Here is a 56,949-nt window from a genome sequence, read left to right on the forward strand (position 1 = left end):
TCGGGCTTCCCGCGCGAAAGAGGGTGAGTGGGCCGGAGGAGTTGCACCTCCGGCCCCTCCCAGAACCGGACGTGAACCTCTCAGCTCATCGCGCAGTGACTCCGGCGCCTTCGTTGGTGCAGCGTCCTGGACGGTGCGCGCGTGGTGCCAAGCGCTATTGGCTGGAACAGCTCCGTCCACCCGGTCGACGATGTCGCTTTCAGCTGCTCACCGGGCCCTGATGCCAAGCGCGAAATCCGGGCGCGTACCTTCCTGCTGCGGGTTGGGCGCCTCCACACTCTCCTCGACTCACATCGCGAATCACGTCCGGGTCAGAAGATTTGGAAATCGTTATAATGAGATTGAATCACAGAAAGTGATGTGCAACGAACTGGTTAACGGTGTCCTAACTCGAGGCCAGCATGAGCGTCGTCGTCAACGGTCAGAACGAACTTGGCGAGTGGACCGCTTCGACCCGCCTCGACTACCTGGGCGCAAGCCCAAGCGGCTACGCCCTCTACGGCATTGTCGACCATACCAGCGACGGCGCCTCCTTCGTGTTCTGCCTGCAGAGCGCCACCGCCATCGGCGCCAACACCACTCTCTGGCTGAACACCGACGCCAACGCCGCCACCGGCTACTCCATCTTCACCGGCCTCAACGCTGGCGCCGACTACAACATCGATTTTGTGGCCGACGCCAATGGCAAGGTCGCGCCCTACCTCTACACCGGTGCCGCAGCCCAAAATTATGTCGCTGCCATCGGAGAGTATGCCTTCTCGAGCGATAGCAAGACGGTCGAGTTCCGCGTTCCCCTCACCGCCCTCGGCCTGACGACGGCTCCTGCGAAGACGCAAGTCTATGCCGACGTCAACGACGCCGTCTTCCTGCCCGGCGACTACGCCAGCATGCCGCCGCTCACCCTGCTCGACCAGGCCACCCTGCCGGCGCCCGCCACCACCGGCCTGCGGGTCGGCATCGTCTACTCCGAGACCAGCGCCGAAAAATTCTTCGACAAGACCGCCTATGCCGACCTGTTCATGGCCGCGCAGAACCAGGTGGCCATGGCCGGCGTGCCCTTTGACATCCTTACCGAGAGCGACCTCACCGACCTCAGCAAACTGGCCAGCTACAAGACCCTGATCTTCCCCTCCTTCGCCAACGTGCCCCTGGCCAAGGCCGCGGCGATCCAGCAGACCCTCGAGACCGCGACCCAGACCTACGGCGTCGGCATCATCACCGCCGGCAACTTCATGACCAACGACGAGACCGGCGCAGCGCTGCCCGGCAACTCGTATGCCAGCATGCAGATGCTGCTTGGCCTCGGCCGCGAAGGCGGCGCCAACGCCGTCGCAGTTCATGTCGCCGCCGCGCAGGATGTCAGCAATCCGATCATGGCCGGCTACACGGCCGGCGAGACCATCCGCGACTACGCCTCGATCGGCACCCAGTGGTTCACCAGCCTGACCTCGAACAGCACGGTCCTCGCCACCCAGACCGTGGCCGGCGCCACGCACGAAGCGGTCATCGCCACCACCACGGGCGGCCGCAACGTGCACTTCGCCACCGAAGGCATGCTCGCCGACAACAACATGCTGGCGCATGCCGTCGACTGGTCGGCTCAGCCTCTCACCGGCCCCACCCTGAAGCTGGAGATGAGCCGCCAGTCGGCCATCGTTGCCTCGCGCAGCGATGTGGACGAGGCGATGCAGCTCGACGAGGTCAAGCCGGCCAGCGGTCCAGGCATCTATGACAAGATGCTGCCCATCCTGCAGCAGTGGAAGACCGACTACAACTTTGTCGGCTCCTACTACATCGATATCGGCAACAACACCAACGGCACCGGCACGAACTGGACCGTCTCCAAGCCCTACTACCAGCAGCTGCTGGCCATGGGCAACGAGATCGGCTCGCACTCCATCACCCACCCCGAGGACACCAACCTCCTCACCCCCGCCCAGCTGCAGGCCGAGTTCCAGACCTCCAAAGCTGCCATCCAGGATAACCTCGGCATCACCGTCCTCGGCGCCGCCATCCCGGGCAATCCGGAAAAGATCGCGGTGTCCGAGCAGGTGATGCAGTACTATTCCTATCTCACCGGCGGCAACACGGCCGTGGGGGCCGGCTATCCCGGCGCTTTCGGCTACATGACGCCGAGTGACACTAGCAGTGTCTACATCGCGCCGAACATCTCCTCCGACTTCACCCTGGTCGGCTTCCAGAAGATGACCGCCGACCAGGCCAGCGCCGCCTGGCAGGCCGAGTGGAAGGCGGCGGTCTCGCATGCCGAGCTGCCCGTCGTCGTCTGGCCCTGGCACGACTACGGGCTGACCAACTTCCTGAATGACCCGACGCAGATCTACAACGACAAGATGTACACGGACCTGATCAAGACCGCCTACGACGCGGGATCGGAGTTCGTGACGCTGGCCGACCTCGCGCAGCGCATCGCCACCTTCGATAAGGCGTCGCTGAGCTACTCCATGGTCGACGCCGACACCATGAGCGTCACCGTCGGCAGCACCGCCGCCAGTACGGCGCTCGGCACCTTCGCCCTCGACCTCGAGGGTGGCAGCAAGATCAAGTCGGTCAGCGGCTGGTACGCCTACAACGCCGACAGCATCTTCCTGCCAACCGCCGGCGGTACCTTCACCGTCGACCTCGGCGCCACGCAGGATGACGTCACCCACATCACCGCCCTGCCCATGCGGGCGCAGCTGGTCTCGCTCACCGGCAATGGCCGCGACCTCGACTTCTCGGTGATGGGTGAGGGTCTGGTCACCATCGATCTCGCCGCGTCGGGCAGCCAGGCCGTCACCGTCACCGGCGCCACCGTCCAGAGCCTTGCCGGCGAGATCCTCACCCTGAACCTCGGTGCCATCGGTCAGCACACTGTCTCGGTCCGGCTGCCCAACCCGCCCTCGCCGGCCGAGAAGGTCGTGGCGCTCAGCCTATCGGCCGATAGCGGCGCCAGCAGCACCGATTTCATCACCAATGTCGCGGCGCAGACCGTCGGCGGCACCCTGAGTGCCCCCCTTGCTGCCGGCGACGTGGTCCAGGTCTCGCTCGACAATGGCGCGCACTGGCAGGCGGCGACCAGCACGGCCGGTAGCACGAGTTTCACGCTCGCCGGCGTGACGCTGAGCGGCAGCGGCGCGCTCCAGGCCCGGGTCATGGGCTCGCTCGGCTCGGCCAGCGACGTGCTGCAGCAGCCCTATGTGCTTGATCAGGCGGCGCCCACCGAGACGGTCGCCATCGCTGCGATGACCAAGGACAGTGGCACGGCCGGCGACTTCCTGACCAACGACGGCAGCGCCGGTCGCACCATCACCGGCACCCTCTCGGCCGCCTTGTCGGCCGACGAGCGGCTGCAGGTCTCCTCCGATGGCGGTGCCACCTGGGTGGCTGCCACGGTCAGCGGCACCAGCTGGAGCGCGGCCGATGCCGGTACGCACACGGCGAACTGGACCATCCAGGGCCATGTCGTCGACCTCGCCGGCAATCTCGGCCCGCTCGCCAGCACGCTCGTGACCTATGACAGCGTCGCCCCCACCGAGACGGTCGCCATCACCGGGATGACCAAGGACAGTGGCACGGCCGGCGATTTCGTGACCAACGACGGCAGCGCCGGTCGCACCATCACCGGCACGCTCTCGGCCGCCTTGTCGGCCGACGAGCGGCTGCAGGTCTCCTCCGATGGCGGTGCCACCTGGGTGGAGGCGACGGTCAACGGCACCAGCTGGAGCACGGTCGATGCCGGCGCACACACGGCGAACTGGACCATCCAGGGCCATGTCGTCGACCTCGCCGGCAATCTCGGTCCGCTCGCCAGCAAGCTCGTGACCTATGACAGCGCCATCCCTCCCGAAACCGTCCCCACCACCCCGCCGGCGCAAGGTCCAGTCGACAATGGAGGCGGCGGTGCCAATGAGCCCACCGTCACCCCGCCGGCGCAAGGTCCGGTCGACAATGGCGGCGGCGGTGCTAATGGGCCCACTTCGGCACCAGGTCTGCTCGTCAACGGCGACGATGATGCCAACACGCTCACCGGGACGGCCGGCAATGACACCATAGCAGGATTCGGCGGCAACGACACGATTAACGGAGGTCCCGGTAACGACCAGGTGGATGGCGGTGCCGGACTTGACACGCTCGTCATCAACGCCGCCCGGGCACTGAGCACGGCGGTCCACGGCACCGATGGCGCATGGACCGTGACCGGTCCGGACGGCATCGACGCGCTCACGGGCATCGAGCGGGTGCAGTTCAGCGACGGCACCTTGGCGCTCGATGTGGATGGGAATGCCGGCCAGGCCTATCGACTTTATCTGGCTGCCTTCAATCGCACACCCGACATCGCCGGCTTGCAGTTCCAGACCAACGAGCTCGACACGCATCTCGCGCTTTGGCAGGTCGCCAGCAACTTCCTCGCTTCGCCTGAGTTCCAAAGCCTCTACGGCACTCTGGATGCCATGACGGACACGCAGTTCGTTACTTCGCTCTACAGCAATGTCCTGCATCGCGCGCCAGAGGCCGCCGGGCTGAGTTTCCACCTCGCCAACCTCGCCGCAGGCCTGAATCGCCATGATCTGCTGGTCCAGTTCTCCGAAAGCCCGGAAAATCAGGCCAACGTGCTGCCCGCCATCAAGGATGGGGTCTGGCTGGGATGATGCCTCCCTGCCCGGTTCGGTGGCAGGAGCGCGGATCATCCCGAGAGCGGCCTTGGTAAAGACATGATGAACGGCAGTGATGGCAATGACATCTTCAGGATGCGGCTGGGAAGCGGTTACGCCGTGATCACCGATGTCGTCGCGGCGCTCGGTGCCTTGCACGCCATCCTGCCGCGTCCCGGCTTCGGTAGCAGCGGCGCGCGTGTCGTGGCGCCGGCCGAGCAGACCGGCACCGGCGCGCTCGTTACCCGCGACAACTCGCCCACCCTGCTGCGGCAGGGGGCTGCACAACCGGGCCGGGTGTTGGCGGGCGCAGTGTTGGACGGGCCGTAAGGCGGGCGCGGCGGCCGGGTGCGGGCGGGGCGGTCGTGCCCCGGCCAAGCCCGGCGGATCCGTCGCCAATTGAGACTGAGGGCATAGGCAGCGACGCGAAAGACACACACATGGCACATGGGACGGATCAGGCTGGGCAGCACGCAAGCCACGCGCGGTCTGTGGCGGTGGGCGAGACGAGCGAGACGCGGCTGACATCGGACCGGTCGGAAACCCGCAGGCCGGGCGATGCCGCCGCACAGGTCGTGCCGGTGCCGGCGCCTGCCGACGAGGCGTCCTGGTCGGCCCAGGTCCTGCGCTATCTCCGCACCCATCCGGCGCTGCCCGTCGCCGCATCGTCGGGGCGGCCCGCGTGAGGAACCGACGGCAGCGCCGGACAGCGCCGGTACGCGCCCGGCCGCGGCCCGGCATGGCCTTTGGCGGGCAGCACCCTGGCCAGGCCGTGGTGCGGTGGCGGGGCGCAGATCCGCACCTGGCCGGCCGCCATGGCCGACCCGCCCTCCGGTCCGGACTGCGATCCGCGGTGACGCGTGCCGCACGGCGCGGCCATGGGCCGCTCGCCGCGTCTGTTCACCCCGCACCCGGGAGGCGGCTGGCATGTCGGGCCTGAGGCAGCATTGGCGCTTCCCTGTGCGCCCGCGACGCCCGCTGCTCGGCGGCCTGGCGGGCGCCCTCCTGGGGCAGGTCTCGCGGGCGCATCCGGCGCACGCCGTGACGGGCGACCCGCGCTTCCTGGTGTATTATGGGGGCGAGGCCCAGGACGCGATCCGGCAGTACGGACTCGCCGTGCTCGACCCCGCCATCAAGGCCAACCTGGCGCGCTGTCGGGGTCCGGACAGCCTCCTGCTCGGCTATCTGAGCCTCGGGGAGGTTCATGCCGGCCAGTCCTATGCGCCGGCACTGGCGCGCGCGGGCCTGCTCTTCGAGCCCAATCCGAACTGGCCCGATGCGCGCCTGCTGGACATGCGGTCGGCGCAGTGGCGCGAATGGGTCGTGGAGCGGCTGGTGCCCACCATCCTGGCACGCGGCTTCGACGGCCTGTTTTTTGACACGCTGGACAATGCCGAAGCCCTGGAGCAGCGCGATCCCGTCCGCTTTGGCGGCATGGTGGCGGGCGCCGCCGCGCTGGTCCGTGCCGTGCGGCAGCGCTTTGCCGGTGTCCCGCTCATGATCAACCGCGGCTATGCGGTGCTGCCGCAGATCGCCGGCCAGTTCGATATGCTGCTGGGCGAGTCCGTGTACAGCACCTTCGACGCCGGCGCGAAGGGCTACCGCCTGATGCCCGAGGCTGGGTACGCCTGGCAGGTCGAGCGCCTGCGGGCGGCGCGGGAGCGCGACCGGCGTCTGCGCGTGTTCTCGCTGGACTATTGGGACCCGCAGGACCGCGCTGGTCTCGCGCGCATCTATGCCGTGCAACGGGCCAACGGCTTCGTCCCCTACGTGGCCACGCCCGACCTCACCCGCATCGTTCCCGCGCCATGACACCCTCCGTCGCACTGCCGGCAGCCCGCCTCCCTGCCCTCCTGTTCGGTGTGGCCGCGGTGGCGTTGAGTCTGGCCCTCATCCCGCGCGGATGGGAATTGGCGCAGTTGCGCCTGGAGGCCGGCGATCCCCGGCGTGCGGTCACCATCCTGGAAGCCAGGATGGCGGCCGGCGATCATTCCCCGGCGACTGTCGCCGCCCTCGCACGGGCACGCGCCGACGCGGGGGATCCGGTGGGCGCCGCCCAGCTGCTGCAGGCCCTGGCCGCGCAACGGCCGCGCGATGCGGCGGTGTTCACGGCCCTGGCCGGGTTGCAGCGCACGATCGGCGATGCCGAGGGACTGACCCGCACGCTGGAGCGTCTGCAGACGCTGGCGCCAACCGCGGCCCAGCAGCGCGAACTGGCCAGGCTCTACGCGGCCGCCGGCCGCACCGTGGAGCAGCGTGCCGCTCTGCGCCGTCTCGTCGCCGACAAGACGGCGGAGGTGGAGGACTATCTGGTCCTGGCGCGCCTGGAGGCCGCGCTGGGGCAGCCAAGTGCCGGCGTCGCAGCCCTGCGCGCCCTCGGGGGGCGTCGACCGGGTGCGGTGGATGCCAGCGTGGTTGGGCTCGAGCTGAGCTTGCTGCTCGCCAGTGGCGAGGCGGACCAAGCCTTCCAGCGCGCCACCGACTGGCTGCAGCGGCAGCGGCGCGATCTGGCCCAGGCCGGGCCGCTCCTTGCCGGCAGTCTCACCATGGGGGGGCGTCCGGATCTCGCGGCTGCCCTCCTGCAGCCCTACGCCGGCATGGGGGCCGCGCCACGGCTCGTCACCGCGCTCGCCCAGGCCGAGAACGATGCCGGGCATCCCGCGGCCGGCCTGCAACGCCTCGAACAGCTGGATGCCACCGGCGGGGAGGAGAACGGCCAGTCCGCCCTGCTGCGTCTTCGCCTCGCCCTGGTCGTGAGCGACGTAGACCGCATCCTGGCGGCGGCTGAGCGTCTCGGCTGGCCAGCCGTGCCGGACGATCTCGTGTCGCCGGTGATCGCCGCGGCCCTGGCCGCCGGGCAGCCCGCACCACTGCAGCGTCTGGCTGCGCTCGACGAGGCGCGCCTGGCGGTTGCCCCGGTGTCCGCGGCGGAGCTCCGCCTGGCCCTGGGCGATGCCGCGGAGGCGCGACGCTGGAGCGATCGTGCCGCCGCGGCCGTCGCAGGCCGGCCCGACCTGGCCCTGCAGCTGGCCGCGCTGGAACTCCGGCTCGGCCGGCGCGACCGGGCCGGCGCCCTGCTCGGCCCGGTGCTGACCGACCCGGCACTGCCGGCCGCCGCGCTGCCCACGGCGGCTCGCCTGTTCATCCGGGCCGGGCGCGCCGGCGAGGCAGCGACGGCCTTGGCAACGCTGCGCCGGGACCGCCCCTCCCCCGAAGCCGAGATGGCCTGGGCTTTGGTCGCCACGGCTGCCGGCCGCGGCGAGGCTGTTGCCGCCTGGCTTGCCGCGCCTGGACGCGTCGGGCTGCCCGACGCCCTGTTGCGCGACCTGGTGCACCTCGCCATGGATGCCGGGACACGCCGCCCGGCGCTGGCCCTGGCAGAGCGGTTGGCCGCGGCCTCCGGCCGTGCCGAGGACGGGCTGCTCCTGATCCAGTTGCTGCTCGATGCGGGGCAGCCGCGACGGGCCCTGGAGCGTCTGCGCGCGCTCCCGGCGGGCGCGGCGGTGCCCGAGACGCTGCGTGAGGCCGTGCTGATGGAGGCCTGGCGCCAGGGGGCACCCGTCCAGGAGGAGGTGCGGGCCCTGGCACGGCGGCGGCTCGCGGCGGCGGCAACGCCAGCCGAGCGCGAGGCTGCAGTCACCCTCCTGCTGGCGCTGCAGGCGCATGCCGAGCTGCTGCCCGTGCTGCGGACGCTGGCGCTCCAGGCGCCCGAACGCTGGCTTTGGGCGCACGGCACCGCGGCGGCGGCGGCCGGACGCGAGGGCGAGGCGGTTGCGCTCTGGCTCGAGCTCGTCGGTCGTCCGGCCCTGCCGGCGGCGCTGCGACGGCAGCTCGCCTTCCGGCTGCTGGAGGCCGGCGACAAGCGGGCGGCGGAGCGGGCCTTCCGCACCCTCGCCGCCACCGCGCCGCCAGACAGTCCCGATGTCCGCCAGCTGCTGTTCCTCTGGGGGCCGCGGCCGGGTGCGGCGGAGCTGCAATGGCTCGAGGCGCGCGGGCGGCAGGCGGACGCGGGGGAGCAGGCCGCCTGGATGCGCATCCTCACCGACCGTGGCGCACCAGCACGGGCCATCGCGCTCTATCGTGCCGAGGCCCGCGACAGCGTGCCCGAGCCGCTGCTCGACGCCTATCTCGGGGCGTTGGAGGCGCAGGATGACCGCGCCGCCCTCGCCGCGGCGGTGCGGGCGGCGCTGCCGCAGGCCCGGGCGGCGGGCCCGCTGCGGCATCTGGCCCGCCTGGCCGCCCGCACGGGCAACACGGCGCTGGAGCAGCAGGTCCTGGAGCGCCTGGTGGCGACTGGCGAGAGCGGCCCCGACGTGCAGTACCGGCTCGGCGCCCTGGCCTATCTCCGGCGGGACCGGGAGACGGCGGAGCGGTTGCTGTCGGGCTTTGTGGCGGCGACCGGGGGCAATGCCGAGAGCTGGACCTTGCTCGGCGACCTCGCGGCCGGACGGCGCGAGACCGCCGTGGCCCGGCAGCGCTACGGCGAGGCGCTGCGCCGAATCGACGCCGCGGGCGATCGCTCGCGCCAGGCCCGTGCCGCCCGGGCGCACCTGCTGCACTGCCTGGGACAGGAGACGGAGGCGGTGCGGCTCTACGAGGCGCTGCTCGCCGAGCGGCCCGGCGATGACACGGTGCGCGCCGATTATGCGGCCATGCTGCTCGGCCAGGGTGCCTTGCAGCGGGCCCGCGAGATACTAGGCAGCCGATGACATCCTCACTCCCCTGCGGCGCCCTGGCTGTGTTGACCATGCTGACCGTGCTGCGGGCCGCGACCGCAGCCGCCCAGCCCACGCCGGACGCTACGCCACCTCTGCCCGCTACCACGCTGGAACAGCGGGGCGCGGCGGCCGAGGCGCCGGGGGACCAACCAGCGCCGGTAGCGACCGAGGCGGTCACCCTCCTGCTGCCCGGGACCGCCGGTGCCACGCTGCGCCAGGAGGGCCGCGAGGCACTGCTCGCCTTTCCGCGCGCCTTGCCGCCAATTGATGCCCCTGGCCTCATGGCGCGCGCGGCGGGCCTGCTGGACGGGGTCAGTCTCGGTTACGACACCCTGCTGCTGACCCTGGCGCCGGAGGTCACCCTGACCCTGGAGCCGGGCCGGGATGGCTTGCAGCTCCGGCTGGTGCGGGCACCGGGAACGGCATCGGCCTCCCCGACTGACGAGCCGGCGGCAAGGAGCGCCGCCACTGATGCCGGGCAATCGCTGCGGCTGCGGCTGCTCGCGGCGCAGCTGCTGGTGCAGACGGGACGGCTGAGCGAGGCGCGCACGGAATTTGCCGCCCTGCGCGGCGAGATGCCGGACAGTCCCGAGCCGCTCGCTGGAGGGGCTGCCATCGAGCAGCGGACCGGTCGCTGGCGACAGGCTCTCGCCCTGTACCAGCAGGCGCTCCTGCTCGACCCCGGCGAGCCTGCCAACATCGCCGCCCTTGCCGCCCTCGAGCGGGTCGTGGCGCCCCGGCTGCGGGCCGATCTGGAGTACCGCGAAACCCAGGGTGGCGTCGGGACGGGGCGGGCCAGCGCCACCGTCGGCGGGCTCAGCGGTCAGCAGCGCTTCGGCGAAGGCTGGCGTCTTGGCCTGGTGACGGAGATTGCCGGGGTGACGGCGGCGCAAGTGCAGCGGCGCGACGGCACGGTCGGACCGTTCTCGGGTGAACGGCAACGGGGCGAGCTCTTCCTGCAGTATGACGCGCTGGCGGGGCAGGTGGTGGTTGGGTCGCTGTTCCTCGGCGACACGGCGCTGGGCGCCGGCCTGCGGGCCGAGCTGCCCGACAGCAGCGGCGTGACCGCGCTGCGGGCCGAGTACCGGCGGCCCAACTGGGACTTCTTTCAAAGCATGATCAACTACGGCACGCGCGACCGCTTGGCGGTCGGCCGCCGGCAGCAGCTCATCAGCAATCTCAGCGGCCGGCTGGAGGTCGGGGTGAACCGCTACGGCGTCGCCGGCGATCGTGACGTCACGGCCACCACCTCGCTGGCCGGAGAGCTGCGCCTCGGTGAGATCGGCGGCCTGCGGGGCCTGTCGGCGGCCTATATCCTCGATGCCGAATACCTGCTCCGGCAGGACGAGCGGACCGGACCGGACGGGCAGCGCTTCACGCCGCTCCAGATTGTCAGCCGAGAGGTGCATGCCCTGACCCTCGGCTATGCCCGGACCTGGGGAGCCTCCCCGGCCGAGGGCATGGCCAACCTCGAGCTGTCGGGCGGCTACGGCGTCGACCGCTACGGCAAGGCCGGGCCGCTGCTCGCCGGCTCGGTCGGCTACGTCCGTGGCCGGTTCGAGCTGCGGCTGCGCGGCAGCTACGTGGAAAACATCGGCCGCGCCCGGGGCACCACCTCGGTGTTCGGCGGCGCTCTGACCTGGTACTTCTGACATGCTGCCGTCCCAGGATCCCGCTGTCGCACCGCCGCGGCACCTCCTCGGTATCCGTCTGGCCAGCCTGCTGGAAACTCTTGCCCTGCTGGGGGCAGGCCTGGCGGTCGATGCGGTGCTGTTCGGCGGCGATCGCTTCGCCGGGATCTCGCCACATCCCTTCGGCGTGGTCGTGCTGCTGGCTGCCGTGCAATACGGCACGCGCGAAGGCCTGGCCGCCGCCCTGCTGGCCAGCCTCGCCCTGCTGGCCGACCGGCTGCCCGAGCAGGCCTTCGGCGAGGATCTCTACACCTGGCTGCTGCGGATTGGCAGCGTGCCGGTACAGTGGTTCATCGCCGGGCTGGTCCTCGGCCAGATCCGCGACGGTCACCGGCGGAAGGCCGAGACCCAGGCCCAGGCGCTGGCCGAGCTGCGCATGCAGGCCGAGGCCATCGTCGCGGCCTATGACCGGCTTGCCGCGAGCCGGGCCGAGCTGGAAGCGCGGGTGGCGGGGCAGGCGCGCACGGTCCGGGCCATGTACGCCGCCGCACGCGCCATCGAGCAGCAGAGCACGGACGCGGTCCTGATCGGGGTCGCGGCGCTGGTCCAGTCGACACTGGGCGCACAGAAATTCTCCCTGTTCCTGCTCGATGGCGAGCGGCTGGACCTGGTGGCCACCGAGGGCTGGGGCGCCGCCGATCGCCTCGCCAGGCACTTCGACGGCAGCGCGCTGCTGTTCCGGGCGATGGTGGGCGAGCGCCGCGTTCTCACCGCGGTGGAGCCGGCCGGCGAAGCCATCCTGGCTGGCGAGGGCCTGCTCGCCGGTCCGCTGGTCAGCGAGGAGACCGGGCGGGTCATCGGCATGCTGAAGATCGAAGCGATCCCCTTCACCGAGCTGAACCCCTCCGCCGTGCAGAACTTTCGCCTGCTCTGCGAATGGATCGGCACCGCCTATGACAGGGCGCTCCGCTGCGAACGGCTGCGTGGGCAGCAGGCCCTCGTCATGCCGCTGCTGGGATAGGCCACGATGCGACCCCTGGCGCCGCCCGGCGGCACCGCCCTCCCCTCCCCGTCCGTCTGGATCCGCCTGACAACCGGCCTGCTGTGCGGGCTGGCGATCTGCGCCGAGATGGTGATCACGGCCGCGGCGCTGCGCGCCCTGGCGCCGCCGGACCTGCTGCTGACCGCGCAGCTTGCCACCTCCATCGCCTGCCTCCTGGGCGCCGCAGCGCTGTACCGTTGCGGCGGCCGCGATCCGGCCGGCCTGCTGCTGCTGCTCGCCAGCGCCGTCACCGGGCCTTTCGGGGCCTTGGGTGGCGGCCTCTGCGCTGCCCTGCGCATCGGCTTTGCCAGCAGCGCCACCCCCTTCGAGCAGTGGTACGCGGCCCTCTTTCCTGCCGTCGAGGTATCGCCCGTCGAGGCGCTGTACGAGCGGGTCGTGCTGCGCGGCAGCGGGCCGGAGGCCCGGGGCGGCGTCGCCCCTTTCAGCGACATCATGGCACTCGGCACGGTGCCGCAGAAGCAGGCCGCGATCGCCCTGATCGCCGACGAGTTCCGGCCCAGCTTCGCGCCGGCACTGCTGCGCGCCCTGAACGACCCCGAGCCGGCCATCCGGGTCCAGGCCGCGACCGCCTCGGCGCGGATCGAGAACCGCTTTCTCGAGCGCGCGCTCGCCCTGGAGGAGCAGCTCGCGGCGGCACCGAGGGATCCCGCACGGCTGCTCGCGCTCGCCCGGCACCACGATGCCTACGCCCATACCGGGCTGCTGGATGGTGGCCGCGCGACGGCAGAGCGGCATCGGGCGCTCGAGCTCTATGAGCGCCTCGCCTGGATGCGGCCCGCCGACCCCGAGTTGGCGCAGGTGATCGGGCGCCTGCTGCTCCGCCTCGATCGCCCGACGGAGGCGCTGGACCGCCTGGCACCCCTGGTGAACAGACCCGGCGCCCCGCCGGAGCTCCTGGCCTGGTACCTGGAATGCCTGTACCGGCTCGGCCGCATCGGGGCACTGCGCCAGGCTGCGGCGCGCCACGGGCAGAGCATCGCTGTCTCGGCGCTGCCGCAGGAGGTGCGCGACATCTGCCGGCTTTGGGCCGAGAGTGCCGTGGAGGCGACGCCCGCATGATCTGGATGTCCCGCAAGCCTCTGCCCGAGGCCGACATCTGCCTTGTCCTCGAGGGCGCCTATCCCTTTATCGCCGGCGGCGTCTCCTCCTGGACCCACGACCTGATCCGGGCGCATCCGGACCTCACCTTCCATCTCGCCACGCTCGCCGCGGACGAGGCTCCCAAGCCCCTGCGCTTTGATCTGCCGGCCAACGTCATCCAGATGACCACGATCCCGCTGCAGCAATCCGAAGCGCGGCTGACGTCCGGCCGCGGGATCGAGCGCATGATCGGGGCGCTGCAACGCCCCCTCGCTGGCCTCTTTGCCCGCGGCGGGCTGGCCGAGTTCCGCGCGCTGTTGCAGGTGTTGCGGCAGCACCCCCGCACGGCGACGCGCGCGGCCTTGATGAACTCGGAGGCGGCCTTCCGGATGGTGGAGGCGATGTACGAGGCCGCCGTCCCGGGCAGCTCCTTCCTGAACTACTTCTGGACCTGGCGGTCGCTCGCCGGTGGCCTGTTCTCCGTCCTGCTGGCGCCGCTGCCACGGGCCCGCGTCTACCACGCCGTCTCAACCGGCTATGCCGGGCTGCTGGTGGCCCGTGCGGTCCTCGAGACTGGCCGGCCGGGCCTGCTCACCGAGCACGGCATCTACACCAACGAGCGGCGGGTGGAGATCGCCATGGCGGAGTGGCTGGCTGACCGGATTCCCGGCTCGCTCGGCATCGAGGCGCGGCGACGCGACCTGCGCGATGTCTGGATCGAGGCGTTCACCGGCTACTCGCGGGTCTGCTACGAGGCCTGCGACCGCATCACCACGCTCTACGCCGGCAATCAGCTGCTGCAGATACGCGACGGCGCGCCGCCGGATCGCCTGACGATCATCCCCAATGGCGTCGACTACGATGGCTTCTCGGCCGTGCCGCGTGATCCGGCGCCCCGCCCACCCACGGTGGCCCTGATCGGCCGTGCCGTGCCCATCAAGGACGTAAAGACCTACATTCGTGCCGCCGCCATCCTGCGCCAGATGGTGCCGGAGGTGCGCGTGCTGCTGCTGGGCCCGACCGACGAGGATCCGGCCTATTTCCAGGAATGCACGGACATGGTGGCGCATCTCGGCCTGCAGGAGACCTTCACCTTCACCGGCCGGGTGCGATTGCAGGACTACCTCGGCAAAGTGGACGTGGTCGCCCTCACCAGCATCAGCGAGGCGCAACCGCTGGTGCTGCTCGAGGCCGGGGCTGCCGGCGTGCCGAGCGTTGCCACCGATGTCGGCTCCTGCCGCGACATGATCGAGGGGCGTGCCGACGAGGATCCGCCGCTGGGCCCCGGCGGCTTCGTCACCCCCCTCGCCGATCCGGCCGCCACCGCGCGGGGCCTGGCTGCCCTGCTGCTCGACCCGGCCCTGCGGGCGCGATGCGGTGAGGCGATCCGCCGGCGGACCGAACGCTACTACAACAAGCGGGTGGTCGACCGGCTCTACCGCGAGCTCTACGAGGCGCATCTGGCCCTGCCCGATGATGCGGCCGAGGCGGCCGCAGCCTGATGGCCGGCATTGGCTTTCCGCTGCGGCGGCTGGCGCAGCAGGACACGCTCAGCGGCGGCTTGCGCGCCTACCTGCATGCCGGCATCATTTCGTCGGGCCCCTGGCTGCTCACCGTGCTGGCGCTGGGCGGCATCGAGCTGTTCGGGCGGAGCCTGCTCGCGCCCGAGATGGTGCAACGCTTCTCGCAAGTGGTCATCTACAATTTCGCCTTCTCGCTCGTACTGTCCGGCCCGATTGTGCTGGTGATCACCCGACGGCTGGCCGACCACATTCATGCGCGGGACATCAGCGAAGCCCCGGGGATGTTCATCGGCGCACTGGCGGTGATCCTGGCCGTGCAGACCGCCCTCGGTCTGCCGTTCTACGGGCTGGTCGCGGCCCTGCCGCTGGCCGAGCGGGTGCTGGCGCTCATCGGCCTGCAGTTGGTGGGCGGTATCTGGCTCGCCGCGGCCTTCATGTCGGCGCTGAAGAGTTTCGATTCCATCACCGCCGCCTTCGCCCTGGGCTTGGCCACCGGCATCGTGGGGGCGGTGGCCCTCACACCCGACTTCGGGGTGGCCGGGATGCTGGCCGGCTTCAACGCCGGCCTTGCCCTTGTCTTCTTCTGGCTCGCGGCGCGCATTTTCGCCGAGTACCCGCACCCGGTCGCGCGCCCCTTCGCCTTTCTCGGCGACTTGCGCAGGTATTGGGAGTTCGCCCTCGTGGGGCTGCTCTACAATGCCGCCATCTGGGTCGACAAGTGGATCATGTGGTTTGCACCGGGACGCTCGGTTGTCACCGGGGGAATGCCGTCCAACCCGGCTTACGATGGGGCGATGTTCCTGGCCTACCTGACCATCGTGCCATCGATGGCGCTGTTCCTGCTGGCCATCGAGACCCGGTTCTTCGAAACCTATCTGCGCTTCTATCGCAGCATCCGCAACCATGCGACGGCCGCAGAAATCCGGCGCGACCATCGCGCCATCCTCCGCGACCTCGGGCAGGGCCTGTGCAGCCTCGCCGTTCTGCAGGCTGCCGTGTGCTACCTGGCCATTCTGGTCGCGCCCGGGCTGATCGGCCTGGCCCGCGGCGGAGTGGAAATGGTCTTCATCTTCCGTTTTGGCGCCCTGGGCGCTGCGTGTCACATGCTGCTGCTCGCCGTGATGGTGGTGATCGCCTATTTCGATTTCCGGAGCACCATGTTGGCCGTCGCCGTCATGTTCTTCGCGCTGAATGCCGGGCTGACCCTGGGCACGCTGTGGCTGGACCTCGGCTACCACGGCTATGGCTACTTCATAGCGGCCTTGCTGTCGCTGCTCTTTGCGTATTCAGCCACGGCAACCCGCCTCGTGCGCCTGCCTTACATGACCTTCGTCGGGAACAACCGTACGCTGCGCTGAGTGCCCATCGGCCAGGCACGGCTGTTCAAGGCTGTGGAATGTTGCGGAGGTCGAGGAGGTCATCGACGCCACCGATGGCGGCGCGGTAGCGGTCCTGCAGGAGTGAGCTTCGGCGGTTGGCCTCGAGGATGCCGAAGGCGAAGCTGCGGCGGCGGCCGAAGAGACCCGGACTGCAGCGAATGCGGGAGCGGTCCTCGCCCATGGTGACGTCGCGGGCGTCGTGCGAGGTGTTCTCAACCTTCCCGTGGTCCCGGATGGCAGAGGCGGCGCGAATGACTGGGATCGCGGTGGTGGCGAGGTAGAAGGCGGCCTCGGAGGAGCGTGTCCAGAGACCAGTCCTGGCGCTGCGGGTGAGGACGTCGCGCTCGATGCGGATCACGGCACCGATGAGGGACGCCCACTCGGTGTCGGTGAAGGCGGCGGCGGCATTGAAGACGGCGCCGCTGCGCTCCTCCTGGCGGTTGCGCCCCCGATCACGGCGACTGGCCGTGGAAAGCGGGGTGGCGCTGGCGCAGAGGTCCTTGGCTTGCTGACGCAGGGTGGGCTGGTTGTCCTTGACCTGCATGGTCAGGTCGGCGCCGAACTTTGCGGCGAGCTCGAAGGTTTCCTCTGGCGGTGCAGGGCGTCGAGCGTGACCAGGTGGCCAGCCGGTGAGAACTCCAGCACAGCATACAATATAATATGTAACGATATGGTGAGAGACGGACGATTTGGTTTCATATTGGAAAAATAATTCTACTCTTTGGGTTAGGTGCGACGCGCAGTGCGACTCCACCTCAGCCAAGCGGCATCAAGCGAACCATGGGGTTTCGTATCCCTGTCAGAAGCGGCTTCGGCGTGTTCTGCACCGCATACGGGCGGATCGCGCATTGGCATGCATCGCCCGGCTTCCCCGGCACCGCACCCGCCAACGGCAGCTTGAGCGGCCACCAGGACGCCGACGGTCAGGCCAGCGGCGACTTGCTCCTCTGCGCGGATGCCGGTGCGGAGCAGACGAGCATCCGAAACCACGACGGCCTTCTCACCCGGTCACGGGTTGCCGAGATCTTCTTCGGCAATAGCGGCAGGTCGATGGCGGTGGGCGCGCCTCACCCCTTGACGCTCGTGGCAACCCCATTGGCTGGCGCAGGTGCGAGATCACGGCGCGAAGCATCGAAAGGTCAGACGCCGCTCCGACCGTCGCAGGGCCCCATCGGATGGCGAACCACCCCCGCCGGGGTGCCCTGGTGCGACCTGCGCGGAGGTCCCGCACCACTCACATGGGACGGAGGCGTCGTCGACGATATGGCGTCGCCGGACATGCCGCCGCGCCCATTGGCCGGCCTCAGCGCCGGCCATGCGGGACGCCGCGCTCGACCGAGACTCGCAACTCGCGGCTGGGGCGTTTGCCGCCGGCCGAGCCGGCGGCAAACGCCGACGAAATGCCACCAGACCGGAACCGACCAGAGAGGAGCAATGGATGGCTTCGGCAACCACTGAGCGCCGCTTCTTCGGCACCGATGGCATCCGCGGCACTGCCAACCGTGCGCCAATGGATGCGATCACGGCGCTGCGGCTTGGCCAGGCTGCCGGACGTTACTTCAACCGCGGCGGACACCGCCATCGTGTCGTCATCGGCAAGGACACTCGGCTTTCGGGCTACATGCTGGAACCTGCGCTGACCGCGGGATTTGCAGGGGCAGGCATGGATGTGGTGCTGGTAGGCCCGTTACCCACACCGGCGATCGCCATGCTGACGCGCAGCCTGCGCGCCGATCTCGGCGTGATGTTGTCGGCGTCCCATAACCCCTTTGAGGACAATGGCATCAAGCTGTTTGGCCCCGACGGTCTGAAGCTATCGGATGCTCAGGAGGCCAAGATCGAAGCGTTGATGGCCGGAGACCTGTCCGAGATGCTGGCAGCGCCCGCGAGCCTTGGCCGCGCGAGCCGGCTGGAGGACGCGCCAGGCCGCTATATTGAGGCGGCAAAGGCGAGCTTCCCGAAAAGGTTGAGCCTCGCTGGCTTGCGCGTGGTGGTGGATTGTGCAAACGGCGCCGCTTACCGCGTCGCGCCCACCGTGCTGTGGGAACTGGGTGCAGATGTGGTGAGCGTTGGTGTCTCGCCTGATGGTCTCAACATCAACAAGGACTGCGGTAGCACCGCGCCTGCCCGCCTCGTGGAACTGGTGAAGGAACGGCGAGCGGACCTTGGCATCGCGCTCGATGGCGACGCCGATCGCTTGATGCTGTCGGACGAGCGAGGGCAGATCGTGGATGGCGATCAGATTTTGGCACTGATTGCGGGATCGTGGAGGCAGCGGGAGCGCTTGCAGGGGGACGCCGTCGTGGCGACGACCATGTCTAATATCGGGCTGGAGCGCTATCTGCAGGGGATGGGCCTCCGCCTCGAACGCACAAAGGTCGGGGACCGCTACGTCGCAGAACGGATGCGCGAGGTTGGCTGCAACCTGGGTGGCGAGCAGTCTGGCCACCTGATCATGAGCGATTTCACGACTACCGGTGATGGGCTGATCGGTGCGCTGCAGGTTCTCGCCGTGCTGGTGCAGGAGGGGCGGCCGGCGAGCGAGGTCTGCCGCCGCTTCCAGCCATTGCCACAGCATCTGGTGAGCGTGCGCTTTCCCGCTGGGGCTATCTCGCCACTCTCTGATACGCAGGTGCAGGAGGCTATCGCGGCAGCGGAGGCACGGCTCGGCACCGGCGGCCGGGTATTGGTCCGCGCCAGTGGGACAGAGCCTGTGATCCGTGTGATGGCAGAAGCAGAAGACGAAGCGCTGGTTGTGGAGACGGTGCACAACCTCGCCGCACTGCTCCGCACTCGTGCAATGGCCGACATCATGCCCCCGACCGGCAGAGGGTTGAGTCACCAGGAGACAGCTCCAGGCGGTGTCCTCTCGCTGGTGTCCGTCGCATGACGCCGGTTGTACCCGCCGCCGCCATTATCCTCGCCGCGGGCCTCGGCACCCGCATGCGGAGCGTCCTGCCCAAGGCGATGCATCCGGTCGCTGGGCGGCCGATGATCAACCATCTGATCAGCACCTGCGAACTGATCTTCGACCGGATCGTGGTGGTGGTCGGGCCGGAGATGCCCACGCTGGAGAAGACCGTGGCGCCGCATGCGACCGTCGTGCAGGCGGAGCGGCTGGGCACCGGCCATGCCGCGCGGATGGCCGCGCCGCTGCTGCGCGATTATGCCGGAGACGTTGCCGTGCTCTACGCCGACAATCCGCTGATCACCGCCCCAACTATCCGGCGTCTGGTGGAGACGCGAGCAAAGGTGGACCTTGCCCTGCTGGCGATGCGGCCGGCCGATCCCGGCCGCTACGGCCGCGTGGTGCAGGACGAAGCGGGCGACGTCACGCGCATCGTCGAATGGGCCGATGCGAGCGAGGCGGAGCGGGCGATCGGTCTCTGCAATGCCGGCGTGGTCTGCGCGCCGGCGCAGGACCTCTTCCGCTGGCTGGATGCGGTCGGCAACGACAATGCCAAGGGCGAGTACTACCTGACCGACATCGTCGACCTCGCCGTCGCGGATGGCAGGCGGGTGGTGGCGGAGGAGGCCGAGGAGGCCGAGCTTGCCGGCGCCAACAGCCGCGCGGAGCTCGCGCTGCTCGAGGCCGGGATGCAGGCGCGGCTGCGGGCGGCCGCCATGGCGGGCGGCGCGACCTTGGTGGCGCCGGAGACGGTGTTCCTCTCCTGGGACACCAGCCTGGGCCAGGACGTGACGGTCGGCCCGAATGTGGTCTTCGGCCCGGGCGTCGCGGTGGAGGACGAGGTCGAGATCCGCGCCTTCTCCCACCTCGAGGGCTGCACGGTGCGCAGCGGTGCGATCATCGGCCCCTTCGCCCGGCTGCGGCCGGGGACGGAGGTGGGGCGCGGGGCGCATGTGGGCAATTTCGTCGAGCTGAAGGCGGCGACCCTGGCCGAGGGCGCCAAGGCCAACCACCTCAGCTACCTGGGCGACGTGACGGTCGGTGCCGGTTCCAACATCGGCGCCGGGACCATCACCTGCAACTACGACGGCCTGCACAAGCACCGGACCGAGATCGGTGCCGGCGCCTTCATCGGCAGCGACACCGCGCTGGTCGCGCCGGTGCGCGTCGGCGACCGCGCGCTGGTCGCGGCCGGCAGCGTGATCACCGAGGACGTGCCGGACGACGCGCTGGCGATCGCGCGCGGGCGGCAGGCGACGAAGCCCGGCCGGGGCTTCAAGGGCAAGAAGAAGGACGCTTCCTGATGTGCGGCATCGTAGGGGTCGTGGGCAAGGCCGAGGCGGCGCCGCTGCTGCTGGAGGCGCTGCGCCGGCTGGAATACCGCGGCTATGACAGCGCGGGCATCGCCACGCTGGTCGACGGCCATATCGACCGCCGCCGCGCCGAGGGCAAGCTCGGCAACCTGGCCGCGGTGCTGGAGCGCGAGCCGCTGACCGGCACCACCGGCATCGGCCATACCCGCTGGGCGACGCATGGCGCGCCGACCGAGCGCAACGCGCATCCGCACAGCACGCGCCGCGTCAGCGTGGTGCACAACGGCATCATCGAGAACCATGCCGAGCTGCGCGCCGAGCTGGAGGCGAAGGGCGCGGTCTTCGAGACCGAGACCGACACCGAGACCTTCGTCCGGCTGGTCGACGACTATCTCGCGCATGGCCTCGCCCCGCAAGAGGCCTTCGCATCGGCGCTGAAGCGCGTGCACGGCGCCTTCGCGCTCGCCGCCATCTTCTCCGGCCATGCGAAGCTGCTGATGTGCGCCCGACAGGGCGCGCCGCTCGCCATCGGCTTCGGCGAGGGCGAGATGTTCGTCGGCTCCGACGCGCTGGCCCTCGCCCCGCTGACCCGCCGCATCGCCTATCTCGAGGAAGGCGACTGGGCGGTGGTGGACGGGGAGGGCGCGCATTTCTTCGACGCCGCGCACAACCCGGTCGAGCGCAAGGTGGTGGTCACCGCCGTCTCCGGCGCCGCGGTGGGCAAGGGCAATTACCGCCACTTCATGGAGAAGGAGCTGCACGAGCATCCCGCGGTGCTCGGCGACACGCTGCGGCAGTACCTCGACCCGAAGACGCTGGAGGTGCGCCTGCCGCGCCTGCCCTTCGATGCCACGCGCGTGCCGCGGCTGACCATCTCCGCCTGCGGCAGCGCCTTCATCGCCGGCCAGGTCGGCCGCTACTGGATCGAGCAGCTCGCCCGCCTGCCGGTGGATGCCGATGTCGCCTCGGAGTTCCGCTACCGCGACCCGCCGCTGCCCGAGGGCGGCGCCGCCATCCTCGTCAGCCAGTCCGGCGAGACCGCCGACACTATGGCGGCGCTGCGGTTGCTGAAGGAGGGCGGGCAGAAGGTCCTCTCGGTGGTGAACGTGCCCGAGAGCTCCATGGCGCGGGAGAGCGACGGGGCGGTGCTGACCGTGGCGGGCCCCGAGATCGGCGTCGCCTCCACCAAGGCCTTCACCGCGCAGCTCGCGGTGCTCGCCTGCCTCGCCATCGGCTTCGGCCGGCAGCGGCGGGAGCTGACGACGCTGGACGAGGGGCGGCTGACGCAGTCGCTGCTGGAGGTGCCGAGCCACGCCGCGGCGATCCTCGAACGGGACGCGCAGATCCGCGAGCTGGCGGCGGAGGTCGCCAAGGCGCGGGACGTGCTCTTCCTCGGCCGCGGCAGCCTCTACCCGATCGCGCTCGAGGGCGCGTTGAAGCTGAAGGAGATCAGCTACATCCATGCCGAGGGCTATGCCGCCGGCGAGATGAAGCACGGCCCCATCGCGCTGATCGACAACAACGTCCCCGTCATCGCGCTCTGCCCCAGCGGGCCGCTCTTCGAGAAGACGGCGAGCAACCTGCAGGAGGCGGCGGCGCGCGGCGGGCGGATCATGGCCTTCACCGATGCCGATGGCGTCGGGCCGCTGTCGCGCTTCGCCGAGCGGGTGATCGAGCTGCCGAAGGTCGGCGCCCTTCCGACGCCGATCCTCTACGCCATCCCGGTCCAGCTCCTGGCCTACCACGTGGCCGTGCTGAAGGGCACCGATGTCGACCAGCCCCGCAACCTGGCGAAGAGCGTGACGGTGGAGTGAGATGCCGGTGGGCACGATAGAGACACCAATGCGGTTATGAACATCCTGCGGTCGGGGCGGAACGTCGCCCTCCAGCGGTCGGAAATCTCCGTCCTTTAGGGCGAGGAAGAGGTTAAGCCGGAGAGTCGGCTCGGGAAGGTCGATCCTTCCCGTCGCCTACCCTCAAAGCGAGCCAGGTGCCGGCAGCAGAGCCATTCCGTTCATGAGCGGACAGGCCGATCCAATCCTGCCGAGTTTGCAAAGAAGGCGACAATGCATGAACCGATTTCTTATCACCGGGGGTGCCGGCTTCATCGGCTCGCATCTTGCCGACGCACTACTGCAGAAGGGCTGCGGCGTGCGAGTGCTGGACGATCTGTCGACCGGTCGACGCGATAACCTCGATCCGGCGGTTGAGCTGATCGAAGGCGACGTGGCCGATGCCGTCGTCATGCGTGCTGCGGTGCAGGGAATGTCTGGGGTATTCCATCTTGCCGCTATTGCCTCGGTGGTGCGCTCGAACGAGGACTGGCTCGGCACCCATCGGGTCAACCAGACCGGCACGGTCTGCGTCCTCGACGCGGCACGGCAGGCAGACCGCATCCCGGTAGTCTACGCATCGTCTGCCGCCATCTACGGCGGCCAGAGTGCCGCCGCCATTCAGGAAAGCGCCGTGCCATCGCCGCAGACCGCCTACGGCGCCGATAAGCTGGGCAGCGAACTGCACGCCCGCGTCGCCACCGGCGTGCATGGCGTGCCGACGATGGGGTTCCGCTTCTTCAATGTGTACGGGCCACGGCAGGATCCGTCCTCGCCCTATTCCGGCGTGATCAGCATCTTCGCAGCCCGGATCGCGGCCGGGCAGGGTATCACTGTCCACGGCGATGGTGGGCAGGTCCGAGACTTCGTTTTCGTGCAAGACGTGGTGCAGCACCTGCTCGCCGGTATGCGCCGTCTGCGGGACATGCCGGGGCCCCAGGCTGAAGTCTTCAACGTGTGCACGGGACGGGCGACCTCCGTCCTCGATCTGGTCAAGGTATTGGGCGAGGTCATTGGCCGCGCCGTACCGGTCGAGCATGGTCCGGCGCGCCGCGGCGATATCCGTACCTCGCTTGGCGACCCGCGCGGTGCCGCCGAGGCCTTGCAGGTTCGGGCCAGCACCTCGCTGCGCGATGGCCTGGCGGTTCTGTGTCACGCCGGAACTCCGGCCCGCCACCCGGCGTGAGTCCGGCCGGCGTGGTTTGAAACCGGGTCACACGCGGAGCTGGATTGGCGCTGCCGGCACAGGTGATTGCACCATCGGCCTTTCACCCGTGAGGCGAGTATGAACCGAGGTGTTGGCGCGACGGCCAAGCCGCCTGAGGGCGGCCGCAAGGACCAAAACGATTTTGGTCGAGCAACCTGCACTCGAAAAGGCTCGCGGGGCGTCTCTCAGAAGAGAGGCGACCCGCCTCCCGGGCGAGAGGGTCGGGAAGCGGGCGCCAGAGCCACCGCTTGAGTTTGGGGCTAAGCGGCAGCGGTCATGTATCGAAAATAATACGATTCGGCATTGCAATTGAATGCGAGCAGGACCGTGCAATCACTGCATGCTGCGTCTGCGCTGCCTCGGTGGCCTGCGCATCTCCGAGATCTGCGGCCTGTGCTGGCGCGAACCTGATGAACTAATGCCGCCAAGCCGCTCACGCGGCTCTGGCGACGGTTTCGGTCGCGGTGGACTGGGCCTGTTCTCACCCACGATACTTCATCCAGGCTGCGGCACGGATCGCGGAGGAGACGTCCAAGGGATAGCTTGCATGTATACTACAAGTCACACTCACATGTGAGTGTGGAGCTGTTCCCAGGAGTCGGCCGATACAGTCAAAACTTCTAGTTGGAATATATTGCAGATCTATACGCAATTAGGTATCTCCGCTTGATGCAAGACAGCAACATGATTGGCTGGGCACGGCCACTGGCGCTGATCGTCGAAGACGATGCCCTGCTAACCCTGCTGGCCGATGGTCTGCTCGCCGCGGAGGGGTTCGATACGATCTTCGCCGCACATGAGACAGAAGCCATGGTCCAGGCCGCAGTAGCAGGCCGGATCGCAGTCGCAGTCGTAGACTTGTCTCTCGACGGCGACGTCGCCGGTCAGCGTGTCATCCGCGCTCTGCGGCAGCACGTCCCGGACCTGCCTGTGGTGGTCATCACCGGCTTCGACAGCGATGCACCAGAGGCCAACTTGCGTGGCCTTGGTTGGCCGACAGTGAGGCTCCACAAACCCGGTGGCTACGACGAGCTCATTCCTGCCGTACTGGATGTCATGGAGCAGGCTCGCACCGGTGCTTGGCCAAAGGAATGGCGCCGCGACACGGATTACACCTACTGACCGGCGCGTAACGCTCGGTATTGGTGTCTGTCGGCTCCCTTTTTCCAGGCCGGCAAGATTAGCTGCTTGCTGACCGGGAAGAGGAACTTCCTGTCAGGGAGGTGTGAATGGCCAGGATATCCCCACGCGAGCGACCGGATCAGGAGACCGTGCTGTGGCCGATGCAGAAGCTGTGTCCGGCCTGCGGCAGCCCGATGCGGGTGCGCTACGAGAACCAGCGCACGCTGGTGACGTTGGCGGGCTCAACGCGGCTGCGGCTGAAGATCCGGCGTTGCGAGCGGGTCGGCTGCGAGCGCTATGGCCATCCCTGGCGGCCTGAAGCGGAAGGCGCGCTGGCCTTGGCGAAGCACGAGTTTGGCCTGGACGTGATCGCGCTGGCAGGAGTCCTGCGTCACCGCGACCACCACAGCGTGCCGGAGATCCACCAAGCCCTGCGCGCGCGCGGGGTGGAGATCGCCGAGCGGAGCGTGACCAACCTGCTCGACCGCTACGATGAGCTGCTGGCGACGTCGCTGACCGACAGTCGGCGGCTGCGTGCGATGCTGGCGAAGCAGGGGCGCGTGATCCTGGCGCTGGATGGCCTGCAGTCGGAGGTGGGTCACGAGGTGCTCTGGGTGGTGCGCGACTGCATCTCGGGAGAAGTGCTGCTGGCGCGCAGCCTGCTGTCCGGTACAGCCGCGAATCTCGCCTCGCTGCTGCGGGACGTGGTGGAGGCGGTGGGCGTGCCGGTGGTAGGGATCGTCAGCGACGGCCAGACCTCGATCCGCCGGGCGGTTGAGCGGACCTTACCGGGAGTGCTGCACCAGCTCTGCTAGGCGTGTCTGCAAAGGGCTGCGGCTCGTCTCGGCGGATCCTTTCCGCCCCGACGGCGTCCGCGGCCTTGCCGATGCCACTAGCATCGGCTGCGGCCACGTCCTGGCCCGGGCGAAAAATCTCTCGCCGATCCTTCGCGTTCCTTTTGCAGGCACGCCCTAGTTGCACTTTCTGCGCGAGGCGGCGCTGCCGGTCTTCGAGGTCAACCGGCATGCCAAGGAGGAGCTGAAGAAGCACGTGCGTGGCGTGCGGCGGATCGAGCGTGCGGTGGAGGATACGCGTGATCCGTAGGCTGGGGTGCGGCCCGGTTCGATGAGACAGCCGGCTGTGGTAGAGGCGACCGCAACCGGAGATCGAGCTCATGGACCAGAACCGCAAGGACAAGCCCGAAGGCGGCGCCGGCGTGCGCCCAGAACGCTGACGCTGGCGCCCCCTTGGCCGGTGCCGGGCCGGAGCGGCGCTTCGCCGTCCAGCGCAAGCTGGCCGCCGTCACTACGGTCGCCCGCCTGAGCAGATGGTGCGACCGCGCCCTGGTCGGGGCGGAAGCGGCGATGAAGGAGCGCGACAGCCTTGACGAGGGCGGCCATGATGTCGCTACCGCGCAGGCTGCCGGCGCCGACCTGTGGCCCGCTACGCCGCGTGGTCTTCACCAGGCGGATCAAGCTCCAACTCGCGTCGGAGGTGGCCGAAGCGCTCCGGGTCCATGGCGCGGCGGTCCTGCAGCAACAGCCGCAGCACCGCGAGCCCGGCCGGGGTGAAGTAGGCGCGCGTGCCGAGGATGTTGGGTGCCTCAGATGACACCTCCACCAGCCCGCGCGCGATCAGGCCCTCCATGGCCTTGGGCACCTTGGGCTGGCCGGCCTTGGGCCCGGTGCGCCAGCAGCGCAAGAAGAAGCCCTCGGCCAGCGAGGGGTCCTGGCCGAAGCGCTGGCAGAACTCGCGGCGGATCAGGTCGCGCTCGGCCGGGGTGAAGAGGCTGGAATCGTCGCTCATGCCGGCAAGCTGGGGCGGCCCGGGAGCTCCGGCAATCGCTCCTGGCCGGGCAGGGCCAACAACGGCCCTGCGGGGCGGCGCCACAGGGCCGGCACCCGCTTACGGGGCCCGGCGCACGGCGCAGCCCTCCTCGGTGACGACCAGGTCCATCGGCACGTCGTGCGGCTGCGGAAAGATCGTGGCGAGGCGAGCGGCGGCGAAGCCGACCCCGACCGCGAACGGCCGGGGCGAGAGGGCAGCGAGCGTGCGGTCGAAGAACCCTGGGACATCCGGGTGCCGGCCGGCGGCGAGACGGTGGTGCCCGATCTCGTCCTCGCGCCCGTGGTGGGCTTCGACGGCGAGGGCTTTCGGCTCGGCTACGGCGGCGGCCGTGTGAACCCCGTAGCCTCAGCCCAGCCAGGCAGTTCCCAATCCTGGAGGAGCGGACAGCTTCAACGGCAGTGCTGGAGGTTGCTTCAGTACCGGCAAAGCGTACTACGGAAGCGCAAAGAAATTTTGATGGTCAGTGTGCTGCGCCTCACAGGTGAATGGGTACAAGAGCATTGCCGGTCGACCGAAATATTCGGTTTGTAGCCGGCTCCAATTACGAATTGAGAGCGTACCGTGGCTTAATGTGTTCTGTTCAGTAATTCATGTTACTATTGCTATGCTTCGCAAGAAGAGGCGAAGCGGGCCGAGCAGGAGGCTGGCACCTCACACCCGGCCCTGACCACCACCCCGCTTCACAGGAGCAGGACAGTGGCTCATTTCCCCATAGACCAGTCCAGCCGCGACCGTCTCGCCGCCATGCCGGGCGTGACGATCATCGACCACCCGTCGCCACACCACCCGGGCGACATCGCCCTCGTTCTGGCCGGCCTGCGCTGCTGCGAGGTCATCGCCGACGGCGCTGCGTTCCGGGCGGCGTACCACCTGCGCTATGGCGAGTGGCTGCCGCTCGCCGAGGAGGTGGGCGAGGACGCGGCCTTCGCCGCCGTATTCGCCTTCCTCACCCTGGTCGTGGCCGTGCCGCCGCACTACGCCGCAGCGCACGACGCGACCGAGCGGAAAGCCGCGGCCGAGGTGCTGGCCGCCTTCTCCGGCATCAGTGTCACCTTCACCCCCGCAGCAGCGGCGTAGGGGAGGCAGGGACATGGGCACGAACCCCAGCCTGCCGCCCGTGACGCTGTCGAGCGACTTCCTGCGCTCGGCAGCCTGTAGGGTGGACCTCACCACCGGGACCGGGCGCGCCAGTGCCCGGCTCCTCGTCGCCATCGAACTCGGCCGCACCATGGAAGCCGAGCACCTGATCCGGGTTTGCCGAGCGCATGGCGTCAGCCACGTCTGCACCGGCCATCAGGCTGCGCACGCGCTGGCCGCGCTCTGCATCCCCGTCCTGCCCGAGGTGGAGGGCCGGCACTGATCGGCGGCATCGTCCTCGCGTGCGGTCCCAGCGATGCGCTGCGCGCGAGGACGGCTCGACACGGGCCGCCGGGATACCTGTTGCAGAGCGCGATTTCCTTGGCGACGAGATCGTCCCCACCTCGCCTATCGCAGGCTCTCGTAGGAGAAGCCGTAGAGCGTGAGGCTGTTCTCGCGGCACACACCCGAGCAGGGTGCCTGCCGGTCCGCACTCCACCAGGTCTGCATGCCGATGCCGGGTGCGGCATTCTCGCCGCCTTCGGTCGCGTCGCGCGGCACGTTCTGGGTGAAGCTGCCGACCTTGATGCCGTTGACGTAAACGGTGAGCTCGGTGGGGCTCCAGAGATACTGGTAGGTGTTGCGCGCGGTCGGTTCGACCCCGGGCATGGCGAGGCTGCTGTACTCGTTGCTGCCTTTGGCACTGCCGTCCTCGCCACGCCAATGCAGGGTCGCATAGGCGTCGCCACCGGCATCGACCTCCAGCAGGTCCATCTCCGGCCCGGGCCAGCGGTCCGTGCCGGGCCAGAGCAGGGCATAGGGACCAGTGACGCTGCCGGTGGTCGAGAGATCGAAGGTGTAGAGCCCGTAGCCATAGCCGGCCGTCGCGCCGGTGGGCGGCAGCATGGTGCCGCTGTCCTGCTCGATGCCGTCGTTGACGCGGTAGATCGTCACCTGCCCCGGCACGCTGGTGTCGACGCCCGGCCCCCAGGTCCGCGAGAACAGCCCGACGCCGCCATCGAAGCTCTCGGTGACCTGGATCGTGCCGCCGTCCAGGCGGATCCCGGGCCTGGCGCCCTGGTCTTCCGCGGGCGCGACGTAGCCGGCCTCCGCCAGCCGCGGCGCGACCGCCTGGCCATCGCGGTAGGAGGCCGAGAGCAGCGCGTTGCCCTGCACGAAGCGCTTCTCGTCGATGGTCAGGCCACGGCTGTCACCAGGCTGCGGGGGCGGCAGCTGTGGGGACAAGGAGGGGTCATAGCCGGCGATCGCCAGGGCTTCGGTGTCGGTCGGTGGCCTGGGCGGCGCCACAGCGGTGCTGGGCACGTTCGGTGCCGGCGGCAGGCCGGGCAACTGGGTCGGGTGTTCGAGCAACGGCGCGGTTGCCGCACCCATGCCGGCGTAGCTGCCAGTGATGGGCGAGGCCCAGGCACCCGCGCCGGCGGCGGGACTGCCTACCGTGAAGCCGCCCGCGGTACCGGGCTGCCAGGCGGGGCCGGCGGACGGCAGAGGCGGCAAGGCGCTCGACTGGGTCATCGTCATGCTGTGCCAAGCGCTCACGGCGCTGCTCGACGGCGCCATAGGTACGGCCGGGGCAGCGGGTGCAGCCGGTCCTGTCATGGTCATCGCCTGCCAAGCGGCGAGGGCACCGGCGGCGCCGTCGCGCAGCACGGCAGCCCGAACGCGCCGTGGTCGGGGTGTGGCATCGCGTGGGCGCATGATCACCTCCCTGCTTTCGGTGCGGGCGGCGGCGACAGCCACCAGCCCTGCGTGAAGGCGCACCACTCGCGCCCGGCCTGGGCCGACTGCCGAGCGCAGCTTTCGAGCAGCACGCCGAGGTCGTTCCAGCGCAGCGTCTCTGCCTGCGCCGCTGAGAGCCGCCCAGCCAGGGTCGGCTGCGGCATCTGCCGCCCCGCCCACCAGCCGCCCCCGGCCGCAGCGAGCAGCAGTGCTGTCAGCAGCAGCCCACGATGCCACCGCACCTCGCGCACCAGCCGCGCGGCTGCCGTGCGCATCTCCTGCGCGGCGCCGAGCGCGGCCTGTCGCGCCGCCTCGCGGCCGACCCGGGAGGCCGCGTCGTCGAGCCGGTCGGCCACGGCCGCCACGGCCACCAGCGCCAGGCGGACCGGCTCGTCGGCCGGCATGCCGGCGCGGTCACAGTAGGCAGCAACGCTGGCCTCGACGCCCTCGCCCACGGCCGGCGCCGGCCGTGGCGTGGCGGTCTCGCGCGCCGGTGCGGGCTGGGCGGGCGTGCGACGCTCCAGCCAGGCCACCAACCGTCCCGGGCCGACCGCCGCCGCGCCGGTCATGGCAGCCACTCCAGCGCGTCCGCCGCGGCATGCCGCTCCTCGAGCTTGCGGAACCAGTCCTTCAGCATCCAGCGCTCGGTAAAGCCGAGGCTGCCGCCGCCCTCATCGGCGTGGCCCACCAGCGCCTCGCCGAGCGGGAGGCCCAGCGCGCGCACCTTGTCCAGCACCGTGAGGTTGCGCACCAGCACGGGTCTCGCGCCTGCCGCCAGCCAGGCCGCGAAGGCCGGCTGGCTGCGCACCGGCGCAAAAGCCGCCTCGGGATCCTGCCCACGGGCGACGATGGCCTCGTTCATGACGAGCAGCGTCGCCCCGCCCTCCAGCAGCTGTGCCTCGCGCACCGATACCGCATGCGCGAGGTCGTCGAGGTCGGGCCCGAGCATGTAGGCCCCGACCGGCAGCACACCGGCGTCGTGGCAGAACTCGGACAGGCTCAGGTCGCGTAGCAGCTCGATCATGGCCCGGTCCTGCCCGCCGCCGATATCGACCAGCGCCGAGACCGGCCCTGGCCGCCCGGCCAGCTCGTCCAGCACGGCGAGCATCGCGGCGCGGAAGTCTCCCGGTGCCGCCCCGGCCGGCACCCGCGCCTCCGGGTAGAGACGCGAGAGCGAGGGATTGCGCACGTCGGCGTCCAGCAGGATCACCTCGCGCCCGGCCAGGCGCGCCCGCTGCGCCAGCGCATCCAGATAGGTGGTGCCGCCCAGCCGGCCGCGGCCGAAGCGCACCAGCAGTTTCTTTCCAGTCGGCACACGCCGTGCGGTGGATGGAGCGTCGCTCATGACATGTCTCCCCGCGCTGGTCGGTGCATCGTCCGGTTGACGGCGACGTGCGCCGCCAGCGCCGCCGCGTGTTGGTCCGCGTTCATCGGCTTCGTTCCTTCAGCTCACGGTCGAATGCCGCCAGTCGTCGGGCCACCGCCTCCTCCGGCGTCTCGCCCGGGCGCAGGCCAGCCAGGTGCGCAGCGTCCACGTTCCGCGACAGCAGGACCTGCATGTCGCGCCTGCCGCCCGCCTCCGCCGCCGAATCGGGCCGCGGCGCAATTGTCTTCGGCTTGCCCGCGCCCTGTCCTACTCGCCTGCGCCGCCGCACCCGCAGCCAGGTCTGCCGTGCCGTTTCCGCCGCCCGGCGCCGCGACGCCACGCCAACAGGACCGTCCTCGCCCCATCCTTTCGGCGCACCCAGCAGCCCGGTGCCGACCCAGAGCGTCGCCCAGGCTTCCCAATCGGCGCCATATGCCGTGATGATGTCGGCAATCTCGGCCTCATGCTCGGCCATCCAGATGGAGAGCCTCGATCGCCGCCCCCCTCCGACGCGCACCGCATCCCGCATCTGCGCAAGCAAGGGATCAGTCCGATCGACGCTCATGGCGCCGCTCCGCACCGCGACACGCGCCGCGTCAGGTCCGCGTCACAGGCGCGTCCCATGCGCTTCGGAAAAGTTGGTGATCCCGCGCGCGTCCGCGTCGGAAACGCGACAGGCCGTAGCCGCAATGAGTTCCGACAGACCAAGTCACCCTTCAGCTCACTGCTCCCGGTCCGTGCGGCGGCGTGCGCGCACGTGATCTGGGCGCGACATGCGGCGCGGCGGCCGGCTAGGATCGGCCTCGTCGATTCGCGCTCGAGGGCCACATGAGCACCACTCCCTGGCTTCGCCTCGATCCCGAGACCGTGGTGCACTGCCTGTCCGTCGAGGACGGCGACCAGCCCGGCACACCGCTGCCCGATGACCAGCAGGCGCGCATCCTCGACCCGCTGCGCGCGATGCTGCGGTGCGGCGAGGTGGTGGCCATCGCGCGCCTGCGTGACGGCGAGGAGGAGATCTTCCTCGGCTCGGCCGAGGAGGCGGCCGAGCGGATACGCCTGGGCCTGCACTAGCCGCACCCGCCGGCTCAGGCGCTCGGCGCTTGGCCCTGCCGCGGGCCGGCCTTCGGACGGGTGCCGTCGTCCGGGCCGCCCGTGCCCTGGGCCGGGCGCGACGCCTGCCGCGGCGCGTCTGCCTGCCGGGCCGTGCGGCCGGCCTGCTCGCGCGCCTGCCAGATGTCCACCTCGCGCTCACGCTCCTGGCGGACCTGCGCCCTGGCCTTGTGGATCCTGCTGTCGGTCATCGGGGGTTCCCCCTGCGGGACCTGCTCGGGGCGCGCCCGCTGCGCCCGTGCCGGCCTGTCCGGCATCTCCTGGGCTGGATCCGGGCCGGCCTCGGCCTGGGCCGCGCCGACCCGAAGCGTCGCCGCAATCCGGCTCCGCGTCGCCTCCAGCCCGTAGGTCTGGTGGTAGTCGTTCCAGTCGGTGCCTTTGCCTGCAGCGTGCCGCGCCGGATCGAGCGGCGGCGCGACCACCAGGGCGTTGCCCAGCGTGTCGGCCGCGGCATTGGCCTTCTCGAGCCCGGCATTCGGCAGCGGCGGCTCGCGCGCCGGCAGGTGGTGGTCGTTGTCGGCAAAGAACACGAGCCGCCGCTCCGGCTCCGCCCGGCGGATCGCCGCGGCCAGCGGCAGCAGGTTGCTGGTGTCGAGCGCCACCACGACCGGCAGGCCGGAGGCGCTATGCGCGCTCCAGGCGGTGGCGAAGCCCTCGGCGAGGCCGAGCGGCTCGCCGGGGCGGAGCGTGCCGATTAGGAAGCCGGTGCCGCTCTTCTGCGCTCCTTCCTGGTACAGCTTGTCGGTGCCGTCCCGGGGCGGCCGGGCCAGGATGGTCTGCATGTTGCGCAGGTGCCCGGCGGTGTCGCGCAGTGGGATCACCAGGTTGCCGCGCAGGTCCTCGCGCAGCCCGGGCGGGACGGCGGTGACGCCCTTGCGGCGCAGATAGGCGTTGGCCGGGGTCGCCGGCCGGGTGCCCTCCAGCAGCCAGGCGGTGCGCTGCGCCGCAGCGTCCTCACGCGTCTGCTGTGCCGCCCGCGTCGCGGCCCGCGCCGCCGTGGCCTGCTCGGCCAGGCGCCGGGCCTCGGCGGCCGGGAGCGGCACCGTCTCGCCACGGGCCTTCCAGGTCGAGCGGGTGCCGGCCTTGTAGTTCCAGACGATGCCGTTCGGCACGCCGCTGTCGAAGAACCCCATGTAGGCGCCCGACTTCTGCCGGCCCCGGTTGCCCTCGACCGGGGCGTAGTGGCGCTGGCCATCCATGACCGGCAGGCCGTCGAGCTTCAGCCCGGCCGTGCGGAGAGCGTCGGCGAACTGCTGCTGCGCCTCGATCTCGCTGATCTCGACGCGCCGGCGCGGCCGCACGGGCGGGGACCGGGCGCCGCCGGACCCTGCGGCCACAGGCTGCGGCTGCGGCTGCGGCTGCGGCGCAACGACGATGGGCGGTGGCGCGGGTGAAGGTGGGGGACTGCTCACCACCTGCGGCAGGACGGCCTCCGGCGCTTGCGGCATCGCACGGGCGGCCGCGCGCACCCCCTGGGCCGCCTCGCCCAGCGCATGCGCCAGGTGCCGCGCTGCATCGGCCTGGTCGAGCCTGTCGCGCAACGTGGTCGGCGCCAGGCCCGCGCGCTCGCGCGCCTCGACCGTCCGCACGTGCTGCTGCAGCACGCGGATGGCATGCCGGCTGTCCTGCACTGCGCCCGCCAGCAACTGGTGCGCCGTCTCCTTCACCGGCTGGCGGGCAAGGTTGGCGACCAGGTTGTCCCAGGCCTCGGCTTCGCGCTCCGCCCAGTCGGCGGGCGGCGGCACCCCGGCCGGCCGCAGCTCGTCCACCTGCCGCAGCTCGGCGCCGGCGCTGCTCAGCAGCAGCGAGCGCACCCGGTGGCGGCTGGAGGCCACGTAGTTCTTGAACCCCTGCACCGTGCGCGAGCCGCCGGGCAGGGCATTGATGTGCTCGTCCGAGGTGATCCCCTGGCTGCTGTCGATCGTCCGGCAGTCGCCGTAGGCGATCTGCAGCCGCGTCGAGCCGCGGGCGCGCAGCCTCTCCCAGGCGACGAACCCGACCTTGCCGCCGGGCGTCACCACCTCCAGCCCGGCGCGGTGCTCCACCCGGCGCCCGACCCGCACCCTCTCGTCCACCACCCGCCGCACCGTCAGCACGGTGCCGTTGTTGCCGGCGATGGCGCTGCGCTCCCAGCCCTGGTTGTTGATGACAAAGCGGGCATGGGTGCGCCGGTAGAGCCGGATGCGATCGCCGGGCGCGAGCGCCATCGCGTACTGCCGGCCGGCGCCGTCCATGGCCTCCACTACAACGGCGTCCCGCCCCACCTGCCCCGCCGCGCGCCGCAGCGCCCGGATCGCCAGGCTGATCTCGTGCGCGTCGGCGTTGGTCGGCGCCGAGACGGTGACCGTGTAGCCGGGATCGGGCCCCGCCCGGCCACAGGCCTCCATGTAGGCCTCGGCAGTGCGCCGGATCGCCTCCTCGCGGCCGCCGGGCACGAGCTCGGCCGTGCCGTCCTCGCGCTTCATGGCGATCGCGCGGCTGACCGCGGCCAGCCGCTCCTCGGGCCCGTCCTCGCGCCGGCCGCGGAACAGCGTGGCGATCTCGCGCTCGCGCTCTGAGGCCTGCCGCCGGATGACGAGGATCTCGGGGATGGTCTGTCGCCCCAGCGCCTCGGCCAGCAGCTTGATGATCGGGCCGGCCTCGACGCTCTGGGCCTGCCGCTCGTCGCCGGTCAGCACCAGCTTGAAGCCATGCCGCTGCCGCGCCCGCAGCAGCTCCAGCAACTCGCGCGTGCCGACCTGGCTGAACTCGTCCAGCACGACCACAGCACCGCGCCGCAGCCTCAGCGGCCGGGCCGCGCCCTGGCGCAGCCCGTCGAGGAAGGGCTTGACCGCGAAGGTGCGCATCGGGTCGATGCCGGCCTCGGCCAGCCGGCTGCCCTGCTCCCAGGCCTGCGCGATGCCCCAGACCTCGCGGCCCTCGGCCTGGCGGTAGGCGCTGACCAGGCGCGCGAGGACGCGCGTCGTCTTGCCGCTGCCGCCGACGCCGATGAACACCGAGACCGCGCCGCCGGCACCCACCACCTCGACGGCGCGCGTCTGCTGCCGGCCGATCTCGGTGTCGCGCTCCATCCCGGCCGTGACCCGCCGCAGCGTCGCCGGCGCGAGGGCAAAGCGCTGGTCCGCCGCCGCCGCCCGCAGCAGCCGGATCACCTCCGCCTCCTGGTCGTGGTGCAGCCCGGTGGTGAGGCGGGCCTGCGGGTCGCTGATCCCGGCCGGCGCCAGCACCTCCGTCCAGCGCCCCTGCTGCCGCACGCCCTGGCTGGCCAGCCGCGCCAGCACCCGGTCCACATCCGCGGTCTCGGCCGCGCCGGAGGCGATCAGGCCACGCGCCGCCGCGACCCGGGCGTCGGCGACCCGGACCACCGCCCGCGCGTCCAGCTCGCGCTCCAGCACCGGCAGGGCCGCCCACCACCCGGACTTGGCCCGCTCCGCCGCGTCCGCCTCGGGCTCCGCCGGTGGCCCGGTGATCGCGGTCGCGTGCCGGAAGCCGATCCGGGCGGCCTGGGCCGCCCAGGCCTCGAAGTCGGCCAGGTCGTCCCGCCGCGCCGCCCGGCCGAACGCCTGCGCCTCGGGGGTGAGGGCGACGTCCCGGGGCAGCCGGTGCCCCTGCGTGCCGGACTTGAGCAGGGCCACCTTCCGGTCGGCATCCAGGCTGTCCCAGTCGAGCCCCTGCTCGGCGGCGAAGGCCCGCGCCGCGGCGGTGCCGTTCCTGGTGCGGTGGGAGAAGGCCTCGCACACCGGCTCGGGGACGACCGGCAGCCGGGCGGTGCGGGTGCGCTCGCACAGGACGACCTCAACCCCGAGCCGGCGCAGGTGCGTCGCCAGCATGGCGTGGTAGACGGCGCCGAACTCGTGGATGCGGCCCTGCAGCAGGTCGCGGTTCACCGCCGCCAGCCGGCCGCTCTGCGCGACCATGAGGTTGGGGACGATTGTGTGGGTGTGCAGCTGCGGGTCGCCCCGCACCCGGTCACCCGCCGCGACGGTGTAGAGCTCGGTCCCGACCACCCCGGTCAGCGGGTCCGGACGGGTGATCTCGACCGTGGGCCGGGCGGTGAAGTGCTCGATGGTGATCCAGGCCAGCCGCGCCGGCTCCTCCGGCCCGGAGCGCGCCTTGCCGCCCTGGGCCAGCCCGATCTCGCGCTCGACATAGTGCAGGGCATCTGTGACGGCGTCGCGGTGCGCCTGCAGCAGCGACCAGCGCTCGGCCTCGGTCGCGGCCATCGCCCAGGCCACCGACAGGCTCTTCGGGGCGGAGAAGGTCAGGTCGATGCCGGCGATGCGGTGCCGGGTCGCGCCCTCCGCGTCCTCGTAGGTGCGGACCCGGGGGTTCTGGTGCGAGGCCCGTTCGATCTCCTCGCCATCGGCGCGGCGGCCGGCCAGCAGCTGCGCCAGCGCCTCCGGGGCGAGCACCGCATGCGGCGTGATCGCCAGCGCCCGGGCAAGCGCCGGGTCGAGGTCGGCCCGCACCAGCGGGATCGCGCCCATGGCGTCGGCCCGGTCCGCCGGCGGCGCCTGGCCCTGGGTGTAATAGACCGCCTGAGCCAGGCGGTCGGCGGCGAGGGTCTTCTCCAGCAGGTGCGCCGCATAGGCCGCGGCCTCCTGCCGGGCCCCGGGCGCGAAGGTGCGGTAGGTGCAGACCATGGCCGGCTAGCCCGGCGGCGGCCGCGGCTCCACCGCGACCAGGATGGCCCGCACGTCGCGGCCCATGTCGGCGATCGCCGCCGCCATATGCCGGAGCGCCTCCTGCAGCTCGCCGCTCGCCTCGCGGGTGCAGGCCTCGAGGATCCGCCGCAGCACCTCGTGGTCGGCGCGGCGGGCCGCGACCAGCTCGCCGACCACCGCGGTGAGCGCGACGATCGCCAGCTCCAGGGAGGCGATCTCGCGGCGCTGCCCGGCCTGCTCGGCCTGCACGGCGTGGATCACGCCGACACCCTCCTCCAGCAGGCACTGCAGGTCGCCGAGGGTGGCGTGGCCCGGACCGCTCTCAGCCATGCGCGCCTGCCTTCCATGCGGCCGGGGTGCCGGCACGCCAGGCCTCCGGCGGTGCGTTCAGCGCGGCGAGCAGCAGCACGGCGCCGTTGAACAGCAGCAGGAGGCCGAGTGGCCGCAGGAGGGCGGTGGTGCCGCGGAACAGCAGCCAGCGGCCGTAGCTGCGGAACTCCAGCAGCCCACAGGGATTGCGGCGCCGGAATTGGGCACGGCCGATGCCGACCAGGATGGCGGTGCCGAGCGTGCAGGAGGCCAGGCCGGCGAGGCCGACCATGAGCAGCGCGGACGTGGTCATGCGGCGCTCTCCAGGTCCTCGCCCGCGAAGCGCGCCTGGTAGTCCGTCTGGCCGAGGCGGGCGGCGATCTCGGGCCGGCAGAAGTCGATGGCGCTGAGGTGGCGGATGGGCCGGTCGTTGGCGACGATGGTGATGCGCTCGTTGGCGCGCATCTCCTGCAGCAGCTCGTGCGGCTTCATCAGCTCGCGCGCGATCTCGCTCTCCTGCGCGCTGTCGCCGCGCTGGCGCGAGGCCCATTCCAGCGGCCGGCCGCTGCTGCCGGCGCTGTTGCCCCGGCTCTCCGCCCTGGCACCGAAGGTGCCGAGGGCGGTGACGAGGTCGCGGGCGGTGTTGACGTTCTGCACCCGCGTGTAGCTGCGGAAGCTGACGCCGTCGAACCAGGCGTCCCGCTGCGCCTTGCCCCAGACATCCTCGATCTGGCCCTCGCTCTGGTAGAACAGCTGCAGCGTGACCTTGGACTTGCGGCCCTGGTCGCGGGCCAGCTTGAGCGAGGGCTCGGGACCGAGGAGGACTGCCTCGTCGATGAAGAACCCCACCCGGCCAACGACCCGGCCTTCCTGCGCCAGCACCGCGTCGAGCAGGCCGCCGATGAGGACGCGGGCGAGGCCGGGGGTGACCTGGAGCACCTCCTGCGGGATCTGCACGAAGATGGCGTGCCGGCCGCGCACGATGTCGCGCATCCGTAGTGCATTGCCGGAAACCAGGTTGGCGTAGGCCTCGGTGGCCAGCCACTCGGTGTCTTCCATGGCGTTGCCGACGGCGCCGCCCCAGGTCTCCTCGGGCAGGTCCATAACGTTGGCTGCCATGCTGCGGGCGAGGCCCGAGGCGGAGCCCTCATAGACGCCGCGCAGCCGGTCACGCAGCCGCTCGGAGGGCACGTCGAGGCCGCGGCGCAGCTCGCACAGGGTCTTGCGGCCGGCGGGGACGTCCTCGCGGTGGACGAGGTCGGCCAGCAGGGCGAGCACGATGGCCCGGCCCCAGCGCTTGAACCGCCCGGCATTGCCGCTGTCGTCCCGCGGCATCGGGCCGATGACGCGGCTGGCGACGCCGCGCAGGCGGCTGTCCGCCATGAGGCGGCCCTCGGGCGAGGCGAGGTCGATCGCCTCCAGCACGTTCGGCCCGGCGGCGCCGAGGTCGAGCCTCAGGACGGTCTTGCCGCTGTCGGCGAGCGCCCCGGCCAGCTTGGCGTGCAACTCACGGGCGGGGTCGAGGATCACCGTACTCGGCCGCCAGTGCAGCAGGGTGGTGGTCAGGGTGGTGGACTTGTAGGTGCCGCCGCCGCCGATGATCAGCGAATGGGTGGTGCCGCGTTCGCAGTGGTCGAACATCAGCGGCCCGCGGCCCTGCAGCCCCCAGCTGTCGGGGTCGCGCGGGTCGAAGGGCAGGGCGTGCTGCGGCGAGAGGTCATCGCGGCTCCGCTCCCCCACCACCACGCCGCCGATCTCGGGGTGGGGGTGCGGAGGGAACAGGCGCTCGATCCGCGCCTCGCTCATCCAGTCGGCCCGGCCGTGGTTGTTCGAGGTGCCGCGGCGGATCTGGCCGAGGCCCATGCGCTGCCCGACGCCGCGCAGGCCACCCACCGACCGCCAGCGCCAGCGCGCAGCCAGGCCCGCCAGGCTGAGCAGGGGGAGCCCGACAGCGGCGCCGCTGAGGACGAGGCCGAGGGCGACGGTGGTGTTGCGCCCGGCATGCGGCAGGTAGCGCCACCAGCCCCAGAGATAGTCGCTGCCGGGCACCGCCGGCTGCCCCCACAGGCCGGTGATGCCGAGGAAGGCCGCGGAGGCGCCGGCGGTCCAGGCGGCAGCGACCGCGGCGGAGCCGAGCGTGGCCTCGGCCAGGGCCTTCAGGGCGGCGTTCATGGCGCCCGGACATCCTCGATGTGGAGGCAGCGGTAGGGCACGCCGTCGTTGGCCTCGTCGATGCGGGCGCAGTGCAGCACCACGTCGATCTGGGCGTGGATCATCGCCCGCAGCGTCGCCTCGTCCATCGCCGCCGCGTGCGGCGACTGACGGATCATCGGGTGCAGGGCGCGGAACAGCCCCTCGAAGCCCTCATGGCCATGCGCCGTGGCGATGGTGCCGCGCAGGCCGGCCTGCAGCGAGCGCAGCCAGGCCCAGGCCTCGGCATTGCGCAGCTCGCCGAACAGCACCCGGTCGAGCCGCATCCGCAGCGCCAACTCCAGCGCCTCCTCGGCGGTGGGCAGGCCGATGCCGGGCTTCTTCTCCTGGGCATAGCGGATCGGCGCCCAGTTGCGCCGATCGAGCTCCCATTCCGGCGTGCTCTCCAACGTGCCGAGGCGCTCCCAGTCGGGGATCTCCTGGATCAGCGCCTCGGCCCCGGTGGTCTTGGAGCTGCCGATGCTGCCGAGCAGGACGATGTTGGCGCGGCCGCGGACCTTGCTGCGCAGCCACTCCACCCAGCCCTCCGCCGGCTGGAAGGGCTGGCCGCCATGCGTCGTGCCCCGGGTCCAGCGGAACCAGCCGCGCGCCTCCAGCCAGTCGAGCGTGGGGTCAAAGCTCCTGGCCCGCTGGCGGATGGTGAGCTGGATGACGCCCTCGGGCATCATCGGCGGCAGGTTGACGGTGATGCGCTGACCACCCGGTAGGCGCGAGGAGCAGGCCGGCGAGGCGGAGGAGAGGTCCTGGTGCGTCATGCGGCCGGCGAGCCGGCCGAGCGCGTCGAGCCAGCGGTAGGTGAGACGCGCGTCCTCGTGCCAGGTCCAGCCATGGTCGCCCTCGACGCCGTAGCTGCCGGGGCGGGTGACCACGATCTCGCGGGTGTCGTCGAGCGCCATGGCGGCGGCGAAGGGCTCGAGCAGGCGGCGCAGCGTGAGCTCGCCGGGGGTGGGGAGGGCGTCCATCAGCGGGCTCCCGTCGGGGCGAGGCGATAGGCGTCGGCGAAGTCGATCGGCTGGTTGAGCATGAAGGCGATCTCCGTCCCGGCCGGCACGTCGACGGTGTTCTGGATGTTGAGGTTGTTGCGCAGCGTCGCGGCGAGCGCGGCATCCAGGCTCGAGGTGTTCAGGTTGACGAAGGAGTTGCCGCTCCCGCGGGTGAGCGAGGCCTGCAGCGCGGCGCTGGCGGCCTGGAAGGCGCCCTGGGTGACCATGAGGGTGATCGCGCCGCCGAAGCGGGCCCAGAAATGGGTGTTGACGGTGCCCGGCATGCCGGCGCGGCCGGAGCCGTCGGTCACCGCGGCCTCGCCGAGCGGCACGGGCACGCCGTTCGGGGTCAGGCCCCAGGCGGCGGCGGAGACGATGCGCTCCTGGCCGGGCCCGACCTCGCTCTTGTAGGCGCCCCAGAGCCGGCTGCCGCGCTCCATCAGCACCACGCCGGCGGGCGAGCGGATGGCCTCGGGCAGGAGGCCGAAGAAGGTGCCGCTGCGCTCGCTGTTGATCGGCGCGGCCAGCACCAGGCGGTACAGGCCGGGCTGCATGACGAAGGTGAGGTCGATCGCCGGGCCGGCGCGCAGGCCGGGCATGGCGCTGCCGGCAAAGGCCACGGTGGTGGGGCCCGGCGGCCCGCCGACGCTGGCTTGGCCAGGCGCCGTGGCGGTCGGGGGCGGCGTGGCCGGCACGCCGGCGGCGGAGGCGGAGGCGGGCTGTGCCGCAGGTTGCGCCTTGGCGGCGAAGCTGGTGACCCGGCGCGGTCCCTGGGCGGGCCCCTGCGGCAGCAGCGCCGTGTTGCTCGGCATGACCGGCGTGGCCGGTGCCGGCTGGGGCTGCGGCACCGCCATGACCGCGGGCTGGACGGGTGGCATCACCGGCTGACTGATGGCGGCGCCCGGGGTGATGGTGTCGGCGCCGGCCTCGCTCTGCGGCGGCCGGATCTCGGGGTTGAGCTCGCCCCGCAGCGCAAAGGCGATCACCGCTGCACCGGTCACCAGCAGCAGCGCGACACCCATGCCGGCCCTGACCGGACGCCCGAAGCGACCGAGCCGGACGGGGGCGCCGCGCTCGTCGCTCATTGTGTCGCGACCCGCCCCATCATCGCCGGTCGGCGCAGCACGCGGGCGACATCGGGGCTGGTGGTGCCGGTCCGCGACACGCAGTCGGATGGCAGCAGGTGACGGTTGTAGACGTGCACCACTGCCTCGCCGAGCCGCAGCCGAAACTGCGGCGCAACCGCCTGCAGGGCGACCGTCTCCGGGCCGCGCAGCACCGGGAAGACCGGAACCTCCGTCGTGCCGTCAGCAGCGAGGCGGTAGAAGGCGGGCAGCTCACGGTTGCCGCGGAAGACGAACACCGTCTCCTGGCCGTTGTCCGACACCTCGTCCGGGAGGATGCGCTCGCGGCCGGTGGCATTGGCCTCGGCCTCGTAGCGCCAGTTGCGGCAGGCCCCACCGGCCAGCGTGTCCGTGTCGAGCCGGGCGCGCATGCCGGCCGTCTGCAACGCCTCGGCGCGGGCTTGGCGCATGGGCGCCTCTGCCTCCCAGCGCACGCGGCGTGCCTCGGCCTCGGCCCGGGCGGCGGCCTCACGCTCGGCCCGCTCATCGTCCGGGTAGGTGAAGGCGAGGCCGTAGGTGGCCTCCGGATCGTCGCAGGCAGGACGACCGCAGGGTGGGATGCCGCGCACGAGGGCGCCGAACTGATAGGCGCGCTGGCCCCGGGGCGAGCGGGTGATGATGGCGATGGCGGTGTAGCCGGCCCGGCGCGGGTAGAGGTAGACGATGTTCTCGAGCGGGCTCTCCTGCACCTCCTGCGGGCTCGGGCCCTCCCAGGACTGCTCGGCGCCGTCACCGCCATCGCCAATCATCACCCGGATGACCTCCTCGCCCGGGCGGAAGGTGATAACGGTGGGCCGGCCGGGATTGCCGATGATCTGCACCCGCGCGTGCGGGTGATAGGGCACGGTGCGCATGTTCGGGTTCGGCCCGGCGACGGCTGGCGTGTTCGGATCAGCCTGCGCCAGGGTGGGAACGGCGAGGGCGACGGCGAGCAGGGCGGGGGCGAGGGCGCGCATGGCTCAGCACTCCGGCTTGCGGACGGGATCGGGGCCGCTGCGGCGGTCGCTGATCTGCATGCCGCCGAGGTTGATGACCCGGTGCTCGTCGGCCATGCGCAGGTCCGGCCGCCAGCGGAAGGTCACCACCGTGGTCCAGGACAGGCACTCGATGGGCCGGCCCGGTTGGGCGAAGACCTTGATGTAGCGCATGCCCCAGACCTGCGTGCCGTCGCGCGCCGCGGCGACCTGCTCGTAGGTCACCCGGTCGGCCACCGAGATCGAGCCGTCGCGGCCCTGCCGGGCGATCGGGCTGTCGGGGTTGGTCTGCTCGACCTCGCGGGCGTGGACCGCCTGCTGCTGCGGCGTCAGGAAGAGCTGGCAGCGGCGCGCGTTGAGCAGGTAGGTCGAGTAGAGATAGGCCTCGCAGTGGTCGAGCACCAGGCGTAGGTGTTGGCGGATGGTGGCATCGGTGAAGCGACCGGATGCCTCCAAGGGCCGCGGCACCTGGGCGAGTTCGCCGGTGCGCGGGTCGCGTTCGATGAAGACCCGCTCCGGCCCGCCGGCGAGCCGGCCGGCCATGATGGTCATGCCGGCCATGCCGAGCACGCCGATCAGGCTGCCGATGCTGCCCACCCAGAGGCCGGTGCGGCGGATGGCGCGGTTCGTCTCAGCGATGGTGCGAGCACGGTCCTGGCCGGCGGCGAGGTGCGCATCGCGCTCGGCCGCTGCTACGGCCTCCGTCGGGCCATGCCGCCCGAGAAATTGCACGCCACTCACCGCAGCACTGTCCGTGCCGGCTTGGGTGGGATGTCGTTCACCGTCTCCGCCCAGCGATCCGGGTTGAGCCGGAAGACCTGACCGTCAGGCCCGGGCAGGGGCTTCGGACCGTCGCTGCAGGCAACCAGACCGAGCAGCGCGACGAGAGCAAGACCGAGGCGCATGGCATGGTCCTCCGTTCATCCGAGCGACTGGCCCGGCGGCATGGAACGTGGCATGGGGTGCGGCACGGACGCGGCCTCGATGGCCGCAGGCCCGGCCTGCTGCTGCAGCGTCAGTTGCGGTGGCGGCGTGCTGGGTGAGCCAGACCCGCCGAGGCTGCCGTAGACGCGGATAAAGGCGGTCTGACCGAAGCCGGTGAACCCGTGCGCCCAGGTGGCAGCGAGGCCAGGCAGCTGCTTGGCGACCCAGGCGAGCAGGCCGAAGACGATGCCGGACAGCAGCAGACGGCCGACATTGGTGATCTCGTTCTGCAGCGTTGCGGCGACTGCGCCCAGAATACGTCGAATGGCGCCAAGCACGATCGCCAACACGACAATGAGCAGGATCTGCAGTAGAACATTGGCGATGGCTGACCGCAGCCAGCCCCAGGCGAGGAAGCGGGTCCACGGGAAGGCGAACAGGCCGACACCGAGCGGCCAGAGACCAACCAGCAGCGCCACCATGACGAACGCGGTCAGCCAGATGAAAAAGGCGACTGCGACGCAGCCGAAGGCGAAGATCCAGTAGAAAACAACCAGCACCGCAAGCGCCCAAGCCTTAAGAGAGAACGTCGGCAGCTTGTTGTAGACGTCAAGTCCAGCCGCCCAAGCTCGGGCAAGGGCATCGTCGAAAAGGTCGGCACCGAGCTGGCGATTTCCAACTGCCCCAAGGACCAACCTGCCGACCTCGTTCGAAATTCCATTGAGGAGCAGATTACGTGCTTGCGGTCCGAGTCCAGCCGCTTCGGTTGCTGCGTAGATTATAACCGAGCCGGAGACCATCATGGCTAGGCTGTCGCCAAGCGGGTTTACCTCGCCACGGAGAGTAGCCCACACCATTTTTCCGACAACGTAGAGTGTGACACCGGAAACCAAAATCGGTCGCATCCAGCCTTGCAAAGCAGCTACGACGGCATCGACTGCTTCGATAATGGGCGGTCCGATTCCCTCGAACAGCATCGCGAAGATAGTTAAATCCATCCTACGTCCTCCCAGGCTGATGAGCTTGGGGCTTCTGCTGTACGGATGGCTGCTGCGGAGCCGGAGGTGAGATCCCTCCGCCACGTGCGCGACGTTCAGCTTCCCTGGCCTGCGCACACCAAAGGCGCTCTGCAATTTCTGCCGATACGCGTTCGCAAGTTGCGAGATGCTCCCGACGCTCTTCGGGGTTATCAAGCCAATATTTGAGAGACGTTGGAGGCGTAAGATCCCCACGGCTGCGGCGAGCTTCGCGCGCGGCCGCGATACCCGCGCCTTCGAAAGCCGCCTTACATCGGTCATCGCGTTCGGCTGGACCGGGATGCTCGCGGCAGAGGTCGAGGATGCGATTGCGCGGGCCGGGGTTGTCCGCGAACCACGTCGCCGATGGCGAGGGCTGCTGGGCCACAGCCGGCACGGCGGCGAGCAGCAGGGCGGTGAGCGTCGTGGTGCGCCGGCTCATTGCAGGTAACCCCTGGCGCGGAGCCGCTGCAGTTCTTCGTCGATACTCTGCTGCAGTCGCTCGGTGCCCTGCTGCTCGCGCATCGCAAGTTGCTGCTGCCCGAAGGTCTGCACGGCAATCGCCTGCACGAGCTGGTTGTTGGATTGTGCGTTAGCTGCGGTGAGCTGGGCGGTCAGTGCCTCGCGCTCGGCCGGTGTGCGGGCGGCTGCGATCTGTACCTGCAGCGCCATGATCTGCGGCGCCCGGTCCGCGGCCGAGGTGTAGAGCTGCATCGCCGCGGCCTGCGTGCCGGCGGCGCCGTTCCGAAAGCGCTCCATGGCCCCGCACAGCCAGGAGCCGTTGTTGCATTGGTAGACGGAGAGGTTCTGGCTGTTGGTCGCGAACAGGTTGCCGATCTGGCCGATCATGCCTTGCGCACCGCCATAGCCGCCCATGAGGGCCTGCAGCGCGTAGGGGTTCACCGGCAGCGGGTTGCTGATGCCGACCGTCTGCAAGGCGCCCACCGCCGAGCCGAGGTCGCGGATGTTGGTGAAGGCTTGGTAGGTGGCGTTGGCCTGGTAGTAGATCGCCTGCAGCTCGCGCAGCTGGTTGGCGTACTCGGCCAGCTGTTTGCCGAAGCGCAGCGCCTCCTGCACCTCCGTCGGGCAGGTGACACAGGAAACCGCGATCTGCGCCCGGGCTTGCCCGTGCGGGAGGAGGCCGAGGGCTGCGCCGACGGCGCCGGCGAGGATCAGGCAGTTCATCGGTAGCTCCGTGAGAAACCCCGCTGTTTAGGGCGGAGAGGGATAGCGGATCGCGCGCAGCGCGATGTATGCGATGGCACCATCGGCACCGTGACTTGCCGCTCTCGGCGGCATGCGAGAGCATCGCTCCCGCGTTCCGCTTGATCGCCATTGGGCGACGGGGCGTGGCTAAAGAGACCGAGTTCCCGCTGTCTGGTCCGCCGCAAGGCGGAGGCCGAAGGGTATCCCAGGCAGTGAATAAGAGCGGACGTGGTAGCCATCGGCTGCTGCTTTCGCTCGGGGTCGAACATGGCCCTCCTGCGGAGGAAATCCCCGTCGTTCACGGCGGGGAAGATGTTAAGACGGCTCCTCCTGGACCTGCCGCTGCTGCTCACGCGCGAGCCGGGCGGCGATGGCTTTGCGACGGCGGTGGAACTCTGCCTGGAAGCGGATCGGGTCGGACCGGTCCTCCTCGGCCATGCTGTCGATGGCCTCGAGGTTGGCCTCCGAGACGGAGAGGATGGCCAGCGCATCGTCGAGGCCGGCCAGCGGCACGCACTGGATGCTGCTGTGGGTGCCCTTACGTAGCAGGAAGGCGCCGGTGCCCTTCTGCAGGCCCATGATCGCGTCGAACTCACCGTCGGTGAGCGAGAGGGCACGGTAGTCCTCGCGGCGAGCCTTGGGGTTGGAGAAATGCATCTGGTTCGGGAACTGCTCGACCAGCGCGGCTCCCAAGCCGGCCCGCACCGGGTCGGCCGGCGATTGCGTGATGAAGACCAGCACGCCGTTCTTGCTGCGGATGGTGCGGCTGATTTTCTCCATGGCCGGCGCGAAGACCGTGCTCTCCATCAGCACGTACCAGCCCTCGTCCACCGTGATCAGCAGCGGCCTGCCGTCGAGCCGTTGCTCGATCCGGAAGAACAGGGTGAACATGGCGGGCCCACGGGCACGCTCGTTGGCCAGCAGCCGGGTGGTATCGAAGCAGTTGATGTCGCGGCTCATGTCGACGCGGTCGACCGGAGCGTCGAGCACCCATCCCAGCTCCTCGCCCCAGCACCACTTACGCAGCCGAGCACCGGCGCCGTCCGGATGGTCGCCGAGAAAGGCCTGCACTTCGCGGATCCACCGGTGCTCGGGGTGATTCTCCATGACGGTGGCGATGCCGAGCTCGAGCCGATACTCCTCCTCTGGCGTGATCTCGCAGGTACCGCCCTGGAGGATACAGCCGCGCAGCAGGGTATTGAGGAACTCGCGGGTGCGTGCCGTGTTGGGCAGCGCCCTCATCGGCGCTAAGGCCGGCTCGCCGTCGCCGAGGATGCTGTAGGACCCGCCCATGGCGAGGGTCAGGGCGTTCCAGCCGCGCTTGTGGTCGAGGCCGATCCAGCCGCCGCCGTTCTCCCAAACCCGGGCGACGGTGCACAGCGCCAGGAAGCCGGTCGTGCCACTCTTGGCCGAGCCGGTCCAGCCGGTGACGAGAGTGTTGCCGACCGCACTGTCGCCGGTGCCGTCGTACCAGTGGTAGTGGTAGGGCGTGCCGCCGGGCGAGACGGTGACCGCGATCGGCTTGCCCCAGCGGCTGAGCCGTGGACCGCGGGCGTAGCCGAGCAGAGGGCAGAAGCCGGCAAAGTTGAGGCTGGTGATGGCGCCGGACCGGGGGTGCAGCTGGTCGTTGCCCGGCAGCATGGACAGCCAGGTGCCCATCAGGGCGCGGCTCTCCCGGGCAACAGTGCAGCCGGTGGCGCCGAGCAGCTGCCAGGCAGCGTTGACCACGTCGGAGAGCGGGTTGCTGTCGGGTCGGCCAATGGCGTCCTGGACCGCGCCGTCGAACACGTCGAGCGCATGGGCTGGCAAGCCGGCGCGGGCCACGGCATCGCGCACCCGGTTCAGGATGCGGTCGTACAGGGCCGAGCCGGTGCCGGCGCGGTCGGCGAAGACGCACAGGGTCATGGCGTGCTCGCCCATGACGAACTCGCCGGATTGCAGCTGGTCGGCCGCGAGGACGAGGCCGGCGATCTGGCTGGCCGCCTTGTCGCCGGCCCAGAGCATCTTGTTCTGCTTGCGGGTGATGATTCCCTGGCCCTCGGCTGGTTCCAGGAAGCGGAAGCTGTGCACGAGCGAGAAGCGGAAGGGCGCGGCGAGCAGCCCGTTCAGGATGCCAGGGTAGGTTCGGGCCGGGTACTCCCGGAAGGTCAGTCCGGCGGCATAGGTGGTGCTGCCGGGACTGCGGAGTTCGAGGTGCTCGTGGTGCAGCACCACGTCCTCGGTCAGCACCACATCGCCGGGGCGGCCGCGGGTCATGCCGACCGGCCGCCAGAGGCCGGTGGCGATCAGCGCCGCGGCCTCCAGCACCTCGTCGAAGACCTGGCGGCCGCCGGGCACCTCTCGCTCGACCAGGCCGAGACGGCGCAGGCCGTAGTCGGCGAGCGAGGCCTGCAGCAGCGTGCAGGCGCGCTCCAGCAGGTCGAGACGCTCCTGGGTGGTCTGCTCGGCCTGCGACATCCCGGGCACGGCCTTGCCGGCGCGGTACTCGAGCGTGATGAACAGCCGGTTCTCGTACAGACGTCGGTCCAGCAAGCGGTCGCGGTAGGCGTGGGTCACGTCCTCGATGAAGGGGATCGTGCAGCGCTGATGTGGCCAGGTGGCTGGGTCGGCGTGGGTGCGGACAAGGGCCACCTTGATGATGAGGTGGCTATCGCGGAGGTTGCGCAGCACGGTGTTGAGGCCGCTGTGGCAGCGCGCGATGGTGAGCGCGTCGGCGGTGTCGCCGTGCACCCCGTCTGCCTCGAAGGCGGCATGGACGTGGCCACCGCGCAATAGGCGGGCGGTCGGGGAGAGGGTGTCCTCGATCGGGATCCAGTGCGCAAGATCGGCGCGGTGCCTAGGCATCGGCGTGGTCCCGAGGCGGGCGGAGCGGCCGGCCGGCCGGCAGGGACCACAGGACGCCGCCGGCCACGGCGGCCTTCGTGTTCATCCAGACCCGCCACTCACGGAAGAAGTTCGGGTTGCGGTTGCTGATGGCGCGCAGCGGCAGGTAGGCGATGGCTCCCAGCAACCAGTAGAGCGGGTGGCCGAGATACATGCCGCCGACACCGGTGCCGAAGACAAGCAGGTACCAGGCCTCCATGGGCAAGCCCATGCGCATCGCCGGTCTGGTGCAGGCGAGGAACAGGGTGTCCCGTTCCAGGCCGGCCATGGCTATTGCGCCTGCATGTAGGAGGTGATCAGGAAGGAGGCGAGCCAGGCCATGAGGCCACTGGCGAAGGCGACGAAGCCGACGCGCGGTGGCAGGAGTTGCGCGGCGGCGGCGAGAAAGCAGCAGATGACGGCGAGGGTGATGAGCGACACGCCCCAGCCGCCGCGGATGAAGGTCAGGACGCCGGTGATGAAGGTCTGCATGGCAGGATCTCCTGCTAGCGGCCGTAGGTCAGCGTCCGCCCCTGGACCGTGCCGCCGAGGGCAAGGGTGAACTTATGGGGCGGGAGCGGATCGGAGGGCGGCGGCACAGCGAGCGCAGGCAAACGTCTTTCGGCATTGGACGCACCGGCGGCGAGCACGCGGGCGACGTACCCGTTGGCAATGCCGCGCCCAGGGTGGCCGGTGTTGTAGGCGCTCAGGCTGGTCAGCAGCCGGGCGCCGGCGGCGAGGTTGCGGCAGGGGTCGAAGGCGTCCTCAACGGTGAGGCCGAGCCAGCCGAGGTTGCGGCTGTTGATCTGCATGAGGCCGAGGTCGACGGAACGGCCCGCGCGAAGCAGTGACCGTGTCTCTGCGACCGCTTCGTCGCGCGTTGCAGGCAGCAGGGTGCCACCGCCCTGGCCGTTGACGCCGATGGCCAGCACATGCAGGCCGCTCTCGGTTCGAGAGATGGCGGCCAGCGTCTCGGGTGCTACGCCGGGTGCACAGACGGCAGCCAGCGCGTGGAAGGCCGCTGCGGTGAGGGCGGCGCTCATCGGAAATCTCTCGGCGGCGGAAAACGTGGTGCGGACGCGTGCTCTCTGGCGCCGCTACGCCTTGGTGTTGTCGCCCGCGGTTGAGTCTCCAGTGTCGTCCGATCCTTCGGAGGATGGATCGGAAGGGGTACGTGGTCGCCATCGCGGGCGGAGCGGGTCGAGGCCGAGAACACGACAGATCTCGGCTTGCTGTCGCAGCCGGCGGTCGTTGGGCTCGTGCAGACAGACTGGACCATGCCAGCCCAGGTCTTCGCGCAGGAACCGCAGCAGGCGGTCGAAGTCACGCCAACTGCGTACGCCACCGCGCCAAGCGGCAAGGCCGACATATCCACGATGCCAGTTGAGCAGCAGGAAAGGCGTGTATTCGATAACGTCTGGCTCGCCAGGTGGCCGCTGCTCGGCCACCAGCACGCCAATAACCCACCCCCCCCGGCGCAGGCCCTCGAGCAGTTCGCCCTCGCGTACTTCGCCCACAGATTCGGCCGCCCCCGCACAGCACGGGGCGGCAGCTTGAACCGGACGGCAGAGTTGGCAATCTGCTGGCAGAGAGCGGACGATACGCCATGCAGGTAATATAGGCACAGAACAGACCGGCACTCTTCTAACGATGCCATCTTGGCACCCGTGCGGCATGCGTTGTGATAGGTAAGAGGCTACGCAAACGATCTCATACCCTGCAACAGGGTCTGGCCGCACAAGTTCGCGACAAGTTGTGCCGACTCTGCATCCTATGCGGGTTCATTCTTGCTTCAGCACACGCTCCCCGTGCGCCCATCCCTTCCCGCCCCGAGCGGTCCTGCGCAGATTACGGAGGTGTTGCCTATCCGGTTTCTTCGCGCATACTGACGCAGGGTCGGCTCGCGTCATGTATTTCGCTTATGCCGCAGTGGCGAGAGCCGACGTGATGCGTTGCCGGCACTGCGTGAACAAACTGGCGAGCAATACAAACACACACATCGAGCTGGCCAGGAGCAATAGAAGGCTCATGCGCCGTGGGAGGCATGCTTAGTGGATACCGACCGCAACCCGGGCGGGGCCATCGTTATTCGACAAGGCCACCTGCACCCTGCAGGACTGCCCGCCAGCGCGCCATCTCGGCTTCGAGCAAGGCGCGATGAGCTGCCGGCGTCGCGCGTTCCTGCGGCTCCGGCGTGGTCGCCAGATCAGCAAGCCGGGCCACAACGCGCTCGTCGCGCAGCGCGGCCTTCAGGGCCAGCGAGAGCCGCTCCACCACTGGTGCCGGTGTGCCACGCGGTGCGTACAACCCATGCCAGATGGTGACTTCCAGCGCGGGCAGCCCGCTTTCCGCGGCGGTCGGCACCTGCGGCAGCACGGGCAGGCGCGCCGAGGTCGTGGCAACAATCGCCTTTACCCGGCCATCCCGGACGTAGGGCAACGCGCTGGTGGTCTGGTCGCAGGTGAGGTCGATACGACCGGCCATGAGCTCCTTCATCGCGGGGGCCGTGCCGCGAAAAGCAATAGCCGTCATTGGAATGCCGGTCTCGACGCGGAGCAGCGTGGCGCAGAGGTGGCTGGCAGAGCCGACGCCGGCATGCGCAAAGTTCACCGCTGCGCCTCGGCCTCGGGCCCAGGCCAGCAGCTCGGACAGGCTGCGGGCTGGCAGGTCCGGCCGGGCAACCAGCACCATCGGCACTGGACTGACCAAACCGATGGTCTCGAAGGCCGTCGCGGGATCATAAGGCAAATTGCGATAGAGAGCCGCAGAGGTTGCTACGCCGATATTGCCGAGCAGGAGGTTGTAGCCGTCGGGGCGCGCCTGTGCGACATGGGCGGCACCGACAGTACCGCCTGCGCCAGTGATGTTCTCCACCGTCACCGGCTGACCGAGGGCGCGCGACATAGGCTCGGCGAGGGTCCGGGCTAGCACGTCGGTTGGGCCACCCGCAGTGAATGGCACGACGAGGGTGATGGGGCGCGCCGGCCAGTCAGGGTCGCCCGCGCCGCCGGTGAGCATCGCTGTCGCGGCCAGGCTTGCGGTCAGCAGGCCCCTTCGGTGCATGGCAGTCCTCCTTAATCCCGGCAGGGCTCCAGGATTATTCGCTCTGACGTGCCGGCGAGCACAGCGCGGTAGGCCGAGAGCGCTTCAGCGAGCCCGAAAACATTCGCCTCCGGCACCGCGAAGGGCTTGAGCTGGCCGCTTTCGAACGCGGGCCGGAGTGTATCAAGCACCACTCCGCAATCGCCGCTGTTCAGGGCGAGCGTGTCCACACCGACATAGCGGTGCCGTGCCCGGTAGAACGCCAGGATGTCGAACCTGACCGTGCGCTCGATCGTGGCGATGAGGACCTGGGTGCCGCCGCGGGCAAGGACACGGTTGGCAGTCTCGAAGTAGGAGCTGCCAACGCTGTTGTAGACGAGGTCGGCGCCGCGCCCGCCTGTCAGCGCCAGAACCTGCTCGGCTACGTCTCCAGCGTCGGCACTGACAACCGTGATTGGCCCGACCGCATGGCCGCGCCCAGTCCGGGCCGCACGTTCCACGCCGATGACTTGCGCACTGGCCATAGCGGCGAGCTGAGTGACGGCCTGCCCGACCTTACCGTTCGAACCGAGAACCAGGACGACCATGCCCGGCCTGACGCCCCCCGCATCGCGTAACCCGATCCAGGCGGTAACGAAGGGCACCCCCACTCCACCCGCCTCACGCAGTGACAGGCCAACTGGCACCTCGCGCAGATGCTCGGCGGCTATCACGAGATATCGCGCATGGGTGCCGTCGCGCGTGATACCGAGATCCCCACCCGTGCCCCAGACGCTTTTGCCGACGAGGTGAGCCGGGCCGTCCACCACTGTGCCGGCGTAGTCGCGGCCAGGCGTACGTGGCCAGACGGCCTGCGGCATGGCGCCGAGCGCGGCCTTGACGTCCGACGGGTTCACCCCGGCAGCGGCGATCTGGACGAGAGCGGCGCCTTTCTGCAGGGCCGGGATGGCGCGGATCTCAACTGGCAGGACGAGATGATCGAGGTCCGCTGCCTGCGCTACGACCCGCAATGCGGCACCGTGGTGGATCATTGGCTGCTGCAGGGCAACGGACATGGCACGGTCTCCGTGCTGCGCGGTTCAGGCGAAGGCAACTGACGGGCCTGGCGGCGCGCGTCCGACAGCCGGGCTTACGCGATCGGCGGGCGGGGAAGGCGGGCGCGCCCCCGGCGTAGGGTGAAGGCGTGGTCTAGCGAGTACCATTCGCCCACGCTGCCGTCCGGGGCCGGGCCGTCATGGTGGACCAGACTGCCAATCAAGGGGCGGGCAACACCGAAGGCGATGTCCCTTTCCAGCAGATCGTCCTCATTCACGAAAACCTGGGTAACGAGCGTTCGGTAGCCCGGTCGGTGGATCAGGAAGTGCAGGTGCGCGGGGCGGAAGGGGTAGCGCCGCTGCGCCCGCAGCAATGCGCCTACCGGGCCGCTGGTCGGTACGGGATAGGCGGCAGGACGGACCGAGACGAAGCGGAAGCCACCCTCGGCATCCGTCTCGAACCGGCCTCGCAGGTTCATCTCGGCTTGGCCGCTATCCTCATGCTCGTACAATCCAGCCGGCGAGGCGTGCCACACATCGACGCGGGCACCGGCGACAGGCCGGCCGTCCGGCTCCCGCACGACACCACGGACAAAGAGCTTCGGACCCCGGGTCGGGCTGCGTAGAAGCGAGCCGCCATCCTGTGTCACCGGCGAGTGGTCACGCCAGAATGCGCCGAGCAGTGCGGCGGCGGGTTCGGTCGCGCCGTGCCGCCTGTCGCTCAGCAGGCAGGCCAAGGTGGAGACGCCGATCACGTCGGCGAACAGCACCATCTCGTTGTGCCGATCGGTACAGGCGCGGCCAACCGCGCCCAGGAAATCGAGGCCCTGTTCGAACTCCTGCTCGGTGGGCTGGACCTCTCGGATGAAAGCGTGGGCATGACGCACCAGTGCGTCCATGATCTGGTGCAGCCTCGGGTCCGGCGTGTCGGCCATGGCTAGCCGGACAGCGGCGGTGACGTCCTCCTGCCCGTCGAGGATCATGCGCGGCCTCCTGCTGCGCCTTTGCAACCGTTTGCTGCACCGGATGGTTGTGGCGGCGCACAAGCGAGAGCAAGGAAAATCGACCTCACAGCGCCGCGACTTTCCCTGCCTGCGGGCAAGTGCCTACAAAGCATTGCATGACGCGTGGCCTAGTTCAGTGCTCTCGGCGTCTCCCCAAGGGCCCGGCGCCCGCCAGGCCCGCCCCGCCCACGCTACGTCAAGTGGCCGAAGCCGCCGGCGTGCATGTCTCAACTGCCTCACGCGCCCTCAAGCCGGACACACGCCACCTCGTCGCCGATGCGGTCGTGGCTCGCGTGTTGGCCGAGGCCAAGCGCCTCGGCTATCACCCCGATGCCACTGCCGCGGCGCTCCGCACAGGCCGCTCGCGCCTGATCGGCGCCTTGGTGCCGGGCATTGCCAACCCGGTCTTCGCGCCGATACTGGCGGGCGCGGAGGCGGTCCTGGCTGCGCATGGCTATGCACTGCTCGTTGCGGACCCTGGCGACGATCCGGCGCGCGCCCTGGCGCTCGCCGACAGCATGGGTTCCAGGCGCGTGGACGGGCTACTCCTGGCGACCGCGACCGAACGCGACGACCCGGTCGTGACGCACTGCCTGGCGCGCGGAACACCCGTCGTGCTCATCAACCGCACAGAGGCGGCGGCGCGGGTGCCGGCCGTTGTGCCCGACGATGCCGGCGGCCTGCGGCTTGCTGTCGAGCACCTGGTCGCGCTCGGCCACCGTCGCATCGGGCATGTCGGCGGCCCGATCGGCCTCACCACTGGAACACGACGCCGCCTGGGCTTCGTTGGCGTCATGGTGGAGCATGGGCTCGATGCTTCTGCAGTCGAATCTTCAATGGCGTACACGCGCGAAGCCGGTGCTGTCGCATCAGCGCGCCTGCTTGCCCGCCGACCGGACCTGACCGCGCTCGCCTGCGCCAACGACCTGCTCGCCCTTGGCGCCTACGACACTCTCGCCGGGTTGAGTCGGACGGTGCCTCGGGACGTCTCTGTGACAGGGCACAACGATATGCCGCTTGTTGACATGGTCGCGCCGCCGCTCACCACGGTGCGCATCGGCCATGCCGAGATGGGGCAGGAGGGAGCACGGCTGCTGTTGCGCGCCATCGAGGATCGCACCGCAATACCGCCCGGCTGCACGACACTACTCCGACCCGAGATCGTGGTGCGTGCCTCGACCGCACCCCCTTCCGCGACAGACCCTGCCTGAGGTTCTGCAGCCTCGATCTAACCGTGCGCCGCTTCCTCGATTTATCGTCGGCAACCCACAGGTGCCGGCCTGGACTCTACGGCCACCCTTTTGGACTCTGCGGCCGCGACTCCAGGTTATTCCTTGGACTCTGGGGCCGTATTGCAAATAGAGAATTCAAAATACCTTTCGAATAGCTCCCGGCCGTAGAGTCCAGGTTGCGCCTTGGGGTGGATCTGGTTGATGTGACGCTATGGGACAGGTCCACCAGCTGATACTCACCCAGGGCATCGAGGCTGCTCGGGCGCAAGCCATGGACAAAGCCGAGCGCATGGCGGTGGATGCTGCGTTCGGAGTTCTCAGCGACGAGAAGGGGCGGATCGGCATCACCCATGCCGGGTTCGCCATGGCGGCGCTGCCACACAAAAAGACCCTTGAGACGATCTGGAAGAAGGATGCCGGGCCGGTCCGGCTGCTGGTGGAGAGCGGAAACGACGCCGAGGGTAACCCGGTTGGCATTCCCTATGGCTCTATCGCCCGCATGATCCTGCTCTACTTGCAGACCCAGGCGGTACGCACCCGCTCGCGCGAGGTCGAGCTCGGGGCTTCAATGAACGCTTGGCTGAACGCTATGGACATCCCGGCCGGCGGCAAGACCTATCAGATCGTGCGGGAGCAGAGCCGCCGGATCAGCCGCTGTCGCCTGACCTTCTTTCGGCGCACCGACACCGTCGAGATGGTGACCAACGGCGCGTTCGTGCGGGACGCCATACTGCCTTTGGACTCTACGGCCGCCCAGCTTCCCCTGTGGCAGGACCGGGTCCGCCTCGACGAAGGGTTCTATCAGTCGCTGATCGACCACCCGCTCCCGCTGCGGGAAGAAGCGGTGCGGCAGATTTCCAACCGGTCCATGGCGATCGACTTCTATGTCTGGCTCGCCTACCGCCTGCATGCGCTGGATCGACCCGTGCCGATCTCCTGGGCGGCCCTGAAGAGCCAGTTCGGCCAGTCCTACGCCGTGGCCCGCAAGTTCCGCCGCGACGCGACGGCTAACCTAGTCCTGGCGCTGGCGGTCTATCCCGAGGCCAAGTTGGTGATCGACGACAAGGACGGGCTGATCCTCTACCCGTCGCCGCCGCCGGTGGCGGAGCGTCGATTGGCCACCGCCTGATATTTGGACTCTACGGCCGCCCGCCCCCTTTGTGGGACACTCTTAGTGAACGCCCGGATCTGCATCCGCAAGGCGACCGCTGGCAAATGGTCGGCAGCGCGGGCGGGGTCGTGGTCTTGTTCGTGGTGCACACCGACCCTGTCAAGCACGAGGTCGGCCACATCATCAGCGTGCGGAAGGCAACGCCACACAAGCGGAGCGCGTATGAATAAGGGACTTCCTGGGATGCCTGCGGAGCTCTCCCCAGAGCTCCTGGCGAGCTTCGGGCAGCCGCCGATGTCGCGCGTCAATCTGGCCCTGTGCGTATTGCCGTCCCAGCGCCATGCCACACCTGCTGCTCGCGTCCTGCGGCAAATGGAATTAAGTCAGGGTGACTTCGTCAACAGGTTGATGAGCGGATGCCCCAGGGCTGGAGTTTCGCGATCCTATGCGGCCTTTGGAGCAGTTGCGCCGGCGGGTAGAGGAGCAGATGCTGGGGCAGTGCCGTCTTCCCATTCACGGAGGGCGAGGAGGCGCAAAGCCTCGCGGACGACATCGCCATCGTCGAGATATCGGCCCGAGGCGACAGCCTCTTCAATGAAGGCATTGAGCCGCTCGGTGAGCTTAACGGTCCTGGTTTGCACGGTAAGTCTCCAGGGCGGGACGAAACTGAGTGTCACATTGTGCCATGAAGCAAAGTCGATTCGACAACTGGGGTGAAACAAGAACATGCTGATAGGCGCATTATGGTGCGGGCACGAAAGAAGTTTGGAGAATTTGTTTAGTAATCACAGCAGATATCGAGCGCGCTTTGTGCGCGGCGCCGCGAAGATGGCTTGTTTATCCAGCACGCATTGCGAAGCCGGCGGCGATGCTACAGGTTAACATCTGTTAAACTGCAACCCGAAACATCTCCCACAATGACCAGCAACCGATATAGGGTGTGCTGACGGGCACGCGGAGACCGGGCAGCGGCCCGACGCGGTCGGGCCGTAGCGCCGGCTCCGTATTTTCCCGGGGTCGCTCCTGTCCAGGTCCGAGCACTAGAATGGCCTCGTCCCTCGGCTCCAGAAGAGAGCCTCGCCACGCGCAGGGCGTGGCGGCGCCCGGATCCGGTCGATCCCCTCCGGTACCGCGCGTCGCACTCTCCTGCCATCTGGCGGCCGTCTCCGGATCGGGTAGGCGCAGGCCCGTGCGGCTTGCCCGGCGGGGTACGGTCGGCGCGGCAAGGGCCAGCATCGTCGAAAGCCACCACCGACCGCAGCTGGGCACTCACGGCCCGGCCACGCGTCGCACAGGACCTCCAGCCATGGCCGTGTTCCCCAGGACGAAGCACCGGTCGCCACCCAAGCCGCAGACGCTGCACGCGCCCGGCCTGCTGCCCAGCCTGCCCGCGGGCGCCAGGTTCGGCTTCCATCTCGCGCGGCCGCTTGATGCAGGTCATCCCGATCCGGTCCGCACCCCAACGGACTACTCGCCCTCCCGCTTCAGCGGACTCACCGCCGTCACCACCCTGGCGGAGGCGACGGCGCGGCAGGAGCAGCCGAACCCGGTGATCTCCCGGCTGGCACAGGAACTCGCCCGGGTCAGCGAGATCACCCGGCTACGCGCAGAGGGCAATGCGGAGATGGCCGGCCGGGCGACGACGCTGGACAGCCGGGAGTCCTGGGCCGTGACTTGGCGGCGG

General features: G+C 70.0%; 49 protein-coding genes and 1 pseudogene (1 of these 50 only partly in view). 24 read left to right on the forward strand and 26 right to left on the reverse strand.

The window, feature by feature from the left end; genetic code table 11:
- The first annotated feature begins 401 nt into the window (after positions 1 to 401).
- From Q7A36_RS25575 to pelG, 10 genes are all read left to right on the forward strand, one after another.
- On the forward strand, positions 402 to 4,649 hold the full coding sequence (locus Q7A36_RS25575; protein WP_305106600.1) for a DUF4214 domain-containing protein: 4,248 nt from the start codon (positions 402 to 404) through the stop codon (positions 4,647 to 4,649).
- A gap of 63 nt (positions 4,650 to 4,712) precedes the next feature.
- Positions 4,713 to 4,982, forward strand: a complete 270-nt coding sequence (locus Q7A36_RS25580; RefSeq protein WP_305106601.1) for a hypothetical protein — start codon at positions 4,713 to 4,715, stop codon at positions 4,980 to 4,982.
- A gap of 167 nt (positions 4,983 to 5,149) precedes the next feature.
- Positions 5,150 to 5,338 carry a hypothetical protein gene (locus Q7A36_RS25585; protein WP_305106602.1) on the forward strand — a complete coding sequence of 63 codons (189 nt, stop codon included), beginning with the start codon at positions 5,150 to 5,152 and terminating at the stop codon, positions 5,336 to 5,338.
- Between the two features lie 355 nt (positions 5,339 to 5,693).
- Entirely contained in the window at positions 5,694 to 6,464 is a 771-nt protein-coding gene (locus Q7A36_RS25590) for an endo alpha-1,4 polygalactosaminidase (protein WP_305106603.1), read from the forward strand.
- Between the two features lie 98 nt (positions 6,465 to 6,562).
- A complete protein-coding gene (locus Q7A36_RS25595; RefSeq protein ID WP_305106604.1) occupies positions 6,563 to 9,361 on the forward strand; it encodes a tetratricopeptide repeat protein in 2,799 nt (932 codons plus the stop codon).
- Complete coding sequence (locus tag Q7A36_RS25600) at positions 9,358 to 11,022, forward strand: hypothetical protein (RefSeq protein ID WP_305106605.1); 1,665 nt, start codon at positions 9,358 to 9,360, stop codon at positions 11,020 to 11,022. Before Q7A36_RS25595 ends, Q7A36_RS25600 begins: the two co-directional genes overlap by 4 nt.
- A gap of 1 nt (position 11,023) precedes the next feature.
- A complete protein-coding gene (locus tag Q7A36_RS25605; RefSeq protein ID WP_305106606.1) occupies positions 11,024 to 12,022 on the forward strand; it encodes a GAF domain-containing protein in 999 nt (332 codons plus the stop codon).
- Positions 12,023 to 12,028: 6 nt separating this feature from the next.
- Positions 12,029 to 13,123 (forward strand): tetratricopeptide repeat protein, encoded by a 1,095-nt coding sequence (locus Q7A36_RS25610; RefSeq protein ID WP_305106607.1) that lies wholly within the window; start codon positions 12,029 to 12,031, stop codon positions 13,121 to 13,123.
- A complete protein-coding gene (gene pelF / locus Q7A36_RS25615) occupies positions 13,120 to 14,646 on the forward strand; it encodes a GT4 family glycosyltransferase PelF (RefSeq protein ID WP_305106608.1) in 1,527 nt (508 codons plus the stop codon). Before Q7A36_RS25610 ends, pelF begins: the two co-directional genes overlap by 4 nt.
- Positions 14,646 to 16,025 carry an exopolysaccharide Pel transporter PelG gene (gene pelG / locus Q7A36_RS25620; protein WP_305106609.1) on the forward strand — a complete coding sequence of 460 codons (1,380 nt, stop codon included), beginning with the start codon at positions 14,646 to 14,648 and terminating at the stop codon, positions 16,023 to 16,025. The genes pelF and pelG overlap by 1 nt, the downstream gene beginning before the upstream one ends.
- A 25-nt stretch (positions 16,026 to 16,050) precedes the next feature.
- Here pelG and Q7A36_RS25625 read toward each other — a convergent pair whose 3' ends face one another.
- Positions 16,051 to 16,590: a hypothetical protein gene (locus tag Q7A36_RS25625; protein WP_305106610.1), complete on the reverse strand. Its 540-nt coding sequence runs from the start codon at positions 16,588 to 16,590 to the stop codon at positions 16,051 to 16,053.
- A gap of 894 nt (positions 16,591 to 17,484) precedes the next feature.
- Here Q7A36_RS25625 and glmM point away from each other — a divergent pair.
- The 7 genes and pseudogenes from glmM to Q7A36_RS25660 all read left to right on the forward strand — a co-directional run bounded on the left by glmM (position 17,485) and on the right by Q7A36_RS25660 (position 25,532).
- Positions 17,485 to 18,936, forward strand: a complete 1,452-nt coding sequence (gene glmM, locus Q7A36_RS25630) for a phosphoglucosamine mutase (protein ID WP_305106611.1) — start codon at positions 17,485 to 17,487, stop codon at positions 18,934 to 18,936.
- Entirely contained in the window at positions 18,933 to 20,258 is a 1,326-nt protein-coding gene (gene glmU, locus Q7A36_RS25635) for a bifunctional UDP-N-acetylglucosamine diphosphorylase/glucosamine-1-phosphate N-acetyltransferase GlmU (protein WP_305106612.1), read from the forward strand. Before glmM ends, glmU begins: the two co-directional genes overlap by 4 nt.
- A complete protein-coding gene (gene glmS, locus Q7A36_RS25640; protein ID WP_305106613.1) occupies positions 20,258 to 22,081 on the forward strand; it encodes a glutamine--fructose-6-phosphate transaminase (isomerizing) in 1,824 nt (607 codons plus the stop codon). Before glmU ends, glmS begins: the two co-directional genes overlap by 1 nt.
- A 202-nt stretch (positions 22,082 to 22,283) precedes the next feature.
- Positions 22,284 to 23,285: an NAD-dependent epimerase/dehydratase family protein gene (locus tag Q7A36_RS25645; protein WP_305106614.1), complete on the forward strand. Its 1,002-nt coding sequence runs from the start codon at positions 22,284 to 22,286 to the stop codon at positions 23,283 to 23,285.
- A gap of 690 nt (positions 23,286 to 23,975) precedes the next feature.
- Positions 23,976 to 24,428, forward strand: a complete 453-nt coding sequence (locus Q7A36_RS25650) for a response regulator (protein WP_305106615.1) — start codon at positions 23,976 to 23,978, stop codon at positions 24,426 to 24,428.
- A gap of 194 nt (positions 24,429 to 24,622) precedes the next feature.
- Positions 24,623 to 25,244 (forward strand): annotated as a pseudogene (locus Q7A36_RS25655) (ISNCY family transposase); the annotation flags it as partial.
- A 159-nt stretch (positions 25,245 to 25,403) separates the two neighbouring features.
- Entirely contained in the window at positions 25,404 to 25,532 is a 129-nt protein-coding gene (locus Q7A36_RS25660; RefSeq protein WP_305106656.1) for a hypothetical protein, read from the forward strand.
- Between the two features lie 339 nt (positions 25,533 to 25,871).
- Here Q7A36_RS25660 and Q7A36_RS25665 read toward each other — a convergent pair whose 3' ends face one another.
- Entirely contained in the window at positions 25,872 to 26,234 is a 363-nt protein-coding gene (locus Q7A36_RS25665) for a hypothetical protein (protein ID WP_305106616.1), read from the reverse strand.
- A gap of 159 nt (positions 26,235 to 26,393) precedes the next feature.
- On the opposite strand from Q7A36_RS25665, the gene Q7A36_RS25675 reads away from it, so the two are divergent.
- The 3 genes from Q7A36_RS25675 (at position 26,394) to Q7A36_RS25685 (ending at position 27,636) form a co-directional block, all read left to right on the forward strand.
- Positions 26,394 to 26,807 (forward strand): 5-formyltetrahydrofolate cyclo-ligase, encoded by a 414-nt coding sequence (locus tag Q7A36_RS25675; protein WP_370655708.1) that lies wholly within the window; start codon positions 26,394 to 26,396, stop codon positions 26,805 to 26,807.
- Positions 26,808 to 26,972: 165 nt separating this feature from the next.
- Positions 26,973 to 27,353 carry a hypothetical protein gene (locus tag Q7A36_RS25680; protein WP_305106617.1) on the forward strand — a complete coding sequence of 127 codons (381 nt, stop codon included), beginning with the start codon at positions 26,973 to 26,975 and terminating at the stop codon, positions 27,351 to 27,353.
- A 13-nt stretch (positions 27,354 to 27,366) separates the two neighbouring features.
- A complete protein-coding gene (locus Q7A36_RS25685; RefSeq protein WP_305106618.1) occupies positions 27,367 to 27,636 on the forward strand; it encodes a hypothetical protein in 270 nt (89 codons plus the stop codon).
- 125 nt (positions 27,637 to 27,761) lie between these two features.
- Here Q7A36_RS25685 and Q7A36_RS25690 read toward each other — a convergent pair whose 3' ends face one another.
- From Q7A36_RS25690 to Q7A36_RS25705, 4 genes are all read right to left on the reverse strand, one after another.
- Complete coding sequence (locus Q7A36_RS25690) at positions 27,762 to 28,886, reverse strand: LamG domain-containing protein (protein ID WP_305106619.1); 1,125 nt, start codon at positions 28,884 to 28,886, stop codon at positions 27,762 to 27,764.
- Between the two features lie 185 nt (positions 28,887 to 29,071).
- Positions 29,072 to 29,659: a hypothetical protein gene (locus Q7A36_RS25695; RefSeq protein ID WP_305106620.1), complete on the reverse strand. Its 588-nt coding sequence runs from the start codon at positions 29,657 to 29,659 to the stop codon at positions 29,072 to 29,074.
- Positions 29,656 to 30,435: a hypothetical protein gene (locus tag Q7A36_RS25700; RefSeq protein ID WP_305106621.1), complete on the reverse strand. Its 780-nt coding sequence runs from the start codon at positions 30,433 to 30,435 to the stop codon at positions 29,656 to 29,658. The genes Q7A36_RS25695 and Q7A36_RS25700 overlap by 4 nt, the downstream gene beginning before the upstream one ends.
- 82 nt (positions 30,436 to 30,517) lie before the next feature.
- The gene (locus tag Q7A36_RS25705; protein ID WP_305106622.1) at positions 30,518 to 31,021 is read right to left on the reverse strand and encodes a hypothetical protein; all 504 of its coding nucleotides are present in this window, start codon (positions 31,019 to 31,021) and stop codon (positions 30,518 to 30,520) included.
- 263 nt (positions 31,022 to 31,284) lie between these two features.
- Between Q7A36_RS25705 and Q7A36_RS25710 the strand changes: the two genes are divergently transcribed.
- Positions 31,285 to 31,530, forward strand: a complete 246-nt coding sequence (locus tag Q7A36_RS25710) for a hypothetical protein (protein WP_305106623.1) — start codon at positions 31,285 to 31,287, stop codon at positions 31,528 to 31,530.
- 14 nt (positions 31,531 to 31,544) lie between these two features.
- On the opposite strand, the gene mobF is transcribed toward Q7A36_RS25710, so the two are convergent.
- The 19 genes from mobF to Q7A36_RS25805 all read right to left on the reverse strand — a co-directional run bounded on the left by mobF (position 31,545) and on the right by Q7A36_RS25805 (position 52,901).
- On the reverse strand, positions 31,545 to 36,212 hold the full coding sequence (mobF, locus tag Q7A36_RS25715; protein ID WP_305106624.1) for a MobF family relaxase: 4,668 nt from the start codon (positions 36,210 to 36,212) through the stop codon (positions 31,545 to 31,547).
- 6 nt (positions 36,213 to 36,218) lie between these two features.
- Positions 36,219 to 36,563: a hypothetical protein gene (locus Q7A36_RS25720; protein ID WP_305106625.1), complete on the reverse strand. Its 345-nt coding sequence runs from the start codon at positions 36,561 to 36,563 to the stop codon at positions 36,219 to 36,221.
- Positions 36,556 to 36,855 carry a hypothetical protein gene (locus Q7A36_RS25725; protein ID WP_305106626.1) on the reverse strand — a complete coding sequence of 100 codons (300 nt, stop codon included), beginning with the start codon at positions 36,853 to 36,855 and terminating at the stop codon, positions 36,556 to 36,558. The genes Q7A36_RS25720 and Q7A36_RS25725 overlap by 8 nt, the downstream gene beginning before the upstream one ends.
- Positions 36,852 to 38,714, reverse strand: a complete 1,863-nt coding sequence (locus tag Q7A36_RS25730) for a type IV secretory system conjugative DNA transfer family protein (RefSeq protein ID WP_305106627.1) — start codon at positions 38,712 to 38,714, stop codon at positions 36,852 to 36,854. Before Q7A36_RS25730 ends, Q7A36_RS25725 begins: the two co-directional genes overlap by 4 nt.
- Positions 38,711 to 39,715, reverse strand: a complete 1,005-nt coding sequence (locus tag Q7A36_RS25735) for an ATPase, T2SS/T4P/T4SS family (protein ID WP_305106628.1) — start codon at positions 39,713 to 39,715, stop codon at positions 38,711 to 38,713. Before Q7A36_RS25735 ends, Q7A36_RS25730 begins: the two co-directional genes overlap by 4 nt.
- A complete protein-coding gene (locus tag Q7A36_RS25740; RefSeq protein ID WP_305106629.1) occupies positions 39,715 to 40,821 on the reverse strand; it encodes a TrbI/VirB10 family protein in 1,107 nt (368 codons plus the stop codon). The genes Q7A36_RS25735 and Q7A36_RS25740 overlap by 1 nt, the downstream gene beginning before the upstream one ends.
- Positions 40,818 to 41,816: a TrbG/VirB9 family P-type conjugative transfer protein gene (locus tag Q7A36_RS25745; RefSeq protein WP_305106630.1), complete on the reverse strand. Its 999-nt coding sequence runs from the start codon at positions 41,814 to 41,816 to the stop codon at positions 40,818 to 40,820. Before Q7A36_RS25745 ends, Q7A36_RS25740 begins: the two co-directional genes overlap by 4 nt.
- Before the next feature lie 3 nt (positions 41,817 to 41,819).
- Positions 41,820 to 42,566 (reverse strand): VirB8/TrbF family protein, encoded by a 747-nt coding sequence (locus tag Q7A36_RS25750; protein ID WP_305106631.1) that lies wholly within the window; start codon positions 42,564 to 42,566, stop codon positions 41,820 to 41,822.
- A gap of 5 nt (positions 42,567 to 42,571) precedes the next feature.
- On the reverse strand, positions 42,572 to 42,739 hold the full coding sequence (locus Q7A36_RS25755) for a hypothetical protein (protein ID WP_305106632.1): 168 nt from the start codon (positions 42,737 to 42,739) through the stop codon (positions 42,572 to 42,574).
- A 15-nt stretch (positions 42,740 to 42,754) separates the two neighbouring features.
- Entirely contained in the window at positions 42,755 to 43,756 is a 1,002-nt protein-coding gene (locus tag Q7A36_RS25760; RefSeq protein ID WP_305106633.1) for a type IV secretion system protein, read from the reverse strand.
- Between the two features lie 456 nt (positions 43,757 to 44,212).
- Positions 44,213 to 44,959, reverse strand: a complete 747-nt coding sequence (locus Q7A36_RS25765; protein WP_305106634.1) for a type IV secretion system protein — start codon at positions 44,957 to 44,959, stop codon at positions 44,213 to 44,215.
- A gap of 336 nt (positions 44,960 to 45,295) precedes the next feature.
- Complete coding sequence (locus Q7A36_RS25770; RefSeq protein WP_305106635.1) at positions 45,296 to 47,824, reverse strand: VirB4 family type IV secretion/conjugal transfer ATPase; 2,529 nt, start codon at positions 47,822 to 47,824, stop codon at positions 45,296 to 45,298.
- Positions 47,817 to 48,131, reverse strand: coding sequence for a type IV secretion system protein VirB3 (locus Q7A36_RS25775; protein ID WP_305106636.1), 315 nt, complete (start codon positions 48,129 to 48,131; stop codon positions 47,817 to 47,819). The genes Q7A36_RS25770 and Q7A36_RS25775 overlap by 8 nt, the downstream gene beginning before the upstream one ends.
- Before the next feature lie 2 nt (positions 48,132 to 48,133).
- Entirely contained in the window at positions 48,134 to 48,334 is a 201-nt protein-coding gene (locus Q7A36_RS25780; RefSeq protein ID WP_305106637.1) for a hypothetical protein, read from the reverse strand.
- Between the two features lie 14 nt (positions 48,335 to 48,348).
- Positions 48,349 to 48,885 (reverse strand): lytic transglycosylase domain-containing protein, encoded by a 537-nt coding sequence (locus Q7A36_RS25785; RefSeq protein WP_305106638.1) that lies wholly within the window; start codon positions 48,883 to 48,885, stop codon positions 48,349 to 48,351.
- A gap of 54 nt (positions 48,886 to 48,939) precedes the next feature.
- Complete coding sequence (locus Q7A36_RS25790; RefSeq protein ID WP_305106639.1) at positions 48,940 to 49,359, reverse strand: hypothetical protein; 420 nt, start codon at positions 49,357 to 49,359, stop codon at positions 48,940 to 48,942.
- Positions 49,360 to 49,927: 568 nt separating this feature from the next.
- The gene (locus Q7A36_RS25795) at positions 49,928 to 50,905 is read right to left on the reverse strand and encodes a tripartite tricarboxylate transporter substrate-binding protein (protein ID WP_305106640.1); all 978 of its coding nucleotides are present in this window, start codon (positions 50,903 to 50,905) and stop codon (positions 49,928 to 49,930) included.
- Between the two features lie 11 nt (positions 50,906 to 50,916).
- Positions 50,917 to 51,939, reverse strand: a complete 1,023-nt coding sequence (locus tag Q7A36_RS25800) for a quinone oxidoreductase family protein (protein WP_305106641.1) — start codon at positions 51,937 to 51,939, stop codon at positions 50,917 to 50,919.
- Positions 51,940 to 52,013: 74 nt separating this feature from the next.
- Positions 52,014 to 52,901, reverse strand: coding sequence for a dioxygenase family protein (locus tag Q7A36_RS25805; protein WP_305106642.1), 888 nt, complete (start codon positions 52,899 to 52,901; stop codon positions 52,014 to 52,016).
- 221 nt (positions 52,902 to 53,122) lie between these two features.
- Between Q7A36_RS25805 and Q7A36_RS25810 the strand changes: the two genes are divergently transcribed.
- Together Q7A36_RS25810 and Q7A36_RS25815 are read left to right on the forward strand one after the other, a co-directional pair.
- Positions 53,123 to 54,133: a LacI family DNA-binding transcriptional regulator gene (locus Q7A36_RS25810; RefSeq protein ID WP_305106643.1), complete on the forward strand. Its 1,011-nt coding sequence runs from the start codon at positions 53,123 to 53,125 to the stop codon at positions 54,131 to 54,133.
- Between the two features lie 232 nt (positions 54,134 to 54,365).
- Entirely contained in the window at positions 54,366 to 55,283 is a 918-nt protein-coding gene (locus Q7A36_RS25815; RefSeq protein ID WP_305106644.1) for a replication protein RepA, read from the forward strand.
- A gap of 425 nt (positions 55,284 to 55,708) precedes the next feature.
- On the opposite strand, the gene Q7A36_RS41645 is transcribed toward Q7A36_RS25815, so the two are convergent.
- Positions 55,709 to 55,993 carry a ribbon-helix-helix domain-containing protein gene (locus tag Q7A36_RS41645; protein WP_370655709.1) on the reverse strand — a complete coding sequence of 95 codons (285 nt, stop codon included), beginning with the start codon at positions 55,991 to 55,993 and terminating at the stop codon, positions 55,709 to 55,711.
- Positions 55,994 to 56,571: 578 nt separating this feature from the next.
- Between Q7A36_RS41645 and Q7A36_RS25820 the strand changes: the two genes are divergently transcribed.
- On the forward strand, positions 56,572 to 56,949 hold the 5' portion of the coding sequence (locus tag Q7A36_RS25820; RefSeq protein WP_305106645.1) for a hypothetical protein. It continues 234 nt past the right edge of the window; 378 of the gene's 612 nt are visible here — the first part of the coding sequence; its start codon is at positions 56,572 to 56,574; the stop codon falls past the right edge of the window.

Source organism: Paracraurococcus lichenis, assembly GCF_030657435.1.
Taxonomy (GTDB): Bacteria; Pseudomonadota; Alphaproteobacteria; order Acetobacterales; family Acetobacteraceae; genus Paracraurococcus; species Paracraurococcus lichenis.

Coding starts and splice junctions, on each gene's coding strand:
- Q7A36_RS25815 (WP_305106644.1), top strand. CDS start 54,366: ATGGGACAGGTCCACCAGCTGATACTCACCCAGGGCATCGAGGCTGCT.
- Q7A36_RS25625 (WP_305106610.1), bottom strand. CDS start 16,590: ATGCAGGTCAAGGACAACCAGCCCACCCTGCGTCAGCAAGCCAAGGAC.
- Q7A36_RS25755 (WP_305106632.1), bottom strand. CDS start 42,739: ATGCGCCTCGGTCTTGCTCTCGTCGCGCTGCTCGGTCTGGTTGCCTGC.
- Q7A36_RS25650 (WP_305106615.1), top strand. CDS start 23,976: ATGCAAGACAGCAACATGATTGGCTGGGCACGGCCACTGGCGCTGATC.
- Q7A36_RS25685 (WP_305106618.1), top strand. CDS start 27,367: ATGGGCACGAACCCCAGCCTGCCGCCCGTGACGCTGTCGAGCGACTTC.
- Q7A36_RS25695 (WP_305106620.1), bottom strand. CDS start 29,659: ATGACCGGCGCGGCGGCGGTCGGCCCGGGACGGTTGGTGGCCTGGCTG.
- Q7A36_RS25735 (WP_305106628.1), bottom strand. CDS start 39,715: ATGGACGCCCTCCCCACCCCCGGCGAGCTCACGCTGCGCCGCCTGCTC.
- Q7A36_RS25725 (WP_305106626.1), bottom strand. CDS start 36,855: ATGACCACGTCCGCGCTGCTCATGGTCGGCCTCGCCGGCCTGGCCTCC.
- mobF (WP_305106624.1), bottom strand. CDS start 36,212: ATGGTCTGCACCTACCGCACCTTCGCGCCCGGGGCCCGGCAGGAGGCC.
- Q7A36_RS25720 (WP_305106625.1), bottom strand. CDS start 36,563: ATGGCTGAGAGCGGTCCGGGCCACGCCACCCTCGGCGACCTGCAGTGC.
- glmM (WP_305106611.1), top strand. CDS start 17,485: ATGGCTTCGGCAACCACTGAGCGCCGCTTCTTCGGCACCGATGGCATC.
- Q7A36_RS25610 (WP_305106607.1), top strand. CDS start 12,029: ATGCGACCCCTGGCGCCGCCCGGCGGCACCGCCCTCCCCTCCCCGTCC.
- glmU (WP_305106612.1), top strand. CDS start 18,933: ATGACGCCGGTTGTACCCGCCGCCGCCATTATCCTCGCCGCGGGCCTC.
- Q7A36_RS25645 (WP_305106614.1), top strand. CDS start 22,284: ATGAGCGGACAGGCCGATCCAATCCTGCCGAGTTTGCAAAGAAGGCGA.
- Q7A36_RS25805 (WP_305106642.1), bottom strand. CDS start 52,901: ATGATCCTCGACGGGCAGGAGGACGTCACCGCCGCTGTCCGGCTAGCC.
- Q7A36_RS25795 (WP_305106640.1), bottom strand. CDS start 50,905: ATGCACCGAAGGGGCCTGCTGACCGCAAGCCTGGCCGCGACAGCGATG.
- Q7A36_RS25700 (WP_305106621.1), bottom strand. CDS start 30,435: ATGAGCGACGCTCCATCCACCGCACGGCGTGTGCCGACTGGAAAGAAA.
- Q7A36_RS25745 (WP_305106630.1), bottom strand. CDS start 41,816: ATGCGCGCCCTCGCCCCCGCCCTGCTCGCCGTCGCCCTCGCCGTTCCC.
- Q7A36_RS25785 (WP_305106638.1), bottom strand. CDS start 48,885: ATGAGCGCCGCCCTCACCGCAGCGGCCTTCCACGCGCTGGCTGCCGTC.
- Q7A36_RS25665 (WP_305106616.1), bottom strand. CDS start 26,234: ATGAGCGACGATTCCAGCCTCTTCACCCCGGCCGAGCGCGACCTGATC.
- glmS (WP_305106613.1), top strand. CDS start 20,258: ATGTGCGGCATCGTAGGGGTCGTGGGCAAGGCCGAGGCGGCGCCGCTG.
- Q7A36_RS25800 (WP_305106641.1), bottom strand. CDS start 51,939: ATGTCCGTTGCCCTGCAGCAGCCAATGATCCACCACGGTGCCGCATTG.
- Q7A36_RS25780 (WP_305106637.1), bottom strand. CDS start 48,334: ATGCAGACCTTCATCACCGGCGTCCTGACCTTCATCCGCGGCGGCTGG.
- Q7A36_RS41645 (WP_370655709.1), bottom strand. CDS start 55,993: ATGTTCTTGTTTCACCCCAGTTGTCGAATCGACTTTGCTTCATGGCAC.
- Q7A36_RS25705 (WP_305106622.1), bottom strand. CDS start 31,021: ATGAGCGTCGATCGGACTGATCCCTTGCTTGCGCAGATGCGGGATGCG.
- pelG (WP_305106609.1), top strand. CDS start 14,646: ATGGCCGGCATTGGCTTTCCGCTGCGGCGGCTGGCGCAGCAGGACACG.
- Q7A36_RS25730 (WP_305106627.1), bottom strand. CDS start 38,714: ATGAACGCCGCCCTGAAGGCCCTGGCCGAGGCCACGCTCGGCTCCGCC.
- Q7A36_RS25740 (WP_305106629.1), bottom strand. CDS start 40,821: ATGAGCGACGAGCGCGGCGCCCCCGTCCGGCTCGGTCGCTTCGGGCGT.
- Q7A36_RS25765 (WP_305106634.1), bottom strand. CDS start 44,959: ATGAACTGCCTGATCCTCGCCGGCGCCGTCGGCGCAGCCCTCGGCCTC.
- Q7A36_RS25710 (WP_305106623.1), top strand. CDS start 31,285: ATGAGCACCACTCCCTGGCTTCGCCTCGATCCCGAGACCGTGGTGCAC.
- pelF (WP_305106608.1), top strand. CDS start 13,120: ATGATCTGGATGTCCCGCAAGCCTCTGCCCGAGGCCGACATCTGCCTT.
- Q7A36_RS25575 (WP_305106600.1), top strand. CDS start 402: ATGAGCGTCGTCGTCAACGGTCAGAACGAACTTGGCGAGTGGACCGCT.
- Q7A36_RS25775 (WP_305106636.1), bottom strand. CDS start 48,131: ATGGCCGGCCTGGAACGGGACACCCTGTTCCTCGCCTGCACCAGACCG.
- Q7A36_RS25600 (WP_305106605.1), top strand. CDS start 9,358: ATGACATCCTCACTCCCCTGCGGCGCCCTGGCTGTGTTGACCATGCTG.
- Q7A36_RS25605 (WP_305106606.1), top strand. CDS start 11,024: ATGCTGCCGTCCCAGGATCCCGCTGTCGCACCGCCGCGGCACCTCCTC.
- Q7A36_RS25580 (WP_305106601.1), top strand. CDS start 4,713: ATGATGAACGGCAGTGATGGCAATGACATCTTCAGGATGCGGCTGGGA.
- Q7A36_RS25690 (WP_305106619.1), bottom strand. CDS start 28,886: ATGACCCAGTCGAGCGCCTTGCCGCCTCTGCCGTCCGCCGGCCCCGCC.
- Q7A36_RS25760 (WP_305106633.1), bottom strand. CDS start 43,756: ATGGATTTAACTATCTTCGCGATGCTGTTCGAGGGAATCGGACCGCCC.
- Q7A36_RS25770 (WP_305106635.1), bottom strand. CDS start 47,824: ATGCCTAGGCACCGCGCCGATCTTGCGCACTGGATCCCGATCGAGGAC.